The organism is Streptomyces sp. NPDC015346 (assembly GCF_043078785.1).
Taxonomy (GTDB): domain Bacteria; phylum Actinomycetota; class Actinomycetes; order Streptomycetales; family Streptomycetaceae; genus Streptomyces.
In genome coordinates this window covers 230,199-287,869 of sequence record NZ_JBIBTW010000005.1, presented here as the reverse complement: position 1 = coordinate 287,869, position 57,671 = coordinate 230,199, and the positions used below count along the sequence as shown (strand labels likewise).

Below are 57,671 nucleotides of genomic sequence, written 5' to 3'. Positions count from 1 at the left end.
GCGCATCCTGCTCAAGGTCGATGTGCCCTCGCCGATCGCGCCGCCGAGCGGCTGCCGGTTCCACACCCGCTGCTGGAAGGCGACGGAGATCTGCGGAACGCAGGAACCGCCTCTCCTCGAGCTGAAGCCGGGGCAGCAGGTGGCCTGCCACCACCCGGAGAACGCGGAGGACCAGGCGCCGGGTGAGAAGGTGCTGCCGTCGGCACGGGAGGCGGTGGAGATCGTCTCGGTGTCGAAGGGCGAGGCGGCCTCGGAGCCGGAGCCGGAGCCGGAGCCGGTCCCGGCGACGGAGCCGGTGTCGAAGGGCGAGGCGGCCTCGGAGCCGGACGCCACGTAGGCCTCGGGGGCCCGTGGGGCCCCTGTCGCGCCCGCCCCCGGCCAGGGAAAGGCCGGGGGCCGGGCGCAGTCGGGGCGGGCGGCACAATGGCCTGGTGCTCCACGAACTGTTCACCCCCTCCGTTCAACACGTGCTCGATCTCGTCGGCATCTTCGTCTTCGCCATCTCCGGCGCCCTCCTCGCCGTCCGCAAGAACTTCGACGTCTTCGGCATAGCGGTCCTCGCCGAGGTCACCGCCCTCGGCGGCGGCCTCTTCCGCGACCTGATCATCGGCGCCGTACCCCCCGCCGCCTTCACCGATCTCGGCTACTTCCTCATGCCGCTGGTCGCGACCGTCCTGGTCTTCTTCCTGCACCCCCAGGTGGAGCGCACCCAGACCGCCGTCAACGTCTTCGACGCGGCCGGCCTGGGGCTGTTCTGCGTCGCGGGCACCGTCAAGGCGTACGAGTACGGGCTCGGCCTGACGTCCTCCGCCGCGCTGGGGCTCGCCACCGCCGTCGGCGGCGGTGTCCTGCGCGACGTGCTCGCCAACGAGGTGCCGTCGCTGCTGCGCTGGGACCGGGATCTGTACGCCGTCCCGGCGATCGTCGGCTCCACCATGGTGGTGCTGTGCATCCGCTTCGAGGTGCTGAACGGGGTCACGAGCGGCCTCGCGGCCCTGACCGCGTTCGTCCTGCGGCTCCTTGCCATGCGCTTCCACTGGCGGGCTCCGCGCGCCTGGAACCGGCGCTCGTCGGCCACGGAGGAGACCGAAAAAGCTACCGCTTGGTAATCAAGTGTTGTACGGTTCCGCCATGGCACAGGCAGCACAGGTCAAGGCGACCATCGGGGACAGTGAGTTCGACCGTGACACCGCCGTCACACCGCGCGGACCGGGCGTGTACGACGCGGAGCTCTCCGCCGGCTGGACCATCATCCACGCGGTCAACGGCGGCTACCTCCTCGCGCTCCTCGGCCGCGCCCTCGGCGACGCCCTGCCCCACCCGGACCCCTTCACGGTCTCCGCGCACTACCTCACGCCCTCCGTGCCCGGCCCGGCCGTGATCCGCACCCAGGTGATCCGGACCGGCCGCACCCTCTCCACCGGCCAGGCGTCGCTCTTCCAGTACGCCGAGGACGGCACCGAGGTCGAGCGCCTGCGGGTCCTCGCCTCGTACGGAGACCTGGACGCGCTCCCCGACGACGTCCGCACCACCGCGACGCCGCCGGCCATCCCGCCGCGCGAGCACTGCCTCGGGCCCTCGGACGGCCCCGCGCCCAAGATCCCCGGCTCCTCGGCGATCACGGAGCGCCTGGACATCAAGCTCGACCCGGCGACGGTGGGATGGGCCGTCGGCGCGCCGTCCGGCAAGGGCGAGATGCGCGGCTGGTTCGGTCTCGCCGACGGCCGCGACGCCGACCCCTTCTCGCTGCTGCTCACCGTCGACGCGCTGCCGCCGACCTCCTTCGAGCTGGGCCTGAAGGGCTGGACGCCGACCGTGGAGCTCACCACGCACATCCGCTGCCGCCCGGCCCCCGGCCCGCTGCGCGTCGCCATCACCACCCGTAACCTCGCGGGCGGCTTCCTCGAGGAGGACGCCGAGGTGTGGGACACCGCCGACCGCCTGGTCGCCCAGTCCCGGCAGCTGGCCAGGGCACCCCGCGTCTGAGGGGACATATGCCCCAACCTCATGCCGATCCGGTATGCCCGACCACTTTTCCGCTTGATCCACTACGCGTTCGCATCACGTATGCGAACGCGTAAATTTTTGCGTAACCATCCCGTGACCTGGCTCGTACCAGTCGGTCGCGCGATCGCGGTGAAGTAATGGGAATGGCGACCCTGCCGCATTTGTATTCGTTTGGGCACGTCCCCTTCCCCTCTGCGTGAGGCGTGGCATCCATCTCACCTGTCCGCTAGTGTGTTCGCCGTATCCAATTCCGCCCGAAGTGGCGCCTTATTCGTTTCAAGAGAATGAATAGGGGTTTTGGGCGGAAGAGCTGATTCCTAGGAACGGTGCGGCGCGTAGTCGGTTCTCAGGAGAGGGATCCTCATGGCTGGAGCGGGGGCGCGATTGTCCAGTGCGGATAATCCGCGTGGGCGCGGCGGGACGGGTACAGAAGGATGGTCCGCCACGAGGAATGGATTATCGATCGAATTGAGCCTGGTGGAATCGGTTCCCATAGGGTCGGTCCTTCCCGGCGATTCCCCTCGATTGGCCGGCGAGGATCCCGCCCACGCCCAGCTCCTCGCGGATATCGAAGACAGGCTTCCCCCGATCATCGTGCATCGCCGCTCCATGCGCGTCATCGACGGGTCGCACAGGCTCCGGGCCGCCCTGATGAGGGGGCAGGAGACCATCGACGTCCGCTTCTTCGACGGACCCGAGGAGCTGATCTTCCTTCTCGCGGTCCAGGAGAACATCGCGCACGGCATGCCCCTCTCCCGCACGGACCGCGAGGCCGCGGCGCGCCGGGTCCTCAGCACGCAGCCCCAGTGGTCGGACCGGGCCGTCGCCAGGCTCACCGGCCTTGCGGCGAAGACCGTCGGCGCACTGCGCCGGACCATGGCGGAACGTTCGACTGACACCGGTCCGCAGTCGAACAGCCGCGTCGGCAGGGACGGCCGGGTGCGGCCCCTCGACTACACCCAGGGCCGGCTGCGCGCCGGCGAGGTGGTCACCGCCCATCCCGAGATGCCGCTCCGGGAAGTGGCACGTCAGGCAGGGGTCTCGGTCTCCACGGCGCGCGATGTCCGCCAGCGGATCCAGCGCGGCGCCGACCCGCTGCCCGCCAAGCTGCGGCTGGTCGGGAAGGACGCCGCGGCCGAGCGGCGGGCACAGGAAACCGAACAGGAGTGCAAGGCGGCCGACCAGCCGCCCGCCCAGCGCCGCAAGCCCGTCGCCTTCCCCGTGGCCGAGTGGTCCACGGTGCGGCCCAAGCTGCTGCGCGACCCCCTGCTGAAGTACTCCGAGTCGGGCCGCGCCCTGCTCCGCTGGTACGACACGCACGCCATCGACGGCCAGGACCTCATGGCGAGCGTCGAGAACGTGCCCCCGCACTGGGGCGCCGAGATCGCCGCCGTCGCGCGGTCGTGCGGGGAGCGGTGGCTCCGGATCGCACGGGAACTCGACAGCCAGCAGCAAGAGGCCTGACACTCCGGGGGTTTGCACAACGCTTTCCGGGCCCATCCTGAAAGGACGCGCAGATGCCGAGTCTGACCCATGAGGAAGCGCGGGGACGCGGTTCCCTGCTGAAGGTTCGCGGTTATCACGTCGATCTCGATCTGACGACCGGGCCGACCGTTTTCCGGTCGACGACGAAGATAGCCTTCGATACGCTCGAGCCGGGCGGAGAAACATTTCTTGACATCGCCCCGGAAGTGCTTCACTCGATCACGCTGAACGGCCGTGAGCTCCCCACCGGAAAACTCGCGGACGGAAGGTTTCCGCTGACCGGACTCGCGCCCGAGAACGAAGTCGTCGTGGTCGCCGACATGCGTTACTCGAATGAGTGCGAAGGGCTCCACCGCTACGTCGATCCGGCCGACGGGGAAACCTATGTTTATTCCTTCGTGTACGTGGACAACGCGCCACGCGTCTTCGCCTGCTTCGACCAGCCCGACCTGAAGGCGCCGTACGAGTTTGCGCTTCGGACTCCGGAAACCTGGCAGGTGCTCGGCAACAGCGAGGCCGTCCGCACCGGCCCGGGACGCTGGACGCTCACGGAGTCGCCCGCCCTCGCGAGCTACCTGACCGCCGTCGTCGCGGGGCCGTACGCCTCCTTCCGTACCGAACACGACGGCATCCCCCTGGGCCTGCACTGCCGGGCCTCCCTGGCCGACTCGCTCAAGGCCGACGCCGACGAGCTCTTCGAAGTCACCGCCCAGTGCCTGGACGCGTACCGCGAACTCTTCGGCGTCCGCCACCCGTTCGGCAAGCTCGACCAGGTCTTCGTCCCCGAGTTCAGCGTGCTCTCGCTCGACCACCCCGGCTGCGTCCTGCTCCGCGAGCAGTACCTCTTCAGCTCGGCGGCCACCGACAGCGAGCGGGAGACCAGGGCCGTCGTCCTCGCCCACGGCATCTCCCTGATGTGGCTGGCCGGCCTGGTGACCCACACCTGGTGGGACGACCTGTGGCTCGGCCAGTCGCTCGCCGACTACATGGCGCACCGGATCACCAGCGAGGCCACCCGGTTCCCCGGGCCGCCCACGACCTTCGCCGCCCGCAGGAAGGGCCAGGCCTACGTCCCCGACCAGCGGCCCTCCACCCACCCGGTCAGCCTCGAAGGCCCCGACGTCCGTACGGTGCTGCTGGACCTGGACCGGATCTCCTACTTCAAGGGGCACTCCGCACTGCGGCAGCTCGCCGCCCATGTGGGCGACGACGCCCTGCGCGCCGGACTGCGCACCTTCTTCGACCGGCACGCCTACTCCACCGCCGGCTTCGCCGACTTCCTCGCCGCGATGGGCGAGGCGGCCGGCACCGACCTGACCGACTGGGCGCACAAATGGCTCCAGTCGGCCGACGTCAACACGCTCAGCCCGGAACTCTCCGTCGCCGACGGGCGCATCACCGCCGCGGCCGTCCTCCAGAGCGCCCCGGACAGCCATCCCGTGCTCCGGCCGCACACCATGGACATCGGCCTCTACTACGCCGACGACAGCGCCACGGTCCGGGTCCGCGTCGACGGAGCCCGCACCGAACTGCCGGAACTGGTCGGCCGCCCCGCACCCCACCTGCTCCTCCTCAACGACGGCGACCTGACCTACGCCAAGATCCGTTTCTCCGCGAGCTCCCTGGCGGCGCTCCCCGGCGTGCTTCCCCGGCTCACCCCGCTGAACCGCGCGATGGTCTGGTGCCAACTGCTGCTCGGCGTCCAGGACGGGACGTACCCCGCCGCCGACCATCTGGCGCTCGTGACCGACATGGTCCGCGAGGAGACCGAACTGTCGATCCTGGCCGAGGTCCTCGAACAGGCCCGCCACGACGTCGCCGACCGGTTCCTCGCGCCCGCCGCCCGGCCGGCGGCGACGGCGCGCGTCGCCGACGCGCTGAGGGCCAGGCTGGCCCGCACGGACGTGGACGACGAACGGCTGATCACCCTCTTCCGGGCCCTGACCGACTTCACCGCGGACGCCGGCGAACTGCGCCGTTGGCTTAGGGGCGAGGGACTGCCCGCAGGGCTGGCCCTGGACACCGATCTGAGCTGGCGCGTCCGCTACCGCCTCGCCGTGCTCGGCGAACTGGACGCGGCCGGCATCGCCGCGGCCCGGGACGCGGCGCCGGGCGCCACCGCCGACCAGTACGCGGCCAAGTGCCGGGCGGCGCTGCCCGACCCGGCCGCCAAGGAGTCGGCGTGGGCGGCGATCACCACCGACCCGGACCTGTCCAACTACGAACTGTGGGCGCTGGCCGAAGGGTTCTGGCAGCCGGAGCAGACCGCGCTCACCGAGCCGTACGTCGACCGGTTCTTCACGGAGATGCCCCGGGCCGCCCGGCTCCGCGGCGACCTCGTCCTCGACCTGCTGCTGCGCTTCCTCTACCCGCGCTACGCGGCCACGCACCGGACCCTCGAAGCGGCGGAGCGGATGCTCGCCCGCGACGACCTGCCGGTGACGCTGCGCCGCCGGGCCGCCGACCACACCGACGACCTCCGCCGCGCGGTGGCGGCCCGTGCGGGCGCGGCCCGTGCGGCCGCCGCTCGGACGCTCGTCGGTTCCGGGCCGGCGGAGGAGTAGTGGGGGAGACGCGGGAGCCCGCGCCGCGGGTGGCGATCGTGGGCGGGGGAGTGGCGGGCGCCCTGCTCGCCCTGCGGGCGGCCACGGCGCCGGCGCCGGCCAGGGTCGATCTGTTCACCGCCCGGCCCCCGGGGGGAGAGGACGCGTCGGGGGCCTCCGGCGGACTCGTGCGGGGATTCGAATCCGACGCCGATGCCTGCCGCGCGGCCGCGGAGAGTCTCGCCGAGATCCGCGACAGCGCCGTCCTGCGCGAGTGGACCGGCTATCGGGAGACCGGATCGCTGTACGTCCTGCCCGAAGGGGCCGGGCCCGAGGGGCCGCTCGCCGTCCTCGCCGCGTACCTGCCCGGCTCGGCCGAGGTGGTCGAACGGGGCCGGATTCTGCGGGACTTCCCCTTCCGTACGCTCCCGGACCGGGCCGTGGCCGTGGTGGAGCGGCACGCCGGCCACATCTCCCCGGGGCGGCTGCGGACGGCCGCGCTGCGGGAGGCGGTCGCGGCCGGAGTCACCGTCCGCACCACGCCCGTCGACACCGTCACGCGGGGCCCGGCGGTGCGGACCGAGGACGGCGGCGAGCACCCGTACGACCACGTGGTGCTCGCCGCGGGGGCCTGGACCCCGCGGCTGCTCGCCCGCAGCGGACTGCCGCCCGGAGGACTGCGCGTCAAGCAGATCCAGTACAGCGTCGGCGAGACGCCCCTGACCGGGATCGGCTCCTTCGTCGACGAGAGCTCGGGGCTCTACGGCCGGCCCTACGGGGACGGCACCTTCCTGCTCGGGCTTCCGACGGACCGGTGGGACGTCGACCCGGACGCGGTGACCCCGGACGGGGCGCTGGCGGAGCGCGTCGCGCGGTGCGCCGGGCGGGTGTTCGGCGTTCCGTTCGCCTTCGCCGCCGGCCGTACCGTGACCGCCTGCGACTGCTACCACGACACGCCGGGCCTTGTCCTCAGACAGGTCGGACCGGGCCTCCACACCTTCACCGGAGGGAGCGGGGGAGCGGCCAAGACCGTCCTCTCCGCGAGCAGGACGGCCGCCGCGACTCTCCTCGCGTACACCTGACGTAAAGCGCGGAGCACCGAGGTGCCCACCGGGTCAATTCCCGGTGGGCACCTCTTTTTTGTGCTGTCCGACTTCGGATTCAGGTGTTCAACCCCGCCGAACTCGCACGCTGTTGATTTGTGAATCGGAAGCCGCCAGGATTCCTGACGCCCCCAGAAATCGCGGTGAGAGAGAGGCAGTAATGGCGCAACTTCCCGCTGAATTCGGGATTACTGGTTTCGGTTACGCGTTCGGCGTCGACCAGAACGTCGCGGAAGTCGCCGGAGAGTACGTTCCGGATCCGGAGCGCATCGTGAGGTGGGGTTACCACACCTTCCACCGGGCCCCCGACGACGTCACCGCGACCGACCTGGCGGCACGCGCCGCCGAGGACGCGCTGGCCCGCACGGGCGTGGCCGCCGACGACGTCGACCTCCTGGTGCTGGCCACCTCCGAACACCCGGAGTACCCGCACTGGGACGGCTCGGCCGCGCTGGGCCGCGCCCTGAAGATGGAGAACCGGCAGACGCTGCTGCTGAACGAGGGCTGCGCCTCGGGCGTCACCGGACTCGGCATCGTGGCCGGCCTCCTCGCCGTACAGCCGGAGATCCAGACCGTGCTTTTCGTCGCGGTGAACCGCGTCAGCGAATTCCACCGCAACCGCATGACGGTCAACAACGCGGTCCACAGCGACGGCGCCGTGGCCGCGGTCCTGCGGCGCGGCCACGAGCGCAACACCTGGCTGGCGACCGAGCAGTTCACCGTCACCGACCTGTGCGACTGGTTCCGTACCGACTACGGCGGCGCCGTCGCCCCGCTGCCCCCGGAGGGCTGGTCCGCCAAGACCGCCCCCGCCGGCCACATCCAGGTCCAGGAGCACTTCCAGCGGGACCCCAAGCGCCTGCGGGAGTTCGGGCAGCAGGCCGTCACCCGCGTCTTCGACGTCCTCGACGGGGCCTGCAAGCGCGCCGGCGTCAGCCGCGACGACGTCACCCACCTCATCTACATCAACGACCCCGACGGCATCACCGACCTCGCCGAGCCGCTGGGCATCCCGCTGGAGCGGACCAGCTTCGACATCGCCAGGGCCCACGGACACATGGGCTCCGCCGACCAGCTCACCGCCCTCGGCCTGCTGATCGAGCAGGGCACGGTCGCCCCGGGGGACCTCGTCGCGCTGACCGGGATCTCCATCGGCATGCGCTGGTACTGCTCCCTCGTCCGGGCCTGATCCGGTCCCAGACCCGGCCAGAGACCCGCCCCGAGACCCGAAGGAAGGCCATTCACCGTGAGTCAGAGCGAGAGTCCGCTCGCCGCCCTGCGCGCGGCGGTCCGGGACCGCCGCATGCCCGACCCGCCGCTGCGCCGGGCGCTCCTGGAGAGCGACGACACGGCCCTCGCCCGGCAGGCGGGCAAGGCCCTGAAGCAGCTGACCGTGGACGGGGACCAGCTCCGCCAGGTCGAGGTGGCCGTCCTGGCCACGTGCACCATCGGATCGTACGAGCCGCTGCTGCGCGCCCAGCTCGTCGGCGCGGGCTTCCTGCCCACCCTGAGGGCCGCCGACTACGGCAGCTTCGGGATGGCCCTGGCGACCGGCCGGCTGGACCCCGAGGGCGAACCCCACCTGGTCTCCCTGCTGATGGACGCCGGCCACTTCCTCCCGGGCGACTGGCAGGCCGGCGAACCGGACGCCCTGGAGAAGCACGTCGAGGCGCGCCTGGACGAGTTCCGCGCCCAGCTCGCCGCCTGCCTGGAGCACACGGCCGCGACCGTCGTCGTCCACACACTTCCCCTTCCCGCGCAGGTCAGGGACGGTGTCATCAGCCTCGGGGCCCGGGCCAGGGTGACGGCCCTCTGGTACCGGGTGAACGCGGCGCTGCTCGGCCTCGCCGAGGATCACCCCCAGGTGGTCGCCGTCGACCTGGTCGGAGAGCTGGCCGAGGCCGCCGTCACGGCCCGCGACGCCCGCCTGCACCGGTACGGCGACATGCCGCACACCGACGGGGCCCTGCTGCTCCTTGCCCGGCTCGTCCGGCGCGTCGCCCAGGCCCGGCTCGGCCTGTCCCGCAAGGTGCTCGCCCTCGACCTGGACAACACCCTCTGGGGCGGCGTCCTCGGCGAGGTCGGCGCCCAGGGCGTCCAACTCGGCGGCCTCTACCCGGGCAACTGCTACCTGGAACTCCAGCGCACCGTGCACCGGCTCCGCGAACAGGGCGTCATCCTGGTCCTCGCCAGCAAGAACGACGCGGACGCCGTGGAGCGGGCCCTCACCGACCACCCGGACGTGGTGCTGCGCCCCGACGCCTTCTCGGCGCGCCTGGTCAACTGGTCGGCCAAGGCGGGGAACCTGCGGCAGGCCGCCGAGGCGCTGTCCCTGTCGACCGAGTCCTTCGTCTTCATGGACGACTCCGACTTCGAACGCGGGCAGGTCGGCGACGAGCTGCCCGAGGTGGCCGTCGTCTCGGCCGCCGGTGACCCCGCCCATCTGGTGGACGCGCTGCTGCGGCCGGGCTGGTTCGACGTCATGGAGCTCACCGACACGGACCGCAAACGCCCCGAGCTGTACCGCAAGCGCGCCCTGCGGGGCGACTTCTCAGCCGGTTTCGGCTCGTCGGAGGAGTTCCTGCGGGCGCTGGACCTCAGCGTCGAGATCGCCCCCGCGACCGAGTTCACGGTCGGCAGGATCGCCCAGCTCGCCGCACGCACCAACCAGTTCAACCTGACCGGGATCCGTTACGACGAGGCCACCACCCGGCGGATGAGCGAGGACCCCGGCCATCTGGTGCTCTCGGTCTCCGTCACCGACCGGTTCGGGGACGAGGGCATCGTCGGCGCCCTGTGGGTGGAGCGCGGGCCGGACGTCTGGCGGGTCCTCAACATGGTCCTCAGCTGCCGCGTCCTGAGCCGCGGCGTGGAGAACGCCGCGATCGGCTGGCTGGCCGGCCGGGCCCGGGAGGCCGGGGCCGCGGCGATCGAGGGCCGGTACACCCGCTCGGCCAGGAACGGCGTCGCCGCGAGCTTCTGGACGGACGCCGGATTCGCCCCCGTCGCCTCCCCGGAGGGGAATCCCCCCTCCGCCGAATCGGCGCCCACGCCCACCGTCTTCACCGTCGCCCCGGCGACCGCCGTCGCGGTCACGCCGGAATGGATAGCACTGAACAGAAGGAGTGGATTCTCGGATGAGTGAGCCGGATTCGGTCGAGGAGACAGTGACCGGAATCATCGCCGACGTACTCGGCACCGACCCCGCCGACATCGAAAAGAACACGGCACTCGCGGTCCTCGGCTGGGACAGCATGAATTCCATCGAAGCCCTGGTGCGGTTGGAATCGGCTTTCGCCGTCGATCTGGATCTGCGGTCCTTCCACGCCGCTCACACGGTCGAGCAGATGGCGGCGCTCGTGGAGAAGCTCCGGGCCGGTGCCCCACGCCGTGCGTGAGCCGACGACCGTGCGGAGCCGACGCCCCGTGCGTGAGACCACGACCCATGCGTGAGACGACCCCACCGCATTCACCCACCAGGGAGGACATCGTGCAGCCCCAGGAAGTCGAACTGCTGGCCATCGGAGCCGGACCGGCCAACCTCGCGCTGGGCATCGCCATGGAGGAGCTGGCCCCCAAGGAGCTCGCCGCCGGCACCCTGATCATCGAGCAGCACGAGGACATCGTGTGGCAGCGCGGCATGCTGCTGCCGTGGACCCAGAGCCAGGTCTCCTTCCTCAAGGACCTGGTGACGCTCCGCAATCCGCGCAGCGAGTACTCCTTCGTGAACTACCTCCACTCGATCGGCCGGCTGGACGACTTCATCAACCTCGGCACGTTCACGCCGTACCGCTCCGAGATCTCCGGATACCTCCAGTGGGTGGCCTCGTCCCTGCGTGACGTACGGGTCGAGTACGGCCGCCGGTGCCTGTCCATCGAGCCGGGGCCGGTCGAGAACGGCGAGGTCTCCCGCTGGCTGGTGCGCACCGAGGACGGCGGACTCGTCTCCGCCCGGAACCTGGCCATCGGCGCGGGCCGCGACGCGCGCATCCCGGCGGAGTTCGCCGCGCTGCCGCAGGAGCGCGTCATCCACAGCACCCAGTACTCCGACCGGATCGAGCGGCTCGACCCGGCCGCCGTCCAGCGCGTCGTCGTCGTCGGCGGTGCGCAGAGCGCCGCCGAGCTGCTCTGGGCGACGTACCAGCGCTTCCCCGCGGCGCGGTGCACGATGCTGATGCGCTCGATCGGGCTCAACGCCTACCAGTCCAGCAAGTTCACCAACGAGCTGTTCTACCCGTCCTTCATCGAGGAGTTCCACGCGGCGTCGGCCGACGCCCGCCGCCAGATGCTCAGCGAGATGCACGTCACCAACTACGCGGGCCTGGCCCCCAGCATGCTGGAGACGCTCTACCGCGAGATGTACCAGGAGCGCCTGCAGGGCACCGAACGGCTCCGGATGATCACGATGACGGACATCGCCGGCGCCCGCGTGGACGGCGACGACGTCGTCATCGACACCGTCGACCGCAGGACCGGCCGCCCCGGCGAACTCCGCTGCGACATCGTCCTGCTCGGCACCGGATTCGTCCCGGAGATGCCCGCCCTGGTCAAGGCGCTGGCCGAGAAGACCGGCACGGGCGAGGCCACCGTCGACCGCAACTACCGCATGCGGCTGCCGGCGTCGTACACCGCCAACTGCTACCTCCAGGGCGTCAACGAGGCCACCCACGGCATCGCCGACTCCCTGCTCAGCGTGCTCGCCATGCGCGCCCAGGACATCGTGACCGACCTGCTGGCACGCCAGGGCGCCTCGTCGTCCGGCGGAGCGCTTCTCGCCAACGCCCTGTGACACGGGGCGGCCGACCGGCCCGCCCCACCCCACCCGTGGAGGAGAGAACGTTGGAGATCCATGAGCTCGACCGCGACAACCTCAAGCCGGACAACGGACTGCGCGCCCAGCGCCTGTTCCCCTGGCCGGCCCTGAACGCGCCCTTCGAAGGCTCCTGGTGCGTCGTCCCGCCCGGTGCCCGGTCCGGCCCGCACGGCCACCACGAGTACGAGATCTGGGTCGCCATGACCGGCGAGGCCGAGATCATCAGCGAGGGCGAGCGGGTGCCGTTCACCGCCGGCGACGTCGTCCACTTCCAGCCGGGCACCCGCCACCAGGTCGTCAACGACGGCGACGCCGACTTCCAGATGTACGCCGTGTGGTGGGACGCCGAGCTGGCCGAGCGGTTCACCGCCCGCCACAAGGAGCAGACGGCGTGAGCGGTCGGACCCGGCGCCCCGCCATCGTCGTCGCCGCGACCCCCACGCCCAACGGCGACCTGCACGTCGGGCACATGGCGGGCCCGTACCTCGCCGGAGACGTCTACAGCCGCTACCTCGCCGCCAACGGCCGGCCGGTGATCTACACGACCTGCACGGACGACAGCCAGACCTACGTGACCACCACCGCCCGTCGTCTCGGCGTCCCGGCCGAGGAGCTGTGCGCCCGGTCGACCGAGCAGATCGAGCGGACCATCAGCGCCATGGGCCTGTCGATGGAGGGCCTCCCGCCCATCGACGAGCGGTACCGCGCCACCGTGCTCGACTTCTTCACCGACCTCTACAAGGCCGGACGCCTCCGCGAGCGCACCGTACGGATGCCGTACGCCGAGACGACGGGCACGTACCTGTACGACGGTCTCATGACGGGCACCTGCCCGGTCTGCCTGACCGGCAGCAGCGGCGGCGTCTGCGAGGGCTGCGGACACCCCAACAACGCGGACGAGCTCCTCGACCCGCGCTCCGTACTGGACCCGGACTCCCCGGTGTCGGCCCGCGAGGTCACCCATCTCGTGCTGCCCATGGAGGAGTACCGGGAGCGGCTGACCGCGTACTTCGCCGAACGCTCCGCGCGCTGGCGGCCGCACGCCGCCCAGCTCATCCGGGAGCTCCTGGCCCGTCCGCTGCCGGACATCCCCGTGACGGTCCCCGGCGAGTGGGGCATCCCCGCGCCGTTCCCGGAGACACCCGGGCAGATCCTCTACCCCTGGGTCGAGGCCATGCCGGCCGTCATGTACAGCACCTGGTGGTCGGCCGCGCGGCGCGGAGAGCGCACGGACACGGTCGACGAGCACTGGCTGGCCGAGCGCGGTCCGGAGATCGTCTACTTCCACGGGTACGACAACGTCTACCACTGGGGCCTGATGGACCTGGTGCTGCTGATGGCCCACGGCGACCGGTACGCCCTGCCGGAGACCAACATCAGCAACGAGTTCTACGACCTGGACGGCGAGAAGTTCTCCACCAGCCGCAACCACCTGATCTGGTCGGCGGACCTGCTGGCGGACGTACCGCGCGACGTGGTCCGCTTCTATCTCGCGCTCACCGCGCCGGAGTACCAGCGGACCAACTTCAGCGCCTCCGCGCTCTCCGAGGTGGCCGGCCGGCGCCTCATCGACCCGTGGAACCGGCTCGCCGAGACCCTCGCCCTCGCCGTACCGGCCGGGACGGGCACCGCGCTGCCCACCTCGGCCCAGGGCAGGACCCGGGCCGCCGGGATCGTCGAGCGCTTCCGGCTCGGCTACGAACTGGAGGCCTTCAGCCTGGGCCGCGTCGCCGAGAGCGTCGCCGGGGCCCTCGACCGGCTGACCGCGCTGGCCCGCTCCGTCGCCGGCGGCGAGGCCGCGATCCTCCCCGGCGACCTGCTCCTCGAAGTACGGGCTCTGCTGGCCTCTGCCGCGCCGCTGCTCATCGACACCGCGGCCGAGGCGGAGCGGGCCGGAGTGGACCTGGCCCTGGACACCGCCCAGCCCGAGGAGATCACCCCGTTCGCCCTGCCGCACCTGCCGAGCATGCCGAGCCTTTCCACCGCGCCGAGCCAGAGGAGGACCGAGGCGGCATGAAGCTGCTCACGATCGAGACGGTGCAGTACCTGACCTACTACCACGGCCGCTATCAGCAGGTGGAGGAGCTGGGCGCGGAGCTCTTCGTGCTCAACGGAGAGGGCACGGAGGACTTCTGGCCGGCCGACCGCTACCGCCTGGCCGGCTCGAAGAAGATCGACGACATCATCGACGCGGCCCGGGACTGGCACGCCCAGGAGCACTTCGACGGCGTGATCACGTTCTCCGAGTCCTCGGTCATCACGGTCGCGGCGGTCGCCGAGGCGCTCGGCCTTCCCGGCATCGGCGTCCCGGCCGCGGTGTGCAGCCGCAACAAGTACCTGATGCGGCGGGCGTACGAGCGGGCAGGCGCCCCGATCCCCTCGTTCCGGCTGGCCAGGACCCTCGACGACGCCCTCACGGCCGCCGCCGACTTCGGTTACCCGGTCATCCTCAAGCCCACCCTCGGAGCGGGCAGCCACTTCGTCTTCCGCGTCGACAACCCGGCGGAGATGGCCGAGCACTACGCCGAGGCGGCCAAGGGCATCAGCGACCTCTTCTGGGTCAACTCCGAGGCGGACGGCGTCGATCTGGGCCCCAACGGGCTGCTGGTCGAGTCCTTCCTGTCCGGCAGCGAGTACCTGATGGAAGCGGTCGTCTGGGACGACGAGGTCTATCTCGGCTCGGTCGTGGACCGGATCACCGCCGAGGGCGGCACCTTCGACGACGACGTCCACCACGCGCCGACCTCCCTCGGCGACGAGGACCTCGCCAAGGTGCGCGCCGCCGTCAAGGCCGGGGCGCACGCCCAGGGCCTGCGGCGCAGCGTGATGCACGCCGAGGTCAGGTTCCACGAGGGCGAGCCGTACCTGCTGGAGATCGCCGCCCGCGTCGGCGGCGGCGGCCTCGACCTGATCGCGCGCAAGACCGCGGACCACGACCCGATCAAGGCGGTGGTCGACATCGGCCGCGGAGTCCGCCCCGACGTACGGCACTTCCGGCCGACCGGTGTCCACATCACCGCGATGTGCCTGATCAGCGAGGCCGGTGTGGTCGAGCATGTCGAGGTGCCGGCCGAGGTCAGCGAGTCGGACAAGGTCTTCCTGCTGAAGATCACCGCGCGGCCCGGCGACGTCATTCGCCGCCCTCCGCACGGCAACACCATCCTCGGCTTCCTCGGCACGACCGGCGCCTCGCAGGAGGAGGCCTTCCGGACCATGAACGACTTCGCCGCCAAGATCCGGGTGACGTTCGCCCCCGAGGCCGCCACCGAGGCCGTCCACGCCTGACGGACGCCCGCACTCCCGGACGACCCTCTTCACATCCTCCCAAGGAGAACCGACAGTGCAGCAGGACATCCCCGCACGCCAGGCCGCCGCGACGACGGGCGACCGCCCGGCCCGCACCGTGACGCCCCGGCGCTATCTGATGTGCGCACCGGTCCACTTCGACGTCGTCTACTCCATCAACCCCTGGATGGAGCCGGAGAAGCCCACCGACACGGCGCTCGCCGTCGCCCAGTGGGAACGACTGCGCAGCCTCTACCTCGGCCTCGGCCACCAGGTCGAGCTCATCGACCCGATCCCCGGCCTGCCCGACATGGTCTTCGCCGCCAACGGCGCCACCGTCGTCGACGGCAAGGTCCTCGCCTCCCGCTTCCGCCACGCCGAGCGCGCCGACGAAGGCCCGGCCTACGCCGCCTGGTTCCGCGACCGCGGTTACGAGGTGTTCGACGGCGCCCACGTCAACGAGGGCGAGGGCGACTACCTCGTCACCGGCGACCGGATCCTGGCCGGCACCGGCTTCCGTACCGACCGGCGCTCGCACGCCGAGGCCGAGCGCTTCCTCGGCCGTCCGGTGGTCACGCTCGACCTCGTCGACCCGCGCTTCTACCACCTGGACACCGCGCTCGCCGTCCTCGACCACGAGGAGGTCATGTACTACCCCGGCGCGTTCAGCGCCGAGAGCCGCCGGACCCTGCGCGAGCTGTACCCGGACGCGATCCTCGCCACCGAGGAGGACGCCGCGGTCTTCGGCCTCAACGCCGTCTCCGACGGCCGGCACGTCCTCCTGCCCGAGCAGGCCGGCCACCTCATCGACGCGCTGTGGAGCCGCGGCTTCGTGCCGATCGGCGTGGACCTGTCCGAGCTGCTCAAGTCCGGCGGCAGCTCCAAGTGCTGCACGCTCGAGATACGCGACCGGGTTCCGGGGGCAGCGGCGTGATCAACTACGACGGGCGGCGGTTCCGCCCCGCCGAACCGGAGGCCGAGGGCCGTACCGCCGTCTACCGGCAGGAGGGCGACCTGCTCTGGGGCACGTTCTCGGGCGGCCGGGCCCGGCACGGCACCCTGGCCGGCGTCTGCGCCCCCGACGGCACCCTCGACTTCGCCTACTCCATGGTCCTGGAGGACGGCGAGATCGTCTGCGGGCGCTGCCACAGCGAGCCCGAACTGCGCGAGGACGGCGGAGTCGACCTGCGCGAGGAGTGGGAGCGCTACGGCGGCCACGCCGCCGTGGGCGTCTCGTACCTCAGGGAGATCAAGTGAGGGCCCCGGTGTCCGGCCCGGCCCCCGTGTCCGGTCAGGAGCAGGAGGAAGCCATGTCGCAGGAGTCGAGGAAGCCGAAGAAGGGCGGCACGGTGACCTGGGCGTGCGCGCCCGGGTTCCCGCCCGCGGTGATCTTCCCCTTCACCCCGGCCGAGCGGATGGGCACCCGCAACATCTACGAGTTCCAGATGCTGATGTACCGGCCCCTCTACTACTTCGGCAGCCAGGGCACCCCGGACGTCGACTACGACCAGTCCATCGGCGAGCCGCCGCAGTGGAGCGAGGACGGCCGGACCGTCACCCTCAAGGTCAAGCCCTGGAAGTGGTCCAACGGCGAGACCCTCTGCGCCGACAACGTGCTCTTCTGGGTCAACCTGATGAAGGTGAAGGGCGACCGGTACGGCGAGTACGTCCCCGGATACTTCCCGGACAACCTCACCTCGTACGGCAAGCTCGCCGAGGACACCGTCTGGTTCACCTTCGACAAGGCGTACTCGAAGAAGTGGGTGCTGATGAACCAGCTCAGCACCATCACCCCGCTCCCCAGGGCCTGGGACCGCACCGCCGAAGGACCGGCCGACGCCTCCGGCGGGACGGCCGACGTGCCGGCCGTCTACGACTACCTGATGGCGGAGCAGGGCGACATCATCGACGAGACCAACGAGCACCGCACCCGCTGGGCCGACAGCCCGGTGTGGAGCGTGGTCAGCGGACCGTGGCGGCTCAAGAGCTACACCCTCGAAGGCCTCGTCACCTTCGTGCCCAACGAGCACTACTCCGGGCCCGACAAGCCCTATCTGGACGAGTTCCGCCAGGTGCCGACGTTCTCGGACGACGAAGAGTACGAGATGCTCAAGGCCGGACCGCGCGGCGAAGGCTCCGTCCAGGTCGGCTACCTGCCGCTGAGTTTCGCCTCCGAGCCGACCACCGACCCGACCGTCGGCGGTGCCAACCCGCTGGCCGACCACTACACCCTGGTCCCGCAGGCCGCCTTCTGCATCCGCTACTTCTGCCTCAACTACAACAACCCGACGGTGGCCGGGAAGATCTTCCAGCAGACGTACTTCCGGCAGGCGCTGCAGAGCACCCTCGACCAGGACGGCGCCGTCCGCGACATCTACCAGGGGTACGCCTACCGGCAGAACGGGCCCGTGCCCATGGTCCCGCGGACCGACCTGGTCTCCCCGCGCCAGCGCGAGGGCGCCTGGCCCCTCCCGTTCGACGTCGAGCGGGCCAAGCGGCTGCTCGAGGCCAACGGGTGGGACACCAGCACCACCCCGGCGGTCTGCGTGAACCCCGGCACCGGTCCCGGCCAGGCCGGTGAGGGCATCCCCGCCGGCACCCGGCTGAGCCTCTCGCTGCGGTACGTCGAGGGGCGGCCCGCGCTGACCACGCTGATGGAGAAGTACCGCAAGGACGCCGCCGCCGCCGGCATCGAGCTGCGCATGGAGGAGGTGTACGGCTCCGTGCTCGTCGCCGAGGACGCGCCCTGCGTCCCCGGCCCCGACTCCCCGTGCCTGTGGGAGCTGACGTGCTGGAACGGCGGCTGGGCGTACCACTACCCCAGCGGCGAGATCCTCTTCCGCACCGACGCGGGCGGCAACTTCGGCCACTACAGCGACCCCCGGGCCGACGAGCTGATCGAGGCGTCCGTCACCTCCGACGACCTGGAGGCGCTCTACGCGTACCAGGACTACATCGCCGAGCAGGTCCCGGTCATCTTCACGCCCAACTTCCCCATCCGGCTCTTCGAAGTCTCCAACGACCTCGGCGGGTTCGGGCCGGTGAACCCCTTCGGGATGATCAACCCGGAGAAGTGGTACTACCTCGAGGACGATTGAGCATGTTCCTGTCCGCCTCTCCCGTCGCCCCCGTGGGCGCCCACTCGCTCCTGGTGTTCCTGCTGCAGGTGGGCGTTCTGCTGGGTGCGGCGCTGCTCCTCGGCCGGCTGGCCCGGCGCCTGGGGATGCCCTCCGTCGTCGGCGAGCTGACGGCGGGGGTGATCCTGGGGCCGTCGCTGCTCACGCACGTGGCCCCCGCCTTCTCGGCCTGGCTGCTGCCGCAGCAGGCCGCCCAGATGCACCTCCTCGACGCGGTCGGACAGATCGGTGTGCTGCTGCTCGTCGGCATCACCGGCATGCACATCGATCTGAACCTGGCGCGGAGCAAGGGAAGGGCGGCCGCCCTCGTCAGCGCCGGCGGCCTCGTGGTGCCCTTCGCCGGGGGCGTCGCCGTCGCGTTCGCGCTCCCGGCCACCCTGCTCACCGAGGGCGGCGACCGTACCGTCTTCGCCCTCTTCACGGGCGTCGCGCTGTGTGTCAGCGCGATTCCCGTGATCGCCAAGACGCTGCTCGACATGGGCCTGCTCCACCGCGACATCGGACAGCTCACCGTCACCGCGTCCGTCGTCGACGACATCGCCGGCTGGATGCTGCTCTCGGTCGTCTCGGCGATGGCGACCACCGGCGTACGGGGCGGGGACATCGCCCTGACGGTGGTGGCGCTGATCGCCCTCGTCGCCGCCGCCTGGTTCGTCGGCAGGCCGCTCGTCCGCACCCTCCTGCGCCGGGTCTCCCGGTCCGCCGACCGGGACACGGGCGTCGCCCTGTGCACCGTGCTGATCGTCCTGGGAGCCGCGGCCAGCCACGCGCTCGGCATGGAGGCGATCCTCGGAGCGTTCCTGGTGGGCATCCTCATCGGTTCGTCCGGGGAGATGGACCGCGAGCGGCTCGCTCCGCTCCGGATCTTCTCCATCGGCGTCCTGGCCCCGCTGTTCTTCGCCACCGCCGGCCTACGGATGGACCTCACCGCCCTGGCCCGCCCCGCGGTCCTCGGCGCGGCCCTCGTCGTCCTGATCGTCGCCATCGTCGGCAAGTTCGCCGGGGCGTACATCGGGGCCCGGGCCGGCCGGCTCAGCCACTGGGAGGGCCTGGCGCTCGGAGCCGGGCTCAACGCCCGCGGCGTGATCGAGGTGATCATCGCCATGGTCGGGCTGCGCCTGGGCGTCCTGACCACCGAGATGTACACGATCGTCATCCTGGTGGCGATCGTCACCTCCCTCATGGCCGCCCCGACCCTGCGCTTCGCCGTGCGCCGGATGCCCGTCACCGAGGAGGAACGGGAGCGGGAGCGGGTGCTGCTGGGCAGCGCGCGCGGCGGCAGCCCCGTGGAGTCGAATTCCTGACGCTCCTCCGCCGAATTTCCGTCCTCGGACATCGACTCGCCGAAAGGAAAGGCAACATGACGAAGGTGCACTCGACGACGGAGCAGCATCCGCTCCTGCTCCTGATAGCGACGGGTATGCGGACCTACCGCGAGTATCTGCTGCGCTCCATCCGCACCGAGTTCCGCGTGCACCTCTTCCATGTGGAGGAGCCCTCGTGGGAGAAGGAGTTCATCTCCGGCTGGACGGTGCTGCCCAGCACCCTGGACGGGCCGGCGATGGCCCGGGCCGCGCTCGAACTGCACGCCAGGGAGCCCGTCGCCGGTGTCCTGTGCTGGGACGAGGGCCGCATCCACGCCGCCTCCCACACGGCCGAGGCGCTCGGGCTGCGGGGCGGCGACCCGGCGGTGATCTGGCGCCTGCGCGACAAGGGCCAGACCCGCGCCGCCCTCGACGCCGCGGGGGTCGCCCAGCCCCGCTCCGTACCGGTCAAGTCGCTCGACGAGGCCCTGGCCGCCGCCGACCTGGTCGGCTATCCGGCGATCCTCAAACCGCGCGGCCTGGGCGCCAGCCTCGGAGTCGTACGCGTCGACGACGCCGACCAGTTGCGGGCGAGGTTCCCCTTCACCGCGGGCATGAAGGGCCCCGACCCCGAGCCGCTCCTCTACAGCACCGACCAGCCCGTCCTCGTCGAGGAGCGGGTGACCGGCGAGGAGATCAGCGTCGACGCGGTCGTCCAGGACGGCAAGGTCGTACCCCTCTTCATCGGCCGCAAGGTCGTGGGCTACCCGCCGTACGCCGAGGAGATCGGCCACTACGTCGACGCGGGCGACCCTCTGCTCTCCGACCCGGAACTGCTCGACGCCCTGCAGGACACCCACACCGCGCTCGGGTTCCGCGACGGCTGGACGCACAGCGAGTTCATGCTGACCGCCGCGGGACCGCGCCTCATCGAGGTCAACGGGCGGCTGGGCGGCGACATGATCCCGTATCTGGGCATGCTGGCCACCGGCGTCGACCCCGGTCTGGCCGCCGCCCGGGTCGCGTGCGGCCTCACGCCGCAGATCACCCCGTCACGGCGACAGGTCGCCGGCATCCGCTTCTTCTACGTCGAGCGCGACGACACCCGCATCGAGTCCGTCTCCTTCCGGGAGACGGAACCGCCCGAAGGCGTCGAGCGCCTCGTGCCGGTGGCCCGGCCCGGCGCGGTGGTCTCCCCGCCGCCGAAGGGCACGGTCTGGGGACGGATCGCCTTCGCCATCGCCACGGGGAACACCACCGACGCGTGCCGCGCGGCCCTGGACGCCGCCGAGTCCACCCTCGTCGTACGGACCGGCGAGAACGACACCCCCGACGAGACCCCCGACGAGACCCCCAGTGAGAGAGAAGAGTGAGCAGGCATGGCAGCAACTGAGGAGACGCGGGAAGAGGGCGCGGACGACAGCGCACGGATCTGGGCCACGTTCCGGGACTCGTCGGTCGCGGTGAAGACCCTCCTCGTCGGCGTCCTACTGAGCCGGCTCGGCGGATTCCTCAACATCTTCATCGTGCTCTACCTGTCCTTCCGCGGGTACTCCGAGGAAGAGGCGTCGTACGCGCTCGGTGCCTACGGCGCGGGCGGCGTGGCGGGGGTGCTGCTCGGCGGCACCCTCGCCGACCGGCTCGGCGCCCGCAACGCCACGGTCCTCGGCATGGGCGCGACCGCCGTGCTCACCGCCTCGCTGCTCTACCTGCCCAACTACCCCGCCCTGCTGGTCGCGGTCGCGCTGGCCAGTCTCATGGCCCAGCTGTACCGCCCGGCCGCGGCCTCGCTGCTCTCCGAACTGACCTCGGAGAGCAGCCAGGTCATGATCTTCGGCATGTACCGCTTCGGCCTGAACGTGGGTGCGATGGCGGCGCCCCTGGTGGGTCTCGGCCTCTACCACCTGGGCGGTGAGAGCTACAGCCTGGTGTTCTGGGGCGAGGCGGTCATCGCTCTCGTCTACACGTTCGTCGCGGCCGCCGCCCTGCCGCGGCGGGCCGCCCCCGACGCGGAGGGGTCCGCCACGGACGCGGAGGGCCCCGCGGGCAGCTACCGGGCGATGCTGGCCGACCGCCGCTACCTGCTCTTCCTGGCCGCGACGCTCTTCAACGCGATCATCTACGTGCAGTACCTGTCCACGCTGCCGCTGGACGTCGAGGCCAACGACATCGACCTCTTCTGGTACACGGCCGCCGTCTCCCTGAACGGCTTCATGGTGATCGCCTTCGAACTCCCGCTGGCCAAGGTCACCCAGAAGTGGAAGACCAAGATCACCGTGGGGCTCTCCTTCGGCCTGGTCGGCCTCGGTGTGGCGCTCTACGGCCTCCCCATCGGCGCCGCGGTGATCATCGGCGCGACGCTCGTCTGGACGCTGGGCGAGATCATCGGCGGCCCCGCGGTCTTCGCCTACCCGGCGACGGCCGGCCCGGCGCACCTGCGCAGCCGCTACATCGGCGGCTTCCAGTTCATGCACGCGCTCGGCACGGCGGTCGGCCCGGTCATCGGCGGTCTGCTGTTCGTCCGGCTCGGCCACGGTGTCTGGCCGCTGCTCGGCCTGATCGGCCTGGTCGCGGCCGTCCTCGGCGCCGCCGCGATCCGCCGGCCGGCCACCGAGAAGGAAGCCCCGGCCAGGGACGTACCGGAGGCCGCGGACGCGTAGCGGGACGGCCCGCGACCGCCGGCACGACAGGACCCGACACGACAGGACCGCCGCCTCGACCCGAGGCGGCGGTCCTGTCGTATCCGCCCTCATGTCCCGGCCGACCGGCCAAAGGGAAGAGCCCCGGCCCCCTGAGGGGCCGAGGCTCTGGAGCGTTCCCGCGCCGCTACCGGATCACCCGGCGGCCGCCGCCGCCGTCATGCTCCGGGCGAACTCCTCCAGCGCCCCGCGGGGCACCGGCACGACCGAGGTCTGGTAGTCCGTCATCATCTTCGGCACCACGTCCTCGTAGTCGCGCAGCCACTCCTCGGTCTCGTACACGGCCAGCGAGAGCCGGACCCGCTCCTCCTCCGAACGGAAGGCGCGCAGCAGGTAGTAACCGTCCTCGTCGTTCCGCGAGGGCCCGTGCGTGATCACGGTGATCCCGCCCCGGCGCATCAGCGGGACCGTCCCGTCCCGGCTGATCCGGTGGAACTCCTCCCGGACGCCCGGCCGCAGCGTGAACAGCCGTATCTCAAGGAGCCGGATGTCGTCACCCGAGTCGGTCATGCCATCTCCTCTCGTCTCCTCCCGGGGGGTCACTTGACCCTGACGCCGGCCTTCCAGACCCCGGTGATGTGCTCCGGCTGGGCCAGCACCTCGATGTCCGTGAGCGGGTCCTCGTCGAGGATCAGGACGTCGGAGTCGTAGCCCTCGACGAGCTGCCCGGAGAGCGGCGCCTGCGGCCCGAGCGTGGCCGGGCCGATCGCGGTCCCCGACTCGATGGCCTCCAGCGGGGTGAGGCCGATCTTCACCAGCAGCGACAGCTCCCGGCCGTTGCGCCCCCACGAGTCGGGCATCTCCTTGCCGGAGAGCGCGACGTCGGTGCCGGCGGCGATCGTCACCCCCTGCTCGCGCGCGATGGCGATGGCCTCCGCGTGCCGTCCCGCCGTCGCCTGCAGCTTCTTCAGGGCGTACGGCGGAAGCATGTGCCCGTTGTCCAGGAGCTCCTGGAAGATCGTGCGGGTGGTGACGAGGATCGCGCCGCTCTCGCGCATGGCCACGGCGGCCTCTTCGTCGATGTACGTACCGTGCTCGATCGTCTTCACCCCGGCCCGGAGCGAGGCCATGATGCCGGGCTTGCCGTGGCAGTGCGCGGCGACGATCCGGTCGGCCATGCCGGCGACCTCCACGATCGCCCGCAGCTCCGCGTCGGTGAACTGCTGGTGCACCGGGTGGTCCACCTCGGAGAGCACACCGCCCGACGCGCAGACCTTGATGAGCTTGGCGTTCTTCCGCAGCTGCTCCCGGGCGGCCCGCGCACACTCGGCGGGGCCGTCGCACAGCCTCAGTTCACCGCCGGCGTGTCCGAAGTCCTCGACCCACGAGGTCGGGAAGCTGTGCAGGTCGGCGTGGCCGCCGGTGGTCGAGAGCGCGGTGCCGGCCGCGTAGATCGACGGGCCCGTGATCGTGCCCTCGGCGATCGCCCTGGCCATGTGGATGCCGAGGCCGCCGGTCTCTCGTACGGAGGTGACGCCCGCCTCCAGGGCGTTGCGCAGGTCCGTGGTGATCCGGGCGGCCCGCAGGGCGATCGGCTCCTGGGGGAGCAGGGTCAGGTCCGCGGACCGGAGCCCCATGAAGTGGCCGTGGGCGTCCCACAGCCCCGGCATGACGGTTCGCGCCCGTACGGTCTCGGCCCCGGGGGTGTCGGGTGCCCCGTCCGCGGGTCCGGCGTAGCTGATGGTTTCGCCGTCGAGGACGACCACGCCGTTCTGGACGGGGTTGCCCCTACCGGGAATGAGCTGATCGGCTTCTATTCGCTGCAACATGCGGCGAGCCAACCAAAGGCGCCCGACAAGGGCAACAGATGTTCAACTAGCCGAAGTTGAGGCGAGCCGGCTCTGCTGCGCGGCCCTGTGGCGGAACACATGGCGGTACGTCTGGGGGGACACGGTGGTGACCCGCCCGAAGTGGTACCGGAGGTTGGCGGCGGTGCCGAAGCCCGTGCGCCGCGCGATGGTCTCCACCGGCTCGTCCGTGGACTCCAGCAGCTCCTGCGCGAGCCGCACGCGCTGCTGCAGCAGCCACTGCAGCGGGGTGATGCCGAGCCGCTCCTTGAACCGCCGGGCGAAGGTGCGCTCGCCCAGGCTCGCGACGCGCGCGAGCTGCGGGACGGTCAGCTGCTCGTGCAGCCGCTCCTGCGCCCAGTGGAGGACCGGCGCCAGTTCGTCGCTGCGCTCCGCGCGGGCCATCGGCCGGGTGTACTGCGACTGGCCGCCCTCGCGGTGCGGGGGTACGACCATCCGCCGGGCCACCTCGTTCGCGACGGCGGCGCCGTGGTCCTGGCGTACCAGGTGCAGGCAGAGGTCGATGGCCGAGCCGGTGCCGGCCGAGGTGAGGATGTCGCCCTCGTCGGTGTAGAGGGCGGCGGGGGTGAAGTCGACGTCGGGGAAGCGGTGGGCGAAGTCCCCGGCGTTCATCCAGTGCGTCGTCGCCGTACGGCCGGTGAGCAGCCCCGCGGCGGCGAGCACGTAGGCGCCCGTGCAGATCGAGATGATGCGCTTGCCCCTCTTGTGCGCCTCGCGCAGCACCTCGACGAGGTGGGCGGGCGGGTCGAGTTGGGTGGCGCGTGCGAGGGCGGCGACGAGGACCGTGTCGGCGTCGAGCAGATCGTCGAATCCGTACGGCGTGTGCACCCGCAGACCGGCCGACGTCCGCAGCGGGCGGGTGGTGTCCCCGCACATCCGCAGCTCGTACCAGGGGTCCACGATGTCGGAACGGTCCGTCCCGAACACCTCGCAGGGGACCGCCAGTTCGAAGGTGGGGGTGGCATCCGTGACCGCTATGGCGACTACATGGGGACGCATGTCGGTAATTTAGCGCAGGATGGCGAAACTGCCGATGGCAGGCGGAAGGCGGAACGACCAAGCTTTCGCCCATGAGCGAAGTAAAGACAGAGTCCTCCGGCGGTCGCCTCACCGCCGTCCAGGGCACCGCGATGTACGTGGGCGCCGTGCTCGGCACCGGCGTCATCGCCCTCCCGGCGCTCGCCGCCGAGGCCGCGGGACCCGCGTCCCTGCTGGCGTGGCTCGCCCTCGTCCTGCTGTCGGCGCCCCTGGCCTTCACGTTCGCCGCGCTGGGGGCCCGCTACCCCGACGCGGGCGGTGTCGCCACCTATGCCATGAAGGCGTTCGGCGACCGGGCCTCGGCCGTCGTCGGCTGGTGCTTCTACCTCGCTGTGCCTCCCGGCGCCGCCGCGGCGGCGCTCTTCGGAGGCGCGTACGTCTCCGCCGCGCTGGGCGGCGGCACCACCACCACGACGGTCACCGCCATCGGGCTGATGGTCGTGGTCACCGCGGCCAACGCGCTGGGCCTGCGGGTGACGGGGAAGCTCCAGTTCATGCTGGCCGGGCTGCTCGTCACGCTGCTGCTCGTCGCGGTCGCCCTGTCGCTCCCGAAGGCCGACACGGCCAACCTCGAACCCTTCGCCCCGCACGGCTGGATGGCGATCGGCCCCGCAGCCGCCCTGCTGGTCTGGAGCTTCGCCGGCTGGGAGGCGATCACCCACCTCGCGGGCGAGTTCCGCCACCCCGCGCGGGACCTGCCCCGCGCCGCCGCGGCGGCCGTGGTGATCGTCGGAGGGCTCTATCTGCTGGTCGCCTTCGCGGTCGTCACCGTCCTCGGCGACGACGCGGCCGACTCCAGCGCCCCGCTGGGCGAGCTGATGGCCCGTGGCATCGGCGGCGACGCCCGGTTCCTCGCCGCGGGCGCGGCGCTGCTGCTGACCATGGGCGCGATGAACGCCTACTACGCCGGCGCCGCCAACCTCGGCGCCGCCCTCGGCCGTGACGGAGCGCTCCCCGGCTGGTTCGCCCGCGGCAGCGTGGCCGGCGAGGTGCCGCGGCGCAGCCTGGCCCTCGTGTCGGCGCTGTCCTTCCTGGCCCTGTTCGTCGTGGTCTCCACCGGTCTCGGCATCGAGTCGCTGGTCCTGCTCACCACCGGCTCGTTCGTCGCCGTCTACGCGATCGGCGTCGCCGCGGCCGTACGGCTCCTCCCCAAGGGAACCAAGGGCCGGGTCTCCGCGCTGCTCGCGCTCGTCGCGGTCGTCGCCCTGCTGATCATGGCCGGTCTCTATCTGCTCTGGCCGCTGGCGGTCGCCGGCGCCGCACTGCTCTACCTGCGGCTGAACCGGCGGCGGCGCCCCCGCGACGAGCAGCCCGACGCCGCCGCCCCGGAGCCCTCGCTCGAGACGGCCGGCGACGGGCCGGGAGCGCCGTGATCCTCGCACCGTGCCCGGCACCGGACCAGGAGAGCCTGCGCGCCGCGGTGGCCGCCTTCCTGGGCCTCGATGTCAACCCGCCGACGGGTCAGCAGTCGAACACGGTGGTGCGCGTGTACGAGCCGCTGCCCCATGACGATCCCGCCACCCATCTGAGATGGTTGAACTCATGGGGATGCAGGATCCGTTACCCGCGACCCGGGGAGACCGACCTGTTCGACCTCGGGGTGCGCGAGTGGACGGCACGCTGGTACGCGACCCTGCCGGACCCGCGGACGCCGCTCAGTGAACTCTCCGACGACGCCGTCGCGTCGCTCGGCGACTGCTACGCCGCTCTCGCCGCGGTCTCGATCGGCACGCCGGACCGCCGCCGGACGCTGGGCGCGACCGCCGCGTCGAAACTGCTCCACGGGCTTCGCCCGCGCACGCTCGTCCCCTGGGACGAGGCCATCGCCAGGCGCCTGCACGGGGCCCGGGACGCGGCGGCGTACGTCGCCCACCACCGGCTCAACCGGGAGTGGGCGCGCCGGCTGCTCGACGACAGCGGGCTCGACGAGGAGGCGCTCGCCGTCTCCTACGGATGTCCCGGCCGCCCCCTCGCGAAGATGCTGGACGACTACACCTACATCAACCTGACTCGATCGGACACAAGGTGATCCTTCGCATAGACCACATCGGGCTCGCGACCGACGATCCCGTCGGAGTCGCCGCGTTCATGACCGCCCTGGGCATGCGCAAGTACGACGACGGACATGTGGACGACTACGGCGTGGCCTGCGAGTTCTGGCAGTTCTCCGGCGGCTCGGGCAACCCGGCCGTGGAGATCGTCTCGCCGGACCAGGACAACTCCGCCATCTCCGGCCGCCTCGAACGCCAGGGCCCCGGCCTCTATCACGTCGCCTTCGAGGTCGACGACATCGAGAGCGAGATGGCCCGGCTGCGCGGCCACGGCTTCACCGCGGTCGACGGCGAGCCGTGCAAGGGCGCGCGGGAGGGGATGCGGGTCGTCTTCCTGTACGCGCGGCCCCCGGCGGGTCTGCTGGTGGAACTGGTCCACTACGAATCCGGACAGCACGCGGACAGAGAGAGAAGCGTCACGTGATCACCCTCCAGGACGTCCGCGAGGCGACCCGGCCCCTGCCCCGCACCGAGGAACACCTGATCCGCGAGTACATCAAGTTCAAGGTCGGCCGCATCGTGTACGCCACGGTCTCCCCGGACGAGACGACGCTGGGCTTCGCCTTCCCCAAGGAGGAACGCGCCCTCCTGATCGCCTCGGCCCCGGACACCTTCCAGCTGCCCCGGCCCTCGGACATGCGCTACAACTGGGTGGAGCTGCGCATGGCGGCGGTGTCCAAGCGCGAATTCCACGAACTCATCCTGGACGCCTGGCAAATGGCGGTCCCAAGATCGGTCGCCACGGCGTACCTGGACTCCCTGGGCCGCACCCCCTGACCCCGCGCGACGTGGGCGCCGGGTGCGCGACCCACGGCCGTACGCGCATCCGGCACGCGGCCGTACGGCGCGGGGAGCGCGGCCCCGCGACCGCACAGGATCCCGCCGTCGCGGCGGGCGCCGACGTGCCCGGACTCCCGTCCGGGTCCGGTCGGGACGACCGTACGGCGCCGGGGCGCCGGGCGCGCGGCCCACGGCCGTACGCGCGGCCGTACGGCGCGGGGGAGCGCGGCCCACGGCCGTACGCGCATCCGGCGCGACGACCGTGGTGCGGGGATCCCGTCCTCGTCACCGTTGCGGCCGGACTCCCGTCCGGGTCCGGTCGGCGACGACCGTACGGCGCCGGGACGCGGGGAGCGCGGCCTGCGGCCGCACGGGATCCCGCGGTTGCGGCGGGCACCGACGTGGCCGGACCCCCGTCCGGGTCCGGTCGGGACGGCGTACGGCGCCGGGGCGCCGGGCGCGCGGCCTGCGGCCGCACGGGATCCCGCCGTTGTGGCCGGCGCCGACGTGGCCGGACTCCCGTCCGGGTCCGGCGGGCCGGGTGGGCAGTGCCGGGCGGCCGGCGTGGACGGCGGTGGCGAGGGCGATCCGCCCGGGCTCCCGGCGGCCGCCCCCGCCGCAGCGGGCGGGCGTGGCGGACGCGGGGTCGCTCGGGGCTCGTAGAATCAAGTCACCATGGTTTACCTCGACCACGCCGCGACCACGCCCATGCTCCCCGAGGCGATCGAGGCGATGACCGCCCAGCTCGCCGTCACGGGCAACGCCTCCTCCCTGCACGCCGCCGGGCGCCGCGCGCGAAGGGCCGTCGAGGAGGCGCGGGAGACCCTCGCCGCCGCCCTGGGGGGTCGGCCCAGCGAGGTCGTCTTCACCTCCGGCGGCACCGAGGCCGACAACCTCGCCGTCAAGGGCCTCTACTGGGCCCGCCGCGACGCCGACCCCGCCCGCACCCGGGTCCTGGCCAGCCCTGTCGAGCACCACGCGGTCCTCGACGCCGTCGACTGGCTCGCCACCCACGAGGGCGCCACCGTCGAGTACCTCCCCGTCGACCGGTACGGCCGCGTCCACCCCGACGCCCTGCGCGAGGCCATCGCCCGCGAGCCCGAAACCGTCGCGCTCGCCACCGTCATGTGGGCCAACAACGAGATCGGCACCGTCATGCCGGTCCGCGAACTGGCCGAGGTGGCCCAGGAGTTCGACATCCCCCTGCACGCCGACGCCGTCCAGGCCTTCGGTCAGGTCCCCGTCGACTTCGCCGCCTCCGGGCTCGCCGCCATGACCGTCTCCGGCCACAAGATCGGCGGCCCGTACGGCATCGGCGCGCTGCTCCTCGGCCGCGAGTACAGCCCCGTACCCGTCCTGCACGGCGGGGGCCAGGAGCGCCATGTCCGCTCCGGCACCCTCGACGTACCGGCCGTCGCCGCCTTCGCCGTCGCCGGACAGCTCGCCGCCGAGCGGCGCGCGGAGTTCGCCCGCGACATCGGCGCGCTCCGCGACGACCTGGTCACGGCCGTCCGCGCCGCTGTCCCCGACGCGATCCTCGGCGGGGACCCGGTCGACCGGCTCCCCGCCAACGCCCACTTCTCCTTCCCCGGCTGCGAGGGCGACTCCCTCCTCCTGCTGCTCGACGCCCAGGGCATCGAGTGCTCCACCGGCTCCGCCTGCACGGCCGGTGTCGCCCAGCCCAGCCACGTCGTGCTCGCCACCGGCACCGCGCCGGAGCTCGCCCGCGGCACCCTGCGCTTCACCCTCGGCCACACCTCCACGAAGGAGGACGTGGCCGCGCTCGCCGGCGCGATCGGTCCGGCCGTCGAACGCGCCAGGACCGCCGGCCTCACCTGAGCCCTGCGGCCACCTCCGCGGCCTTCGCCACCTCGGCCGCCTCCGCCTCCGCCGCCTTCGCGGACGCCTCCCGCACCAGCTTCATGTAGCGCGGCCAGTCCCAGTGCGGACCCGGGTCGGTGTGGTCCGTGCCCTCGACCTCCACGTGCCCGATGATGTGCTCCCGGTCGAGGGGAATGCCGTACCGCGCGCATATCCCGGCGGTCAGCCGCGCGGACCCTTCGTACATCGCCGCCGTGAAGTCCTGCGGCCGGTCGACGAAGCCCTCGTGCTCGATGCCGACGCTCCGCTCGTTCATGTCCCGGTTCCCGGCGTGGAACGCCACGTCGAGCTCACGGATCATCTGCGCCACATGACCGTCCTTGCGGACGACGTAGTGCGTGGCCGCCCCGTGCCCCGGGTTCCGGAAGACCTTCAGCGCGGTCGCGTAGCTGCCCTGGACGACATGGATCACGACCCGGTCGATCGTGAAGTCGTCCGGCCGGTCGGCCCGCCGCCAGTTCGCGCGGGCCGCGGCGCTCCAGTCGGCGCCCTTGTGGTCGAGCTCACCCTCGACCCTCTCCTTCTCCGTGCCCGGCAGCCGCCACCAGGCGCGTCTCAGCTCGTCCTGGGCCAGCACCGCCGTACCCAGGACGGCCGCGCCACCGCCGAGCAGGACGGCCCGCCGCCCCACCCCCCGCTTCTTCTCGCTCCCCATGTCTGCCAGAACGCATCCACGCGCGGTCTTGGTTCCCACGGCGTTCCCCACGGCGTTCGCACGGCGTTCCCGCGGCCCCGTACCCTGGTGGGGCTATGACTAAGACTCTCCGTGTCCTTGCCGCCATGTCGGGCGGCGTGGACTCCGCCGTCGCCGCCGCCCGCGCCGCCGAAGCCGGGCACGACGTCACCGGGGTGCACCTCGCGCTCTCCGCGAACCCGCAGTCCTTCCGTACCGGCGCGCGCGGCTGCTGCACGATCGAGGACTCTCGCGACGCCCGCCGCGCGGCGGATGTCATCGGCATCCCCTTCTACGTGTGGGACCTCGCCGAGCGGTTCCGCGAGGACGTCGTCGACGACTTCGTCGCGGAGTACGAAGCGGGCCGCACCCCCAACCCCTGTCTGCGCTGCAACGAGAAGATCAAGTTCGCGGCGCTGCTCGACAAGGCGCTGGCGCTCGGCTTCGACGCGGTCTGCACCGGTCACTACGCCACGGTCGTCCTGAACGAAGACGGCACGCGCGAGCTGCACCGCGCCTCCGACATGGCCAAGGACCAGTCGTACGTCCTCGGTGTCCTGGACGAGAGGCAGCTCGCCCACGCGATGTTCCCGCTGGGCGACACCCTCACCACCAAGGACGAGATCCGGGCGGAGGCGGAGCGGCGGGGCCTCGCGGTGGCGAAGAAGCCCGACAGCCACGACATCTGCTTCATCGCGGACGGCGACACCCAGGGCTTCCTGGCCTCGCGCCTCGGCCGCGCCGAGGGCGACATCGTCGACGAGTCCGGTACGACGGTGGGCACCCACGAGGGCGCGTACGGCTTCACCATCGGCCAGCGCAAGGGCCTGCGGATCGGCCACCCGGCGCCGGACGGCAAGCCGCGCTACGTCCTGGACATCTCGCCGGTGAACAACACGGTGACGGTCGGCCCGGTGGAGGCGCTGGACGTCACCGCCCTGACCGCGATCAAGCCCCGCTGGTGCGGGACGGCCCCCGAGGGCTCGGGCCGCTACACCGCCCAGCTCCGCGCCCACGGCGGCGAGACCGCGGTGACGGCCTCCCTGGAGGCCGGCGAACTGAAGGTGTCCTTCGACGAGCCGGTCCGTGGCGTCGCCCCGGGCCAGGCGATCGTCCTGTACGACGGCACACGCGTGGTGGGCTCGGCGACCATCGCGACGACGGTCCGCCGCACGGCCACATCGGTCTGAGCCGTACGAGCCGCCTGACGGGCCGGCGGCCGCACACTCAGGGGCTCAGGGCTCCGGTGTGTGGAAATCGTCCAGGACCGGTGCCAGGACCTGCGGCGCCACCGCGTGTGTCTGGCCCGTCAGTGTGCGGTGCCGGCCACGCGGCAGGGACGTCGCGACGAGCCGTGCCGCGCGGCGCGTCGGCGCCGGGCTCGCGCCGCCGTCGACCACCAGCACGCGCGCGTGCACCCGCGCGAGCCGCTCCACCGGCACCGTGCCGTCGCCCAGGACCGCGTGGTCGTGGGCGAGGGTGTGCGCCACCGCCTCCAGCGCCGGCCACGCCGTCGAACCCAGCGACCCGGCCGGCGCCCCGGGCGGCACCGCGTCCGCCGGGAACAGCTCCGGGAACAGCTCCCGGAACAGCTCCAGGGCCGCCCCCCGCTCCCCCCTCTCGAGCAGTCCGGCCAGCCGGCGCCCGTGCGCCGCGTGCGTCTCCCGCGCCCCGCCCCCGCCCCCGCCCCCGGCCTCGGCCGAGAACGGCGGCTCGTAGACGGACAGCTGCCCGACCGGCAGCCCCGCCTCCGCCGCGGCCAGCGCGAGTGCCCCGCCCGACGACGTGCCGTGCACCCCCGCTCGGCCCCCCGCCACGTCGAGCAGCGCCGCCAGGTCGTCGATCTCCCGCTCCACCGCGTACGGCCGCCCCGGCCTGGTGTCGCCGCTCCCGCCCCGCCCCCGCCGGTCGTAGGTCACCACCGAGAAGTGCGGGGCGAGGAGTTCGGCCAGCGGCCGGTCGGACTCGGCGGTGCACAGGGCCCCGCTCACCAGGATCAGCGGCGGCCCCTCACCCCGCCGCTCGTACGCGATCCGCGTGCCGTCCCCCGACACGACCCGCCCGCGGACCCTGCTCAACGTGCTGCTCACCTCGTCCATGCACGGAAGACCGGGACCGCGCCCGGAACTCATCGGCGCACGGCGGTGTTTTCCAGAAGATCTTGGACGGCGCCGCCGTCGCCCGTGACGCGGACCCCTTTACGGTGGGGCCCATGAACATCTGCGTCTTCCTCTCCGCCGCCGACCTCGACGAGCGCTACACCCGTCCGGCCCGCGAGTTCGCCGAGCTCCTCGGCAAGGCCGGCCACACGCTGGTCTGGGGCGGCTCGGACGTCGGCCTGATGAAGGTCGTCGCCGACGGCGTCCAGGAGGCGGGCGGCCGGCTCGTCGGCGTCTCCGTCGACTTCCTCGCCGCCAAGGCCCGCCCGGACGCGGACGAGATGATCTTCGCGGGGGACCTCGCCGAGCGGAAGGCGCTGCTCCTCGCCAAGTCCGACGCGATCGTGATCATGGTCGGCGGCACGGGCACCCTCGACGAGGCCACCGAGGTCCTGGAGCTGAGGAAGCACGGCAAGCACACCAAGCCCGTCGTCCTGCTGAACTCGGCCGGCTTCTACGACGGTCTGAAGACCCAGTTCCGGCGGATGGAGGCGGAGGGCTTCCTGCCGCTGCCCCTCACCGACCTGGTCTTCTTCGCGGAGGACGGCGTGTCCGCCCTCGCCTACCTGGAGGCTGTGACATCAGCGGCTGCCGCCGCGGGGGCAGGCATCGTGTGATGGGAGCATGGCTCCCATGGCTACTCATGTGATCACCGGGGCGGGTTCCGGCATCGGTGCCGCCGTCGCCCGCCGCCTTCACGCGCGCGGGGACGAACTCGTCCTCCACGCGCGCGACGCCGGACGTGCCAAGGAGCTGGCGGCCGAGTTCCCCGGCTCCCGGACGCTCGTCGGGGACCTCGCCGACCCCGACCGGCTGTCCTGGGCGTTCTCGCACCAGAACATGCCCGAGCAGGTCGACTCCCTCCTGCACATCGCGGGCGTCGTCGACCTCGGGCCGGTCGGCGAGCTCACCCCGAAGACCTGGCGCCACCAGCTGAACGTCAACCTCATCGCGCCCGCCGAGCTGACCCGGCACTTCCTGCCGCAGCTGCGCGTCTCCCAGGGGCACGTCGTCTTCGTCAACTCGGGCGCCGGCCTCAACGCCCACGCCGAGTGGAGCGCGTACGCCGCCTCCAAGCACGGACTGAAGGCGCTCGCCGACTCCCTGCGCCACGAGGAGCACGGCAACGGGGTCCGGGTCACCTCGGTCTACCCCGGCCGCACCGCAAGTCCGATGCAGGTGAAGGTCCACCAGCAGGAGGGCAAGGAGTACGACGCCTCGCGGTGGATCGACCCCGAGTCGGTCGCCACGACGATCCTCATGGCCCTCGACCTCCCGCGCGACGCGGAGGTCAACGACCTGACGGTGCGGCCGGGGCGGTAAGGCGTATCGCCCCGCAGGACGTCGCCCCGTAGGACCGTCGACCCGGCCGACCGGGCGGCGGGCGGATGTGTCAATCCATGCCAGAACCTTGGACAGTTGTTCTACCTTGGGGTCTCCGCAGCTATCCGGGGGGATCACCGCATGGGTCACGACGAACTGACGGGGGAGGACCCCGCACGCATCGGCCCGTACCGCCTGATCGCCCGCCTCGGCGCGGGCGGGATGGGCCTGGTCTACCTGGGCCGCTCCGACCTGGGACGTACGGTCGCCGTGAAGGTCGTCCAGGCGGAGCACGCCCAGCACCCCGAGTTCCGCAGGCGGTTCGCCCGCGAGGTGGCCGCGGCCCGGCGGGTGGGTGGGGCCTGGACGGCCGATGTCCTGGACGCGGACACCGAGGCCGCCGTGCCGTGGGTGGCGACCCAGTACATCCCGGGGCCCGACCTGACCACCGTCGTGGCCGAGGACTTCGGGCCGCTGCCCGAGCGGTCGGTCCGTACCCTCGCCAACCGCCTGGCCCTCGCCCTGGGGGCCGTGCACGAGGCGGGCCTCATCCACCGTGACCTCAAGCCGTCGAACGTCCTGGTCACCGTGGACGGTCCCCGTGTCATCGACTTCGGCATCGCGCGGGCGATGGACAGCCTGGCCGGGGACAGCCTGCACACCCGCACCGGCATGCTGATCGGCTCGCCCGGTTTCATGTCGCCGGAGCAGGTGCGCGGCCTCGAACTCACCCCGGCGTCCGACGTGTTCTGCCTGGGGGCGCTCCTCGTCTACGCCGCCACCGGACGCCTCCTGTTCGGTGCCACGGAGACCGGCCTGAACGCCCACCTCTTCCGCATCGCCGAGGAGGAGGCGGACCTGACGGGCGTACCGGATTCTCTCGTCGATCTCGTACGCGCGTGTCTGCACAAGGACCCGGCCAAGCGGCCCACCCCCCAGGAGGTGGCCGCGCGCACGGCGACCGACGACGCCGGTGAATGGCTGCCGGGGACGGTCCTGGCCCAACTCGGCCGCCGCGCCGCCCAGCTGCTGGACTACGCCCCCGCGGCTCCTGCTCCCGCTCCCGCCGCCCCCGCCGACGCACCTGCCGCGCGGCCGGACCCTCGCGTCCGGCCCGCCGCGCCGTTGCCCCCGCCGCCCGCGTACACCCCGACGGCCCCCGCCCACTCCGGCGCCGCGCCCGCCTTCGGTGGGCCCCCGAACCCCAGGCGCTGGTGGGGCCTGGCGGCGCTCGCTCTGGCCCAGTTCGTCGTGTTGTTCGACGCGGTGTTCTCCAACATCGCTCTGGAGCAGCGCGGTGCCTCCCAGGACTTGGGGATGCCGGTCGACGGCTTGAAGCTGACGTCCACCGTCTACCTGGATGTGCTGCCCGCCGTCCATGCGCTGGCCTTCGCGGGGCTGCTGTTGTTCGGCTCCCGCATCACCGACCTCCTCGGGCGCAAGAGAACACTGCTGATCGGACTGGCCGGCTTCGCGGTGGCCGCCGCGGTCGGTGGCCTGGCGCCCTCCTCCGGCACGTTGACCGTGGCCCGCGCCCTGCAGGGTGCCTTCGCCGCGCTGGTCTCGTCGTCCGCGGCGGCCCTCGTGCCCGTCTCCTTCCCCGACCCGCACGAACGCCGCAAGGCTTTCGGGATCCACGTCGCCGTCGCGGGCAGCGGTCCGGCACTCGGCATGTTGGCGATCTTCCTGACTCCCTGGGACCTGGCGGCCTGGCGCGACTGCCTGCTCGCCGTGGTCCTCCTCGCCGTCGTCGCCGCGATCGGAGCGGCGACCCAGGTGCACGACCGGCCGGGCCGTATCGGCGCCCCCTTCGACGGGCTCGGCGTGCTGTTCGGCGCCGCCGGGGTCGTCGGCATCAGTGGGGCCGTTCCGCACTTCACGGGCCAGGCGCTCATCCTGCCTCCCGCCGCCGGCGTCCTGCTGGTGGCCTTCGTGTGGTGGCGGACCGGGACGGCCGGCGCACTCGCTCCGCCGTCCGGCATCCCCTCCCGGGCCCCCGTCCCGTACTTCCTCGTGACGGCCCTGGCCACCGTCGGCGTCGTCGCCCTCCTCGCGGCCATGGGGTATCTCCACCTCTAGGTCTCGGGGCGGTGCCCCCCATGCCCGCGTACCTTTCCCGCGTACGCTTCCCGCGTGAGCGAGACGAACCACGAGAAGAACCGCGAGACCCGCACGGACCACACCGACCACGCCGACGGGACGAGCACCGGGAACACGCCCTTCACCTGGGGAGGCGCCACCGGCGTCGGCTCCCTGCCCGGTGGTGACGCCCGGGAGGCCGCCAGGGCCGCCACCGGCTCCTTCGAGGACTTCCCCTTCCTCCCCGAGCTCCCGGCCCGCGGACCCGGCGCCGACATGATCGGGCGCACCCTCGGGATGCTCGTCGAGATGTACGCGCACGTGGAGCCGAGCGGCTGGCGGATCAGTGACCGGCCGGGCCGGGACACCCGGCGCGCCCGGTCCTGGCTCGGCGAGGACCTCGACGCCCTGGAGGAGTTCACCCAGGGCTACGAGGGAGCGCTGAAGGTCCAGGTCGTGGGCCCCTGGACGCTCGCCGCCGGCCTGGAACTGCGCGGCGGCGAGGCGGCCCTTGGCGACCCGGGCGCCCGCCGGGACCTGGCCGGCTCGCTCGCCGAGGGGCTGCGCGACCACCTCGCCGACCTTCGGAAGCGGATTCCGGGCGCCCGGATCGTCCTCCAGCTCGACGAACCCTCCCTGACCGCCGTCCTGCGCGGACACGTCCGTACCGCCAGCGGCTACCGCACTCACCGCGCCGTCGACCGGCAGGTCGTCGAGAGCGCCCTGCGCGAGGTGATCGCGGTCCACGACGGCCCGGCGATCGTGCACTCCTGCGCCCCCGACGTCCCCTTCGCCCTGCTGCGCAGGGCCGGGGTCGCCGGTGTCTCGTTCGACTTCTCGCTGCTCACCGAACGTGACGAGGAGACGATCGGCGAGGCCGTGGAGGCGGGCACCAAGCTCCTCGCGGGCGTGGTGCCCTCCACCGACGCACCATTGTCCGACCCGGGCGGTAGCGTCATGGGTGTCAGGACGCTGTGGCGCAGGCTGGGGCTGAATCCGGGGACTCTCGCCGAGTCCGTCGTGGTCACCCCGACGTGCGGGCTCGCGGGCGCTTCGCCGGCGTACGCCCGCGCGGCGCTCGCCCACTGCGCCCGGGCGGCTCGGTCACTCGCGGACAACCCTGAGTGACGGGTCGACGTGTTGGTCTGTAGTAACGGGAGGACGAGAACGGTGGCAGTCGAACAGGGGGCCCCGCCCGCCGAGGCACGGGAGAAGCACGCCGACCTGGCCGAGCGGATCGAGGAGCACCGCTTCCGGTACTACGTGAAGGACCAGCCGGTCATCAGCGACGCCGAGTTCGACCGGCTCCTGCGCGACCTGGAGGCGCTGGAGGAGGAGTATCCGGAGCTGCGCACGCCCGACTCGCCGACCCAGAAGGTCGCGGGCCAGTACGAGACGGAGTTCACCTCCGTCGAGCACCGCGAGCGCATGCTCTCGCTCGACAACGCCTTCGACGACGCCGAACTGGCCGCCTGGGCCGAGCGGGTCGCCCGGGACGTCGGCACGCCCGACCACCACTTCCTGTGCGAGCTGAAGGTCGACGGCCTCGCCGTGAACCTGACGTACGAGCACGGCCGGCTGACCCGGGCCGCGACCCGCGGCGACGGCCGCACGGGCGAGGACATCACGCCCAACGTCCGCACGATCGCGGACGTCCCGGACCGGCTGCGCGGCGACCGGATCCCGGATCTCGTCGAGATCCGCGGCGAGGTGTACTTCCCCATGGAGGCCTTCGAGGGTCTCAACGCCCGCCTGGTGGAGGCCGGCGACAAGCCGTTCGCCAACCCGCGCAACGCGGCGGCCGGTTCGCTGCGCCAGAAGGACCCCAAGGTCACGGCCGGCCGGCCGCTGCACATGGTGGTCCACGGCATCGGCGCCCGCGAGGGCTTCGACATCTCCCGTCTCTCGGAGGCGTACGGACTGCTGCGCGAGTGGGGGCTGCCGACCGCCCGGCACAACAAGGTGGTCGACTCCCTCGACGAGGTACGGCAGTTCATCGCGTACTTCGGTGAGCTCCGCCACTCCGTGGAGCACGAGATCGACGGCGTCGTCGTCAAGCTGGACGAGATCCCGCTCCAGGGCAGGCTCGGCTCCACCGCCCGCGCCCCGCGCTGGGCGATCGCCTGGAAGTACGCGCCGGAGGAGGTCAACACCAAGCTGATCGACATCAAGGTCGGTGTCGGCCGGACCGGTCGTGTCACGCCGTACGCCCAGGTGGAGCCGGTCACGGTCGCGGGCTCCGAGGTCGAGTTCGCCACCCTCCACAACCAGGAGGTGGTGAAGGCCAAGGGCGTCCTGATCGGGGACACGGTCGTGCTGCGCAAGGCCGGTGACGTCATCCCGGAGATCCTCGGTCCGGTCGTCGACCTGCGGGACGGCACCGAGCGGGAGTTCGTGATGCCGTCCGAGTGCCCCGAGTGCGGGACGCCGCTGCGCGCCATGAAGGAGGGCGACATCGATCTGCGCTGTCCCAACGCGCGGACGTGCCCGGCGCAGTTGCGTGAACGTCTCTTCTATCTGGCCGGCCGCGAGAGCCTGGACATCGAGAACTTCGGTGCGGTGGCCGCGGCGGCGCTGACCCGCCCGCTGGAGCCGGCCGAGCCGCCGCTGGTCGACGAGGGCGATCTGTTCGACCTCACCATCGAGCAGCTGCTGCCCATCAAGGCGTACGTCCTGGACCCGGACAGCGGACTGCCCAAGCGGGACCCGAAGACCGGCGAGGAGAAGATCGTCCGGGTCTTCGCCAACCAGAAGGGCGAGCCGAAGAAGAACGCCCTGGCGATGCTGAAGAACATCGAGGAGGCCAAGACCCGCCCGCTGGCCCGGTTCATCAACGGCCTGTCGATCCGTCATGTGGGACCGGTGGCGGCCCAGGCGCTGGCCCGTGAGTTCCGCTCCCTGGAGCGGATCGAACAGGCGAGCGAGGAGGAGCTGGCGGCCGTCGACGGTGTCGGCGGGATCATCGCGACAGCGGTGAAGCAGTGGTTCGCGGAGGAGTGGCACCGCGAGATCGTGCGCAAGTGGCGGGCGGCGGGCGTCCGTCTGGAGGAGGAGGGCGCCGGCGAGGAGCAGGGTCCGCGTCCGCTGGAGGGGCTGACGGTCGTGGTGACCGGCACCCTGCAGCACTTCACCAGGGATGGCGCAAAAGAGTCGCTCCAGAGCCTCGGAGCGAAGGTGACCGGTTCCGTTTCGAAGAAGACCGACTTCGTGGTCGTCGGTGACAATCCGGGATCCAAGTACGACAAGGCGATGCAACTGAAGGTTCCGGTTCTCGACGAGGAAGGCTTCACCGTGCTGCTCGAACGGGGTCCGGACGCCGCGCGGGAGGCGGCGGTCCCGGCCGCCGGATAGAAACTCGCAGGCCCCACCGGCCCCGACCGCCCCAGGAACGCCACCCGTTCGGCGCATACCAGATCGTTACGGGTGGCCAGGTCGCATTCGGGCAAGACAAGGAGAGCGCTGCCCGTCGGAGCTCTCCTCGGCCTACTGTTGTGACGTGCGTCTGTCGCGCACGACCGCGTTGGGCTCCGCCGGTCGTGGCGGCTTGACAACGGCCCATCGCGTTGCGACGGCACCGCCGGCTGTGAGAGGGACGGAATGAAACCGACCGAGAGCGCCGCCCCGGTCCCACGGCCGCCCGGCCGCGCGGCCTTCGTGGAGATGACCACCGGGCTGCCCGGAGCCGTCGTCGGCGTCGCCGGCGTCGTCCTCGCCACCGGGCTGTACCGCGCCCTGAGCACCGGCCACGGCCTCTTCCCCGGCGGCGTCGCCGGGTGGTCCCTCGCCGTGCTGACCGGGCTCATCGTCGGACACCTGGTCGCGCTCGGCCGCGACCGCTGGTGGGGCGGCACCGGCTCCGGCGCCGCCCTCACCCTCGCCGTCCTGCTGCTCTACGGCTGGGTCCCCGCCGGCCTCGTCTCCATGGCCGTCGTCGTGCTCGTCGGCGCGGCCCGCCGCCACCGCTGGCGCCAGGGCCTGCTGCACGGCGCCGTGGACGTCCTCGGCATCGGCGCGGCCGCCCTGGTCCTCGCCGTGTTCGGCGACGTACCGACCGTGGAGCAGCCCTGGCGGCCCCCCGACTGGGGGATCGCCGACGTACCGGAAGTGGCGCTCGCCGCGGCCGCCTATCTCATGGTGACCCGGCTCCTGCTGTGGTACGCCCTGGCGCCCCGCGCCGACGGACTGCCGAGCGTCGCCCGCACCGCCCTCCTCCGGCAGGGCCTCGTCGCCGTCGCCCTGCTCGGCATCGCGCCGCTCATCTGCGTCGTCGCCGTCTCCCAGCCGGTCCTGCTGCCGCTCTTCGCCGTCCCCCTCATCGCCCTCGACTCCACCCTCTGGATCGCCCGCGCCCGCGCCGAGGAGCAGCTCAAGGACCTGCTCACCGGCCTGCCGAACCGGCAGTGGCTCCTGCAGCGCGCCTGGTCGGCCCTTGAGGAGGCCGAGGGGGAGGGCGCGCGCTCCGCCCTCGTCCTGATCGACCTCGACCGGTTCCGCTCGGTCAACGACACGCTCGGCCACCTCGCCGGAGACCGGCTGCTGCTCCAGATCGCCGAGCGGCTCAAGCTCGCCGTGCCGCGCGGGGCGGAGGCCGTACGGCTCGGCGGCGACGAGTTCGCCGTCCTGCTGCCGACCACCGACTCCACGACCAGCGCCCAGCGGGTCGCCCGCCACCTCGTCGCGGAGCTCTCCTCGCCGCTCGACCTCGACGGGCTCACCCTCGTCCTGGAGGCGAGCGCCGGCGTCGCCGTCTTCCCCGACCACGCCCTCGACGCCGAAGGGCTGCTGCGCCGGGCCGACGTGGCGATGTACCAGGCCAAGCGGGACCGTACGGGCGTCGAGGTGTACGAATCCAAGCGCGACTCCAACACCCCCGACCGGCTCGGCCTCCTCGGCGACCTGCGCCGGGCGCTGGACGCGGGCGAGGTCGAGCTGCACTACCAGCCCAAGGTCCGCTTCGACGGCCAGGTCGCGGGGCTGGAGGCCCTGGTGCGCTGGGTCCATCCGGAGCGCGGCCGGGTCCCTCCGGACGAGTTCATCGCGATCGCCGAGTCCTCCGGCCTGATGCCGCACCTCACCGAGTACGTCCTGGAGACGGCGCTCGCGCAGGTGGCCACGTGGCGCTCGCAGGGGTTGAACGTTCCTGTCGCGGTCAACGTCTCCCCGCGCGACGTCCACACCCCCGGCTTCGCCGGCGCGGTGGCCGCCCGCCTCGCCCGGCACGGGGTCCCCGCCGGCGCCCTGCAGCTGGAGATAACGGAGCACGTGCTCCTGGAGGACCCGCAGCGGGCCGCCGACACCATGGCCGGCCTGACCGGGCACGGCGTGAAGATGTCCCTGGACGACTTCGGCACCGGCTACTCCTCCCTGGTCCACCTGCGGCGGCTCCCGGTGAGCGAGCTCAAGATCGACCGCTCCTTCGTCGCCCGGCTCGCCGTCGACGCCGAGGACGCCGAGATCGTGCGGTGCACGCTCGACCTCGCGCACTCGCTCGGCCTGCTCGTCGTCGCGGAGGGCGTCGAGGACGACGAGACCTGGGAGCGCCTGCGCGACCTCGGCTGCGACGCGGTCCAGGGCTGGCTCGTCGCCGCCGCGATGCCGCCGGCCGAGGCCACGGCCTGGCTGCTCGCCCGCGGCGAGCACGGCTGGCGCCGCCCCTCGGAGGAGGCGGCCCTCGTCAACCTCGACCAGCCCTCCAGCCAGGTGGTCCAGTAGCCCCCGGCGGCCGCCTCGCCGGGCCTCCGCCACCCCCGCCGCACCCCCCGCGCGCCCCCGGGGCGGCCGTCGCCCGGCCGTCCCGGGGCAAAGCGTTTCACGAGGATCGGGGCGGGCCCCATAGGATTGGGTCCAACACCGTCAAACTCATCCCGTGAGGAACGCATGCCTGGCATCACGCGCGAGGAGGTCGCCCACCTCGCACGGCTGGCGCGTCTGGAGCTGAAAAGCGAAGAGCTCGATCACTTCGCCGGTCAGCTCGACGACATCATCGGCGCGGTCGCCCGCGTCTCCGAGGTCGCCGACCAAGACGTACCGCCGACCTCCCACCCGCTGCCGCTGACCAACGTCATGCGCGCGGACGAGGTCCGTCCGTCGCTCACCCCCGAGCAGGCGCTCTCCGGCGCCCCGGCCCAGGAGCAGCAGCGTTTCAAGGTGCCGCAGATCCTGGGGGAGGACTAATCACCATGACGGACAGCACCATCGAGACCAACATCATCAAGCTCACGGCCGCCGAGATCGCCGGGAAGATCGCCTCCGGCGAGCTCACCGCCGTCGAGGTCACCGAGGCCCACCTCGCCCGCATCGACGCCGTCGACGAGAAGGTCCACGCCTTCCTGCACGTCGACCGCGAGGGCGCCCTCGCCCAGGCCCGCGCCGTGGACGAGAAGCGCGCCAGGGGCGAGAAGCTCGGCCCGCTGGCCGGCGTCCCGCTCGCGCTCAAGGACATCTTCACCACCCTCGGCGTCCCGACGACCGTCGGCTCCAAGATCCTCGAGGGCTGGCTCCCGCCGTACGACGCGACCGTGGTCAAGAAGCTGAAGGCCGCCGACGTCGTCATCCTCGGCAAGACCAACATGGACGAGTTCGCCATGGGGTCCTCCACCGAGAACAGCGCCTACGGCCCCACGGGCAACCCCTGGGACCTGACCCGCATCCCCGGCGGCTCCGGCGGCGGCTCCTCCGCCGCCCTCGCCTCCTACGAGGCCCCGCTCGCCATCGGCACGGACACCGGCGGCTCGATCCGCCAGCCCGCCGCCGTCACCGGCACCGTCGGCGTCAAGCCGACCTACGGCGGGGTCTCCCGCTACGGCATGGTCGCCTTCTCCTCCTCCCTCGACCAGGGCGGCCCCTGCGCCCGTACGGTCCTGGACGCGGCCCTCCTGCACGAGGCCATCGCCGGGCACGACCCGCTGGACTCGACCTCCATCGACGCCCCGGTCCCGCCGGTCGTCGAGGCGGCCCGCAACGGCTCCGTCGCCGGCATGCGCGTCGGTGTCGTCAAGCAGTTCCGCGGCGAGGGCTACCAGGCCGGCGTCGTGCAGCGCTTCGACGAGTCCGTCGAGCTGCTGAAGTCGCTGGGCGCCGAGATCGTCGAGCTGGACTGCCCGACCTTCGACCTCGCCCTCTCGGCGTACTACCTGATCGCGCCGTCCGAGTGCTCCTCCAACCTGGCCCGCTTCGACGCCATGCGCTACGGCCTGCGGGTCGGCGACGACGGCACGAAGTCCGCCGAGGAGGTCACCGCGCTCACCCGCGAAGCCGGCTTCGGCGACGAGGTCAAGCGCCGCATCATCCTCGGCACGTACGCGCTGAGCTCCGGCTACTACGACGCGTACTACGGCTCGGCCCAGAAGGTCCGCACGCTCATCACCCGCGAGTTCGAGCGGGCCTTCGAGCAGGTGGACGTGATCGTCTCCCCGACGACCCCCACCACCGCCTTCCCGATCGGCGAGCGCGCCGACGACCCGATGGCGATGTACCTCGCGGACCTGTGCACCATCCCGACCAACCTGGCCGGCAACGCCGCCATGTCGCTGCCCTGCGGCCTCGCGCCGGAGGACGGTCTGCCGGTCGGACTGCAGATCATCGCCCCCGCCATGAAGGACGACCGGCTCTACAAGGTCGGGGCCGCCGTCGAGGCCGCCTTCGTGGAAAAGTGGGGCCACCCGCTGCTCGAGGAGGCTCCGTCGCTGTGAGTGCCATGGCAAAGAAGGCCAAGAACTTCAAGAAGTCGAAGACCGGCGTGTACGTGTCGCTGGCCACCACCGCGTTCGGTGCCGTCAGCGTCGCCAAGCAGGCCAAGCTGGCCCGCAGCGACGGCGACACCCTGCGGCTGATCGACGCCGCCGTGTCCGCCGCCGCCATCGTTACCGGCCTGGCGATCCTCTACCGGGAGCTGAAGCGCCTGGGCGACGACGACGTCCTGCTGGGCTGAGAGGGAAAGTCTCACCGTGACTGTCACCGAACTGCTGTCGTACGACGCGGCCCTCGCTGCGTACGACCCCGTCATGGGCCTGGAGGTCCATGTCGAACTGGGCACGAAGACGAAGATGTTCTGCGGCTGCTCCACCGAGCTGGGCGCGGACGCCAACTCGCAGACCTGCCCCACCTGTCTCGGCCTGCCCGGCTCGCTCCCGGTCGTCAACGCGATCGGCGTCGAGTCCGCGATCAAGATCGGTCTCGCGCTGAACTGCGAGATCGCCGAGTGGTGCCGCTTCGCCCGGAAGAACTACTTCTATCCGGACATGCCGAAGAACTTCCAGACCTCGCAGTACGACGAGCCGATCGCCTTCAACGGCTACCTGGACGTCCAGCTCGAGGACGGCGAGGTCTTCCGCGTGGAGATCGAGCGCGCCCACATGGAGGAGGACACCGGCAAGTCGACGCACATCGGCGGCGCGACCGGCCGTATCCACGGCGCCTCGCACTCGCTGCTCGACTACAACCGGGCCGGCATCCCGCTCATCGAGATCGTCACCAAGCCCATCGAGGGCGCGGGCGAGCGTGCCCCCGAGGTCGCCAAGGCGTACGTCGCCGAGCTGCGCGAGCTGATCCGCGCCCTGGGCGTCTCCGAGGCGCGGATGGACAAGGGCCAGATGCGCTGCGACGTGAACCTGTCGCTGCGCCCGCACGGCACCACCGTCTTCGGCACGCGCAGCGAGACGAAGAACGTCAACTCGCTGCGGAGCGTCGAGCGCGCCGCCCGCTTCGAGATCCAGCGCCACGCGGCCGTCCTCCAGTCGGGCGGCACGATCGTGCAGGAGACCCGTCACTTCCACGAGGACGACGGCACCACCACGCCCGGCCGGATCAAGGACAACGCCGAGGACTACCGGTACTTCCCGGAGCCCGACCTCGTCCCCGTCGCACCGACCCGCGAGTGGGTCGAGGAGCTGCGTGCCGGCCTGCCCGAGCTGCCGCGCGTGCGCCGCAACCGGCTCCGTGAGGAGTGGGGCGTCTCCGAGCACGACATGCAGTCGATCCTCAACGCGGGCGCGGTCGACCTGATCGTCGCGACCACGGACGCGGGCGCTCCGGCGGACCAGGCCCGCAAGTGGTGGATGGGCGAACTGGCCCGTTCCGCCAACGAGGCCGGCGTCTCCCTCGACGAGCTCGCCATCACCCCGGCCCAGGTGGCCCGGGTCTCGCAGCTCGTCGCCTCCGGCGACCTAAACGACAAGCTGGCCCGCCAGGTCATCGAGGGCGTCCTCGCGGGCGAGGGCGGTCCGGACGAGGTCGTCGAGAAGCGCGGCCTGAAGGTCGTCTCCGACGAGGGCGCGCTCGGCACGGCCGTCGACGAGGCCATCGCGGGCAACGCGGCCATCGCCGACAAGATCCGCGGCGGCAAGGTCGCGGCGGTCGGCGCCCTGGTCGGCGCGGTCATGAAGGCCACCCGCGGCCAGGCGGACGCGGCGCGCGTGAAGGACCTGATCCTGGAGAAGCTGGGCGTCAGCGAAGGCTGATCCTCCGGATCGTGTACGGGTACGAGGGCGGCGCCCCGGGTCTTACGGCTCGGGGCGCCGCCCTTCGCGTACCCGAGCGAGGCAGACGTCCCTGGTCTCGCGCAGCTGCCCGAGGAGCGTCCGGTACGCGGGCGGATCGGCGGAGGCCGACCGTTCCGCGAGGGCGAGGAAACGGCCGAGGTTGCCGTCGAATCACCGCGCGGAACAGTTACGGCGAGCCGGGGCCCCTGGTCACGCCAGGCGGGCAGCTCGTCGAGCTCCGCCTCCCGCCCGGTGCACGGCACGACCTCGAAACGGGAGTTGAGCATCCGGCTCGGTAACTCCCGCAGCCACCGCGTCGGCTACGGGCGCCGGTTCTGGAGCAGATGGACGGGCGAACCGTCGCCGAACACAGAGTGCGTCCGGGGCGCGGCCGCGATCAGCCGGCGCAGTTCGTCCGCGTACTCGGGGTGCTCGGCCGGCAGCGCACCGAGCCGTACCCTCCAGGCGGGCAGGAGTGCCTGGCGCACCCCGTCCTGGTCCTCGGCGCCCTCGACGAGGGCGGCGTCCTCCTCAAGCCGCCCTTCGACGTCCGCGTGTCCCCGGAACAGCCGCACCACCCCGTCCCGTCGCCATGGCGGCGACCACGGCCCCGCCGCCTGCGGCGGCGAGGTACTCCTCTAACACGTCGCCTCCGCGACGAACTCCGCCCAGGCGGCGGGGGAGACGGTGAAGACGGGGCTGTCGGCGAGCTTGGAGTCGCGGACGTGGACGGCGGCGGGGTGGGCGGCGACTTCGACGCAGTTGCCGCCTTCGTCGCCGCTGTAGCTGGACTTGTGCCAGTCGTAAGCGACTTCGAGACAATCGCCGCCCTCGTCGCCGCTGTAGCTGGACTTGAACCACGAAAGATCTGCTGAGCTCATGTCTCTCCTGCCATACGATCCAGCAGGCCCTTGGTTTCCTCCGGCGTCAGGGCCTGTGATCGCAGCATTCCATACTTCCGCTGGAGGATCCCGACCTCGTCAGGGTCTTCGATGAGGAAGCTGACCCGCTGCCCTTCGATGTAGGCGAGGTGGGTGTGCTCAGGTGTCTCGACCAGCACCATGGGCCCGTTGAGCCCCGCGTGCCTCGTGAGGTCCTTCGGGAGAATCTGGAGGGCGAGGAAGGGAAGTTCGGCCACCTGCCGCAGATGCCGGATCTGCCCCAGCAGTACCTCCGAGCCACCGATCGGCTGCTCCAGGACGGACTCGTTCAGGAGGAAGGACATCATGGGCGGCCAGGGCTTCTGCTCGAAGACCTGCTGCCGATCGATCCGGGCGAGGAGCCGCTCCTCGGCCTCCTGTTCGGTGATGGGCGGGTAGAGGCAGTCAAAGACGGCGCGAGCGTACTCGGGCGTCTGGAGCAGCCCGGGAACGACCTGGTTCTGGTACGAGCACAAGCTGAGAGCCTTCGCCTCCTCCTCGACGAAGTCCTGCACGAACTCCGGATACCGCTCCCGCTGCGGCACCTTCGCCACCGCCGCCGTCAACGCCCCCTTCGTGTCCAGGATTTCGTCCAGCTCCGCGGCGAGCTTGATCCGCAAGGGTCTGCGCCCCTGCTCGATCGACCCCAGCGTCTCGAGCCCGATGCACACGAGCGACGCGAGGTGCGGCTGCGTCATGCCGGCGTTCTTCCGGTAGAGGCCGACGAGGGCGCCGACGACTTCCCACGAGGGGACTTTCTTGCGAGGTTTCTTCCCTGGCTGCATGGGCACTGCCTTCCCCGCCGCTCGCGTACCCGACGCATTTCCCTCCCGTACAAAGAATTTGTACGGCTTCCCCCTCTGGGGCGCGTGGGGCGCGGGACGCCACGGTGGCCCCATGACCGACCAACTCCCGCTGTTCCACCAGGCCTTTTACCGGCGCGAGCGCCGATCCGTGCCGCTGGCCCGGGACTTCACGCGTAAGGTCCTCGCCGAATGGGGCATGGACACCCGTGCGGACGACGTACTCCTGTGCGTGAGCGAGCTCGCCACCAACGCCCTTCTCCACGGCGTCCCACCCGGCCGCGGCTACCGCCTCCACCTCTACCTGGAGCGCCCGGGCCCGGCCCACGTCCTCCGCGTCGAACTCCACGACAGCGGTGACGGCACCCCCGCCCTCCGCGAACCCACCGGCGAGTCGGGCCGCGGCCTCCTCCTGGTCGACGCCCTCGCCGACCGCTGGGGTGTGGGCGAGCGGGACCCCGGCAAGATCGTCTGGTGCGAGTTCACGCGCCCTGCGGCGTACGGGTGAACCCGGGGAGTCGCCCTTCCCGCGCCTCCGGCACCGGGCCGAGCATGAGACATGAATGTCGTCAGCCAGGTCTTCGCGCTGATCGCCGCGGCGATCCATCTCCTCGTCTGGCCGCTGGAGAGCTTCCTCTACGCGCGGCCCCAGGTCCGGGTCCTCCTCACCGGCAGCACCGCCGACGCGCCCGAGGTCCGCCTGTGGCGGTTCAACGTCGGCTTCTACAACCTCTTCCTGGCGCTCGGCATGATCGCGGGTTTTGTCGCCCTGCGCCTGGGCCACGAGACCGTCGGCCGGACGCTGGTCCTCTACCTCGCCGCCTTCATGGTCGCCGGCGGGATCACGCTCTTCGTCTCCGACCGGAAGCTCTGGGGTGGCGCGCTGGGCCAGGCGGTCCCCGGCGCCGTCATCCTCCTCGTCGAGCTGACCTGAATCTCGCCGGCCCGGCTCCCTTGGCCTGAAATCGCTTGGACTTACCGACCGGCCTCTTGGACGTTCATCACGGGGACGTCACCGGGTCTTCTCGCCGTCATCCGCCCTCACTACCGTCCCGGTCGAACCACCCAATGGCTCGAAGGCGAACCATTGGCCGTCGACTGGAGGTCGGTCTTGTCACCCGAGATGTCCCGCAGAAGGCTCTTCGCACTGGGCGGAGGCGCCCTCGGCGCCGCCGCGGCCGGCTCGCTGCTTCCGCCGTCGTTGCAGGCCGCGATGGCCGCGGGGCCTCCGCCCGGCGGGATGTCGGCGGTCAGGCACGTCGTGATCCTGATGCAGGAGAACCGATCCTTCGACCACTACTTCGGCACCCTGCGCGGCGTCCGCGGATTCGGCGACCGCAATGCCATTGAACTCCCCTCCGGCAAGCCGGTGTTCGAACAGCCCGCCGCGCTCGGCCGGACCGTGCTGCCGTTCCCGATCCGGGGCGCCGCCGAGACCCAGAAGAAGGACCTCCAGTACATCGGCGATCTCGACCACTCCTGGAGCGGCGGCGGCAAGGCCTGGCGCGACGGCTGGATGGACGGCTGGGTCTCGGCCAAGACCGCGGCGACGATGGCGTACTACGACCGGCAGGACATCCCCCTCCAGTACGAACTCGCCGACACCTTCACCGTCTGCGACGCCTACCACTCGTCCATCCACACCTCCACCAGCCCGAACCGCAACCACCTCTGGTCCGGCTGGACCGGTTTCGAGGCCGACGGCAGCCGGGCCGTCACCAACGCCGCGTACGCCGAGGGCACCCACCCCGGCTACCCCTGGCCCACCTACGCCGAGCGTCTCGAAGCGGCCGGGCGGAGCTGGAAGACGTACACCGAGTGGGAGAACTTCACCGACAACAACATCGAGTTCTTCACCACCTTCAAGAAGATCGCCCGCAAGGCCCTCGCCGGCACCGGCGGGCACACCTTCATGGAGTCCTTCTACGCCGCCGTCCGCGACACGCAGGACGCCGCCGAGCGGGCCAGGCTGCTCGCCGCCCTCGAGGACGGGGTGGCCGCCCTCACCGACGCCGAGCGCTCGCTCTTCGAGCGCGGCCTGCGCCGCGTCGAGACCGGGAAGCTCGCGGACGCCTTCCGCGCCGACGTCGCCGCCGGCACGCTGCCCGAGGTCTCCTACCTCGTGCCGTCCGCGATCGACTCCGAGCACCCCGGCTCCTCCTCGCCGATCGCCTCCGCCACCCTCCTCTACAAGGTGCTCGACGCCCTCGGCTCCCACCCCGACGTCTGGCGCCACACCGTCCTCCTGATCAACTACGACGAGAACGACGGCTTCTTCGACCACGTGCCGCCGCCCGTGCCGCCCTCGGACAACGCGGACGAGCGCTGGAAGGGCCTGCCCACCGGCCTCGGCATCCGCGTACCCCTGCTCGTCGTCTCCCCCTGGTCGGTCGGCGGCTACGTCTGTTCCGAGACCTTCGACCACACCTCGGTGATCCGCTTCCTGGAGCGGCTCACCGGCATCGAGGAGCCCAACATCACCCCGTGGCGGCGGGCCGTCACCGGCGACCTGACCTCCGCCTTCGACTTCCGGCGCGCCCACCGGCAGCCCGAGGTGGAGCAGCCGGGACCGATCCCGCCCTTCAGCGGGCGCTGGCGGCCGCAGCCGCCGCTCGTGCAGCGGATGCCGGTCCAGGAGCCCGGCAGCCGCCCCGCCCGGCCCCTGCCGTACCAGCCGGACGCCTCCGCGCGGATCGCCGAGGGGGCGAGCGAGATCACCGTCGCGCTCAGCAACAGCGGCCGGGCGAGCGCGCACTTCACCCTCTATCCGTACGCGGGCGAGTACGCCCTTCCCCAGCACCGGGACGTCAGGGGCACGGCGCAATGGGCGGTCCCCCTTACGCGTGATCATTACCGCTTCACGATCACCGGCCCCAACGGCTTCCGCCGCGAGTTCGAGGGCCCCGCCACGGGCGGCGCCGAGGTCACCTCGCGCATCGACCACCACGACCGTGACCTGCACCTCACGCTCCGCAACACCTCTTCGGCGCCGCTCGCCTTCACCGTCCGGCCGCTCGGATACGTGGACCCCGAGGACCTCGGCGACTGGACCCGTACCGTCACCGTGAAGCCGGGCAGGAGCCGTACCGTGGTCCACTCGGCCTCCGACGCGCAGGGCTGGTACGACATCGAGGTGACGGCGCCCGGCGGCTTCCGCCGACGTCTCATGGGTCACATCGAGAACGGCCGCCCGAGCGTCTCCGGCTGAGACGGCCCCACGACGCACCACTGCGACGCACCACTGCGACGCACCACCGTGACGCACCACTGTGAGTAACGCCACGAAACGGGCAAATGATCTCTTAAGGCTGCGACAGTGGCCGCATATAGGTCATGCGTTCTTTGCGGGCTGTTCCCGATCAAAGATCCACGAACCATCCAGGGAGCACGTCCTTTGGCAGCCATCGCACGGTGGTGCGTCGCGCACCGCCTCGTCGTCGTTCTGCTCTGGCTCGTCGCACTCGGCGGCGCCACCACGGCGGCGGCGGTCGCCGGAAGCGCGTACTCCAACGACTACGAAGTCCCCGGCACCGAGTCGGGCCGTGCCACCGCCCTCCTCGACCGGGGCTTCCCCGGCGCCGGCGGCGACAGCGACACCATCGTCTGGCACACCGACCGGGGCAGCGTCCGCGCCACCGCCGTCGAGCAGCGCATGACCGAGATGCTCGACGAGGTCGCCGATCTGCCCGGCATCGCCGCGGTCGCCTCACCGTACGGAGAGCACCCGGCCGCCCAGGCGCGGATCAGCGAGGACGGCCGTACCGCCTACGCCGCCGTCAGCTTCCACGAGCAGGCCGACGACATCCCCGAGAGCCAGGCGCGGGCCCTCGTCGACACCGCCAAGGCGGCCGCGGGCGACGGCGTCCGGGTCGAGCTCGGCGGCAGCGCCATCGCCCTCACCGAGGCCCCCGGCGGTCACCTCGCCGAAGCCGTCGGCGTCGTCGTCGCGGGCCTCGTCCTCTTCCTCGCCTTCGGCTCCCTCGCCGCCTCCGCGCTCCCCCTCGCCACCGCCCTGGTCAGCGTCGGCATCGCGTACTCCGGGATCGGGCTCCTCGGCCACGTCATGACGGTCGCCGACTTCGCCCCCATGCTGGGCGTGCTCATCGGCCTCGGCGTCGGCATCGACTACGCCCTGTTCATCGTCACCAGACACCGCAAGGGCCTCAAACGGGGGCTGCCCGTCCCCGAAGCCGCGCGGATCGCCGTCGCCACCACCGGCCGCGCCGTCGTCTTCGCCGGCGCGACCGTCTGCATCGCCCTCCTCGGCATGCTGATCCTGCGGCTCAGCTTCCTCAACGGCGTCGCCATCGCCGCCTGCGTCACCGTCGTCCTCACGGTCGCCGCCTCCGTCACCCTGCTCCCGGCGCTCCTCTCCTTCATCGGGATGCGGGCGCTGAGCCGGCGCGAGCGACGGCAGCTCGCCGAGCACGGCCCGCAGCCCGAGCTGCCCACCGGCTTCGCCGCCCGCTGGTCCGCCTTCGTCGAGCGCCACCCCAAGCTGCTCGGCGCGTTCGCGGCCGTCGTCATGCTCGTCCTGGCGCTGCCCACGTTCTCGCTCCACCTCGGCACCTCCGACCAGGGCAACAACCCGGCCACGGCGACGACCCGGCAGGCGTACGACCTGCTGGCCGAGGGCTTCGGGCCCGGCGTCAACGGGCCCCTGACCCTCGTCGCCCAGATCGACGGCGCCGACGACCGGGTCGCGCTCGGCGACCTGCCGGCCGCCCTGGCGAACACCCGCGGCGTCGAGGCCGTCTCCCCGATCACGTACAACGGCGCCGGGGACACCGCCCTCCTCGTCGTCGTACCGGAGTCCTCGCCGCAGTCGAAGGCCACCAGCGAACTCGTCGACCGGCTGCGTCAGGACGTCCTGCCCACGGCCGAGCACGGCACCTCGCTCGACGTGCACGTCGGCGGGATCACCGCCTCCTACGACGACTTCGCCGAGATCATCGTCGGCAAGCTGCCGCTCTTCGTCGGCGTCGTCGTCACGCTCGGCTGCCTGCTGCTCCTGCTCGCGTTCCGGTCGATCGGCATCCCGCTGAAGGCGGCGGTCATGAACGTGGCCGCCGTCGCCTCCTCCTTCGGGATCGTGGTCGCGGTCTTCCAGTGGGGGTGGGGGAGCGAGCTGCTCGGTCTGGGCAGCGCCGGGCCGATCGAACCCTTCCTGCCGGTGATCATGGTGTCGGTGCTCTTCGGCCTCTCCATGGACTACCAGGTCTTCCTGGTCAGCCGGATGTACGAGGAGTGGCTGGAGACCGGCGACAACCGGCGCGCGGTCCGGGTCGGGCTCGCCGAGACCAGCCGGGTGATCAACTCGGCGGCGGTCATCATGATCTCCGTCTTCCTGGCCTTCGTCCTCTCCGGCGACCGGGTCGTCGCCATGTTCGGCATCGCGCTGGCCGCCGCCGTCGCCCTCGACGCCTTCGTCCTGCGGACGCTGCTCGTCCCCGCCCTGATGCACATGCTCGGCGGGGCGAACTGGTGGCTGCCGGGCTGGCTCGACCGCCGGCTGCCGCGGATCAGCATCGAGACGCCGAAGAGCCGCGCGGCCGCCGACGCCGACGCCGACGCCGACGCCGACCGGGGCGAGGACGAGACCGATCATGCGAAGATCCCTCCGCAACGTGTGACGGTTCCAAGGGCGGAGGACGGCAGGGATGTTCGCGATATCGCTGGGTGACGACGGTGCCGAGCTGAGGCCCCTGGAGCCCTCGCGGGCCGAGGAGTTCCTCGCCCACATGGACCGGGGCCGCGAGCACATCGGGCAGCACATCCTCCTGGCCGACGTCGTCAAGGACCTCGACGGCGCCCGCGCCTTCCTCCAGGCGTACGCGCAGAAGGCGGCGACCGACACCGGCCGCATCTACGGCATCTGGACCGACGGAAAGCTCGTCGGCGGCGTGCTGTTCCGCACGATGGACGTGGCGCAGGGCACGGCCGAGGCGGGCTGCTGGCTGGAGCCGTCGGCGGTCGGCCGGGGCCTGGTGACCCGGGCCGCGCGGGTGATCATCGACTGGGCGATCGAGGAGCGCGGCATCCACCGCGTCGAATGGCAGGTGTCCTCGGAGAACGAGCCCAGCATCGCCGTGGCGCGACGGCTCGGGATGACGAAGGACGGCGTCCTGCGGGAGAGCTACCTCTACCGGGGCCGGCGCCACGACGCGGAGGTCTGGTCGGTCCTCGCCCCGGAGTGGACGGCGGCGAAGTCGCGGCGGGCGTCTTAAGGCGCCTCTCATGCGGGCCGCCTAGCGTGCGCTCCATGAATCCCAAGACTGACGAGATCGACGACACGACCGCGAAGACCGACCTGCTCGACGACGACTTCCAGGACGAGGCCGGCGCCGGATCCGACGCTGGATCCGACGACGGATCCGACGCCGAGGAGGTCGGGGAGGAGGTCGGGGAGGCCGCTCCGGTCGCGCCCTCGGGCGTCGGAGCGGGCGCCGCGGCCGTCGTCTCCGCCGGCCTCGGGTTCGCGGCCCTGACCGGGACCTGGGTGGGGAAGGTCGCGAGCGAGCGCGAGACGCTCATCGGCCAGATCAAGGCGCAGGGCGGCACGGCGGCCCAGCAGATCTCCGAGATCTACGGCGACGCCTGGCACACCACCGCACTGGTCAACGGCGTCTTCGCCCTCCTCGCCCTCATCACCGCCGCGGTCGTCCTCACCCGCCCGCGCCGCCCGGTCTGGGTCCGGGCCGTGGCCGTCGCCGGAGCCGTCCTCGGCGGAATCGGCCTCCTCCTGTCGGCGGGCATGTTCTTCGACCTCCTCCTGAGTCTTCCGACGGCGGCCTAGGCACCGCCCCGGCACCGGCCTAGGTACCCCCTGCCACCGGCCTAAGGCCCCCCGTACACCGAACATGCGGCACTCGCCCGATGTGGCCGCACCCCCTGGGCGACGAAAGTGGAGGCATCGCAAGGAGCGATACCGACACCAGGGAGAACGACATGTTCGCGTACGAACTGCAGCGCATGCGCCACGCCGATCTGGTCCGCGAGGCCGACGCCCAGCGGCTGTCCCGCCAGGCCGCCAGGGCCACCCGGGCCGCCCAGGGGGCGCGCCGCTTCGGCCGCCGGTCCGGAGGCCAGGACCCCGAAGGGCGGGTGGGACCCGAACGCGGCCGCTTCGTCCGGGCCGCGTGACACCCGTATGGGCGGCACCACGGACTCCTGTGCGATGCTCCACGACGTGGAGACCAGGTCAGTCAGCCCCGTGTTCGTCGGCAGGGCCGGCGAACTCACCGCCCTCACCGACGCGCTCGCCCGCGCCCACGCGGGAGAACCGCAGGCGTTGCTCGTCGGTGGGGAGGCCGGTGTCGGAAAGACGCGCCTCATCGAGGAGTTCGTCGACGCCGCCTGCGAGCGCGGCGCGTTCGTCGCCCTCGGGGGCTGCGTCGAGATCGGCGCGGACGGACTGCCCTTCGCCCCCTTCTCCACGGCCCTGCGGTCCCTGAGCCGCCGGCTCCCCGGCGAACTGGCCGCCGCCGCCGAGGGCCAGGAGGGCGAACTGGCCCGGCTGCTGCCCGAACTGGGCGACGTCGGCAGCCACGACTCCTCCAACGAGGAATCCACCGCCCGCCTCTTCGAGCTGACCGCACGGCTCCTGGAGCGGCTCGCCGCCGACCGTACGATCGTGCTCGTCCTGGAGGACCTCCACTGGGCCGACGCCTCCACCCGGCACCTTCTCGCCTACCTCTTCCGCACCCTGCGCCGCGGCCGGATCGTCGTCGTCGCCACCTACCGGGCCGACGACATCCACCGCCGCCACCCGCTGCGCCCGCTCCTCGCCGAACTGGACCGGCTGCGGACCATCCGGCGCATCGAACTCCCCCGCTTCACCCGCGCCGAGGTACGCCGCCAGCTCACCGGCATCCTCGCCGCCGAACCCGACGCCGCCCTCGTCGACGAGATCTTCGACCGCTCCGACGGCAACGCCTTCTTCGTCGAGGAGCTCGTCGTCTCCCGCGAGAGCGGCTGCGCCCCCGGCTCCCTCACCGACTCCCTGCGCGACCTGCTGCTCGTCCGCGTCGAGGCGCTCCCCGAGGACGCCCAACGGATCGCCAGGATCGTCGCCGAGGGCGGCTCCACCGTCGAGTACGCCCTGCTCGCCGCCGTCGCCCGGCTCTCCGAGGACGACCTCATCGAGGCGCTGCGGGCCGCCGTCGGCGCCAACATCCTGCTCGCCGTCCCGGACGGCGACAGCTACCGCTTTCGCCACTCCCTGGTCCGCGAGGCGGTCAGCGACGACCTGCTGCCCGGCGAACGCTCCCGCCTCAACCGGCGCTACGCCGAAGCCCTGGAGGCCGACCCCTCCCTCGTACGGGCCGACGAACGGGCCACCCGGCTCGCCACCTACTGGTACCACGCGCACGCCCCCGCCCAGGCGCTCCCCGCCGTCCTGCGCGCCTCCGTCGAGACCCGCAAGCGCTACGCGTACGCGGAGCAACTCCGGCTCCTGGAGCGGGCGATGGAGCTCTGGGACGAGGCCCCCGCCGAGGTGCGCGACTCGCTGCGGCCGATGGACTACGCCGACGCCTACCCGTCGTGCGGCCACGACCCCGAGACCACACCCCTGAGCTACCTCGACCTGCTGGCCGAGGCCGCGTACGCCGCCCGGCTCTGCGGCGAACGCGAACGCGCCCTGAAGATCGGCAAGATGGCGCTCCGGCTCCTCGAGGGCGAGGGCGAGGACGACACGGACCGCGACCCGCTCCGGGCCGCCTGGTTCTGGACCGAACGCTCCCGCCTCGTCTCCGGCCTCGGCCGCTCCGACGGCTGGGCCGAGATCGCCACCGCGCAGGAGCTCGTCAAGGGGCTTCCGCCGTCCGGCGTGCACGCCCGCATCCTCGTCGTGGCCGCGGGCTGGGGCATGCTCCACCAGCCCGGTCCGGAGAGCCTCGCCGCTGCCGAACGGGCCGTCGAATACACCCGGCTCGTCGAGAACGAGGGCATGGAGCTCAGCGCCCGCCTCACCCTCGGCACCCTCCAGGTCTCCGCAGGCGACCGCGAGGCCGGACTCGCCACCATGTACGAGGTCCGCGACCGCACCCGCGCCCTCGGCCTCCACCACGAGTCCGCCCGCGCGCACATCAACCTCTCCCACGTCCTGGAGAACCTGGGCCGCTCCCAGGAGGCCGTCGACGTCGCCGAGGACGGCATCCGCCTCGCCAACGACCACGGACTCCTCGACAGCCAGGGCTGGGTCCGCGCCAACCAGGCCGAGTCGCAGCTCTCCCTCGGCCTCTGGGACGAGGCCCAGCGCAACTGCGAGTGGCTGGAACAGGCCGGAACCAGGTCCAAGCCGCGCGGCTCCGCCACCCTCCGCCTCGCCCAACTCGCCGTCGCCCGCGGCGAGCTGGACGTGGCCGAGCGATGGCTGGCCGCGGCGCGCGAGCACTTCGGCGATGCCGACCCGATGCCGCAGTACACCGTCCCGACCATGCAGGTCGAGCTGAGCCTCGCCGCCGCCGCGGGACGGATCCAGGACGTACGGACCGTGCTCGCCGCCGCCGCGGAGACCGGCTTCCCTCCCGGCACCCACCGCGAGGGCTGGCCGCTGCTCCTCGCGGCCGCCACCGCCGAGGCGGACGCCCTCGGCCTGCCCGCCGCGGCGGAGGGCCGCGAGGAGTCGATCGCCCTGCTCCGCCGCTGCGTACGAGGCCTCGCGACCCCGGCGCCCGTCTGGGTGGCCTACTCCCTGCACAGCTCGGCGGAGCTGGACCGCGCCGAGGGCCGCCGACCGGTCGAGCTCTGGGCCGAGACCGTCGCCGCCTACGAGCAGGTCCAACGCCCCTACCCGCTCGCCCTCGCCCGGCACCGCCTCGCCGACGCCCTCCTGGCCGAGGGCGGCCACCGCGAGGAGGCCGCGGCGCTCCTGCGCGACGCCCACGGCACCGCCGTCCGCCTCCGCGCCCACCCGCTGCGCGAGGACATCGAGCTCCTGGCCGCCCGCGCCCGCCTCTCGCTGACCACCCCCGACAGCGCCCCCGAACCGGGCCCCGGCGGCGAGGCCTTCGGCCTGACCCCGCGCGAACAGGACGTCCTGCGCCTGGTCGCCGCGGGCCGCACCAACCGCCAGATCGCCGAGGAGCTCTTCATCTCCCCGAAGACGGCGAGCGTCCACGTCTCCAACATCCTCGCCAAGCTGGGCGTCTCCGGCCGCGGCGAGGCCGCCGCCCTCGCCCACCGCCTCCGCCTCCTGGAACCGGCCCCCCAGGGGGCTTAGGGGGTGTCCGGCCCCTAGGGGTTGTCCGGGGTGACCGCCGCCCCTACCTCACCTCCAGCCGGAGGATCTTGTCGTC

The 57,671-nt window shown here is 72.0% G+C and carries 52 protein-coding genes (2 of these 52 cut by a window edge); 43 read left to right on the top strand and 9 right to left on the bottom strand.

The features are described 5' to 3' along the window. The 19 genes from ACF06X_RS20345 to ACF06X_RS20255 all read left to right on the top strand — a co-directional run. Positions 1-337, top strand: the end of a protein-coding gene (locus ACF06X_RS20345; protein WP_392288656.1) for an ABC transporter ATP-binding protein. Its footprint begins 845 nt before the window's first position; the window shows 337 of its 1,182 coding nt (coding positions 846-1,182); its start codon lies beyond the left edge, outside the window; its stop codon occupies positions 335-337. Positions 338-431: 94 nt separating this feature from the next. Beyond that, positions 432-1,109 carry a trimeric intracellular cation channel family protein gene (locus tag ACF06X_RS20340; protein WP_392288655.1) on the top strand — a complete coding sequence of 226 codons (678 nt, stop codon included), beginning with the start codon at positions 432-434 and terminating at the stop codon, positions 1,107-1,109. A gap of 22 nt (positions 1,110-1,131) precedes the next feature. After that, positions 1,132-1,986 carry a thioesterase family protein gene (locus ACF06X_RS20335; protein ID WP_392288654.1) on the top strand — a complete coding sequence of 285 codons (855 nt, stop codon included), beginning with the start codon at positions 1,132-1,134 and terminating at the stop codon, positions 1,984-1,986. 384 nt (positions 1,987-2,370) lie between these two features. Then, positions 2,371-3,471, top strand: a complete 1,101-nt coding sequence (locus ACF06X_RS20330; protein WP_392288653.1) for a ParB/RepB/Spo0J family partition protein — start codon at positions 2,371-2,373, stop codon at positions 3,469-3,471. Positions 3,472-3,524: 53 nt separating this feature from the next. Beyond that, entirely contained in the window at positions 3,525-6,056 is a 2,532-nt protein-coding gene (pepN, locus tag ACF06X_RS20325) for an aminopeptidase N (RefSeq protein WP_392288652.1), read from the top strand. Beyond that, the gene (locus tag ACF06X_RS20320; RefSeq protein ID WP_392288651.1) at positions 6,056-7,117 is read left to right on the top strand and encodes an FAD-dependent oxidoreductase; all 1,062 of its coding nucleotides are present in this window, start codon (positions 6,056-6,058) and stop codon (positions 7,115-7,117) included. Before pepN ends, ACF06X_RS20320 begins: the two co-directional genes overlap by 1 nt. 181 nt (positions 7,118-7,298) lie before the next feature. After that, positions 7,299-8,327, top strand: a complete 1,029-nt coding sequence (locus ACF06X_RS20315) for a 3-oxoacyl-[acyl-carrier-protein] synthase III C-terminal domain-containing protein (RefSeq protein ID WP_392288650.1) — start codon at positions 7,299-7,301, stop codon at positions 8,325-8,327. A 57-nt stretch (positions 8,328-8,384) separates the two neighbouring features. Next, positions 8,385-10,283 carry an HAD-IIIC family phosphatase gene (locus tag ACF06X_RS20310; protein ID WP_392288649.1) on the top strand — a complete coding sequence of 633 codons (1,899 nt, stop codon included), beginning with the start codon at positions 8,385-8,387 and terminating at the stop codon, positions 10,281-10,283. Next, positions 10,276-10,536 carry an acyl carrier protein gene (locus ACF06X_RS20305; protein ID WP_392288648.1) on the top strand — a complete coding sequence of 87 codons (261 nt, stop codon included), beginning with the start codon at positions 10,276-10,278 and terminating at the stop codon, positions 10,534-10,536. The genes ACF06X_RS20310 and ACF06X_RS20305 overlap by 8 nt, the downstream gene beginning before the upstream one ends. Positions 10,537-10,628: 92 nt before the next feature. Next, positions 10,629-11,927 carry a lysine N(6)-hydroxylase/L-ornithine N(5)-oxygenase family protein gene (locus ACF06X_RS20300; protein WP_392288647.1) on the top strand — a complete coding sequence of 433 codons (1,299 nt, stop codon included), beginning with the start codon at positions 10,629-10,631 and terminating at the stop codon, positions 11,925-11,927. 50 nt (positions 11,928-11,977) lie between these two features. Next, positions 11,978-12,346, top strand: coding sequence for a cupin domain-containing protein (locus ACF06X_RS20295; protein WP_392288646.1), 369 nt, complete (start codon positions 11,978-11,980; stop codon positions 12,344-12,346). Next, complete coding sequence (locus ACF06X_RS20290) at positions 12,343-13,968, top strand: class I tRNA ligase family protein (protein WP_392288645.1); 1,626 nt, start codon at positions 12,343-12,345, stop codon at positions 13,966-13,968. The genes ACF06X_RS20295 and ACF06X_RS20290 overlap by 4 nt, the downstream gene beginning before the upstream one ends. Beyond that, positions 13,965-15,236: an ATP-grasp domain-containing protein gene (locus ACF06X_RS20285; protein ID WP_392288644.1), complete on the top strand. Its 1,272-nt coding sequence runs from the start codon at positions 13,965-13,967 to the stop codon at positions 15,234-15,236. The genes ACF06X_RS20290 and ACF06X_RS20285 overlap by 4 nt, the downstream gene beginning before the upstream one ends. 55 nt (positions 15,237-15,291) lie before the next feature. Next, positions 15,292-16,170, top strand: coding sequence for a dimethylargininase (ddaH, locus tag ACF06X_RS20280; protein WP_392288643.1), 879 nt, complete (start codon positions 15,292-15,294; stop codon positions 16,168-16,170). Beyond that, positions 16,167-16,493 (top strand): hypothetical protein, encoded by a 327-nt coding sequence (locus ACF06X_RS20275; RefSeq protein WP_392288642.1) that lies wholly within the window; start codon positions 16,167-16,169, stop codon positions 16,491-16,493. The genes ddaH and ACF06X_RS20275 overlap by 4 nt, the downstream gene beginning before the upstream one ends. A 53-nt stretch (positions 16,494-16,546) precedes the next feature. Continuing rightward, complete coding sequence (locus ACF06X_RS20270; RefSeq protein WP_392288641.1) at positions 16,547-18,334, top strand: ABC transporter substrate-binding protein; 1,788 nt, start codon at positions 16,547-16,549, stop codon at positions 18,332-18,334. A gap of 2 nt (positions 18,335-18,336) precedes the next feature. Beyond that, complete coding sequence (locus ACF06X_RS20265) at positions 18,337-19,677, top strand: cation:proton antiporter (RefSeq protein ID WP_392288640.1); 1,341 nt, start codon at positions 18,337-18,339, stop codon at positions 19,675-19,677. Positions 19,678-19,733: 56 nt separating this feature from the next. After that, on the top strand, positions 19,734-21,050 hold the full coding sequence (locus ACF06X_RS20260) for an ATP-grasp domain-containing protein (protein ID WP_392288639.1): 1,317 nt from the start codon (positions 19,734-19,736) through the stop codon (positions 21,048-21,050). 6 nt (positions 21,051-21,056) lie between these two features. Then, positions 21,057-22,337, top strand: coding sequence for an MFS transporter (locus ACF06X_RS20255; protein ID WP_392288638.1), 1,281 nt, complete (start codon positions 21,057-21,059; stop codon positions 22,335-22,337). Positions 22,338-22,511: 174 nt separating this feature from the next. On the opposite strand, the gene ACF06X_RS20250 is transcribed toward ACF06X_RS20255, so the two are convergent. Genes ACF06X_RS20250 through ACF06X_RS20240 form a run of 3 tightly spaced genes read right to left on the bottom strand, consistent with a single transcriptional unit; the run spans position 22,512 to position 25,183 of the window. Next, complete coding sequence (locus ACF06X_RS20250) at positions 22,512-22,886, bottom strand: hypothetical protein (protein ID WP_392288637.1); 375 nt, start codon at positions 22,884-22,886, stop codon at positions 22,512-22,514. A 29-nt stretch (positions 22,887-22,915) separates the two neighbouring features. Beyond that, positions 22,916-24,145 carry an amidohydrolase family protein gene (locus ACF06X_RS20245; RefSeq protein ID WP_392288636.1) on the bottom strand — a complete coding sequence of 410 codons (1,230 nt, stop codon included), beginning with the start codon at positions 24,143-24,145 and terminating at the stop codon, positions 22,916-22,918. 42 nt (positions 24,146-24,187) lie between these two features. Beyond that, the gene (locus ACF06X_RS20240) at positions 24,188-25,183 is read right to left on the bottom strand and encodes a GlxA family transcriptional regulator (protein WP_392288635.1); all 996 of its coding nucleotides are present in this window, start codon (positions 25,181-25,183) and stop codon (positions 24,188-24,190) included. Between the two features lie 71 nt (positions 25,184-25,254). Here ACF06X_RS20240 and ACF06X_RS20235 point away from each other — a divergent pair, with 71 nt between their 5' ends. From ACF06X_RS20235 to ACF06X_RS20215, 5 genes are all read left to right on the top strand, one after another. Further along, on the top strand, positions 25,255-26,595 hold the full coding sequence (locus tag ACF06X_RS20235; RefSeq protein WP_392288634.1) for an APC family permease: 1,341 nt from the start codon (positions 25,255-25,257) through the stop codon (positions 26,593-26,595). After that, the gene (locus ACF06X_RS20230; RefSeq protein ID WP_392288633.1) at positions 26,592-27,251 is read left to right on the top strand and encodes a hypothetical protein; all 660 of its coding nucleotides are present in this window, start codon (positions 26,592-26,594) and stop codon (positions 27,249-27,251) included. The genes ACF06X_RS20235 and ACF06X_RS20230 overlap by 4 nt, the downstream gene beginning before the upstream one ends. Then, a complete protein-coding gene (locus ACF06X_RS20225) occupies positions 27,248-27,697 on the top strand; it encodes a VOC family protein (protein WP_391934698.1) in 450 nt (149 codons plus the stop codon). The genes ACF06X_RS20230 and ACF06X_RS20225 overlap by 4 nt, the downstream gene beginning before the upstream one ends. Continuing rightward, complete coding sequence (locus ACF06X_RS20220) at positions 27,694-28,050, top strand: MmcQ/YjbR family DNA-binding protein (RefSeq protein WP_392288632.1); 357 nt, start codon at positions 27,694-27,696, stop codon at positions 28,048-28,050. Before ACF06X_RS20225 ends, ACF06X_RS20220 begins: the two co-directional genes overlap by 4 nt. A gap of 678 nt (positions 28,051-28,728) precedes the next feature. Next, positions 28,729-29,892, top strand: coding sequence for a cysteine desulfurase family protein (locus ACF06X_RS20215; protein WP_392288631.1), 1,164 nt, complete (start codon positions 28,729-28,731; stop codon positions 29,890-29,892). Here ACF06X_RS20215 and ACF06X_RS20210 read toward each other — a convergent pair. Continuing rightward, positions 29,885-30,589 (bottom strand): N-acetylmuramoyl-L-alanine amidase, encoded by a 705-nt coding sequence (locus ACF06X_RS20210; protein WP_392288630.1) that lies wholly within the window; start codon positions 30,587-30,589, stop codon positions 29,885-29,887. The genes ACF06X_RS20215 and ACF06X_RS20210 overlap by 8 nt on opposite strands. Before the next feature lie 95 nt (positions 30,590-30,684). On the opposite strand from ACF06X_RS20210, the gene mnmA reads away from it, so the two are divergent. After that, positions 30,685-31,797: a tRNA 2-thiouridine(34) synthase MnmA gene (gene mnmA, locus ACF06X_RS20205; RefSeq protein WP_392288629.1), complete on the top strand. Its 1,113-nt coding sequence runs from the start codon at positions 30,685-30,687 to the stop codon at positions 31,795-31,797. Between the two features lie 45 nt (positions 31,798-31,842). On the opposite strand, the gene ACF06X_RS20200 is transcribed toward mnmA, so the two are convergent. Then, positions 31,843-32,706: an alpha/beta fold hydrolase gene (locus ACF06X_RS20200; RefSeq protein WP_392288628.1), complete on the bottom strand. Its 864-nt coding sequence runs from the start codon at positions 32,704-32,706 to the stop codon at positions 31,843-31,845. A 113-nt stretch (positions 32,707-32,819) separates the two neighbouring features. On the opposite strand from ACF06X_RS20200, the gene ACF06X_RS20195 reads away from it, so the two are divergent. From ACF06X_RS20195 to gatB, 10 genes are all read left to right on the top strand, one after another. Continuing rightward, positions 32,820-33,383, top strand: a complete 564-nt coding sequence (locus ACF06X_RS20195) for a TIGR00730 family Rossman fold protein (RefSeq protein ID WP_392288627.1) — start codon at positions 32,820-32,822, stop codon at positions 33,381-33,383. A gap of 16 nt (positions 33,384-33,399) precedes the next feature. Next, the gene (locus ACF06X_RS20190; protein ID WP_392288626.1) at positions 33,400-34,089 is read left to right on the top strand and encodes an SDR family oxidoreductase; all 690 of its coding nucleotides are present in this window, start codon (positions 33,400-33,402) and stop codon (positions 34,087-34,089) included. 141 nt (positions 34,090-34,230) lie between these two features. Next, complete coding sequence (locus tag ACF06X_RS20185; RefSeq protein WP_392288625.1) at positions 34,231-36,168, top strand: MFS transporter; 1,938 nt, start codon at positions 34,231-34,233, stop codon at positions 36,166-36,168. 54 nt (positions 36,169-36,222) lie between these two features. Continuing rightward, entirely contained in the window at positions 36,223-37,296 is a 1,074-nt protein-coding gene (locus ACF06X_RS20180) for a methionine synthase (RefSeq protein WP_392288624.1), read from the top strand. Between the two features lie 42 nt (positions 37,297-37,338). Then, on the top strand, positions 37,339-39,519 hold the full coding sequence (gene ligA / locus ACF06X_RS20175; RefSeq protein WP_392288623.1) for an NAD-dependent DNA ligase LigA: 2,181 nt from the start codon (positions 37,339-37,341) through the stop codon (positions 39,517-39,519). A gap of 246 nt (positions 39,520-39,765) precedes the next feature. Next, on the top strand, positions 39,766-41,880 hold the full coding sequence (locus ACF06X_RS20170; RefSeq protein WP_392288622.1) for a putative bifunctional diguanylate cyclase/phosphodiesterase: 2,115 nt from the start codon (positions 39,766-39,768) through the stop codon (positions 41,878-41,880). Between the two features lie 165 nt (positions 41,881-42,045). After that, a complete protein-coding gene (gene gatC, locus ACF06X_RS20165) occupies positions 42,046-42,342 on the top strand; it encodes an Asp-tRNA(Asn)/Glu-tRNA(Gln) amidotransferase subunit GatC (RefSeq protein WP_007266718.1) in 297 nt (98 codons plus the stop codon). A 5-nt stretch (positions 42,343-42,347) separates the two neighbouring features. Continuing rightward, complete coding sequence (gene gatA / locus ACF06X_RS20160) at positions 42,348-43,859, top strand: Asp-tRNA(Asn)/Glu-tRNA(Gln) amidotransferase subunit GatA (protein ID WP_392288621.1); 1,512 nt, start codon at positions 42,348-42,350, stop codon at positions 43,857-43,859. 5 nt (positions 43,860-43,864) lie between these two features. Next, positions 43,865-44,098 carry a hypothetical protein gene (locus ACF06X_RS20155; RefSeq protein WP_392289028.1) on the top strand — a complete coding sequence of 78 codons (234 nt, stop codon included), beginning with the start codon at positions 43,865-43,867 and terminating at the stop codon, positions 44,096-44,098. A 16-nt stretch (positions 44,099-44,114) separates the two neighbouring features. After that, a complete protein-coding gene (gatB, locus tag ACF06X_RS20150; protein WP_392288620.1) occupies positions 44,115-45,626 on the top strand; it encodes an Asp-tRNA(Asn)/Glu-tRNA(Gln) amidotransferase subunit GatB in 1,512 nt (503 codons plus the stop codon). A gap of 341 nt (positions 45,627-45,967) precedes the next feature. Here gatB and ACF06X_RS20145 read toward each other — a convergent pair whose 3' ends face one another. The 3 genes from ACF06X_RS20145 to ACF06X_RS20135 all read right to left on the bottom strand — a co-directional run bounded on the left by ACF06X_RS20145 (position 45,968) and on the right by ACF06X_RS20135 (position 47,352). After that, complete coding sequence (locus tag ACF06X_RS20145) at positions 45,968-46,222, bottom strand: hypothetical protein (protein ID WP_392288619.1); 255 nt, start codon at positions 46,220-46,222, stop codon at positions 45,968-45,970. Positions 46,223-46,285: 63 nt separating this feature from the next. Next, the gene (locus ACF06X_RS20140; protein WP_392288618.1) at positions 46,286-46,528 is read right to left on the bottom strand and encodes a DUF397 domain-containing protein; all 243 of its coding nucleotides are present in this window, start codon (positions 46,526-46,528) and stop codon (positions 46,286-46,288) included. Beyond that, on the bottom strand, positions 46,525-47,352 hold the full coding sequence (locus tag ACF06X_RS20135) for a Scr1 family TA system antitoxin-like transcriptional regulator (RefSeq protein ID WP_392288617.1): 828 nt from the start codon (positions 47,350-47,352) through the stop codon (positions 46,525-46,527). Before ACF06X_RS20135 ends, ACF06X_RS20140 begins: the two co-directional genes overlap by 4 nt. Positions 47,353-47,464: 112 nt before the next feature. On the opposite strand from ACF06X_RS20135, the gene ACF06X_RS20130 reads away from it, so the two are divergent. From ACF06X_RS20130 to ACF06X_RS20095, 8 genes are all read left to right on the top strand, one after another. Then, complete coding sequence (locus tag ACF06X_RS20130) at positions 47,465-47,878, top strand: ATP-binding protein (RefSeq protein WP_392288616.1); 414 nt, start codon at positions 47,465-47,467, stop codon at positions 47,876-47,878. 51 nt (positions 47,879-47,929) lie between these two features. After that, positions 47,930-48,304 (top strand): DUF1304 domain-containing protein, encoded by a 375-nt coding sequence (locus ACF06X_RS20125; protein WP_392288615.1) that lies wholly within the window; start codon positions 47,930-47,932, stop codon positions 48,302-48,304. A 177-nt stretch (positions 48,305-48,481) separates the two neighbouring features. Then, on the top strand, positions 48,482-50,578 hold the full coding sequence (locus ACF06X_RS20120) for a phosphocholine-specific phospholipase C (RefSeq protein ID WP_392288614.1): 2,097 nt from the start codon (positions 48,482-48,484) through the stop codon (positions 50,576-50,578). Between the two features lie 186 nt (positions 50,579-50,764). Next, positions 50,765-53,053, top strand: a complete 2,289-nt coding sequence (locus tag ACF06X_RS20115) for an MMPL family transporter (RefSeq protein WP_392288613.1) — start codon at positions 50,765-50,767, stop codon at positions 53,051-53,053. Further along, a complete protein-coding gene (locus tag ACF06X_RS20110; RefSeq protein ID WP_392288612.1) occupies positions 53,031-53,597 on the top strand; it encodes a GNAT family N-acetyltransferase in 567 nt (188 codons plus the stop codon). The genes ACF06X_RS20115 and ACF06X_RS20110 overlap by 23 nt, the downstream gene beginning before the upstream one ends. A gap of 35 nt (positions 53,598-53,632) precedes the next feature. Then, the gene (locus ACF06X_RS20105; RefSeq protein WP_392288611.1) at positions 53,633-54,166 is read left to right on the top strand and encodes a hypothetical protein; all 534 of its coding nucleotides are present in this window, start codon (positions 53,633-53,635) and stop codon (positions 54,164-54,166) included. A 152-nt stretch (positions 54,167-54,318) separates the two neighbouring features. After that, positions 54,319-54,513, top strand: coding sequence for a hypothetical protein (locus ACF06X_RS20100; RefSeq protein WP_392288610.1), 195 nt, complete (start codon positions 54,319-54,321; stop codon positions 54,511-54,513). Positions 54,514-54,547: 34 nt separating this feature from the next. After that, complete coding sequence (locus tag ACF06X_RS20095; protein WP_392289027.1) at positions 54,548-57,595, top strand: AAA family ATPase; 3,048 nt, start codon at positions 54,548-54,550, stop codon at positions 57,593-57,595. 43 nt (positions 57,596-57,638) lie between these two features. Here ACF06X_RS20095 and ACF06X_RS20090 read toward each other — a convergent pair whose 3' ends face one another. Beyond that, positions 57,639-57,671 carry the 3' end of a PQQ-dependent sugar dehydrogenase gene (locus ACF06X_RS20090; protein ID WP_392289026.1) on the bottom strand. 1,044 nt of this gene lie beyond the right edge of the window, so the window shows 33 of its 1,077 coding nt (coding positions 1,045-1,077); the start codon falls outside the window, past its right edge; the stop codon is at positions 57,639-57,641.

Bases quoted from the DNA above. Each gene is read 5' to 3' on its own strand.
- ACF06X_RS20315 (WP_392288650.1), top strand. From the start codon at position 7,299: ATGGCGCAACTTCCCGCTGAATTCGGGATTACTGGTTTCGGTTACGCG.
- ACF06X_RS20095 (WP_392289027.1), top strand. From the start codon at position 54,548: ATGCTCCACGACGTGGAGACCAGGTCAGTCAGCCCCGTGTTCGTCGGC.
- ACF06X_RS20215 (WP_392288631.1), top strand. From the start codon at position 28,729: ATGGTTTACCTCGACCACGCCGCGACCACGCCCATGCTCCCCGAGGCG.
- ACF06X_RS20125 (WP_392288615.1), top strand. From the start codon at position 47,930: ATGAATGTCGTCAGCCAGGTCTTCGCGCTGATCGCCGCGGCGATCCAT.
- ACF06X_RS20305 (WP_392288648.1), top strand. From the start codon at position 10,276: ATGAGTGAGCCGGATTCGGTCGAGGAGACAGTGACCGGAATCATCGCC.
- pepN (WP_392288652.1), top strand. From the start codon at position 3,525: ATGCCGAGTCTGACCCATGAGGAAGCGCGGGGACGCGGTTCCCTGCTG.
- gatA (WP_392288621.1), top strand. From the start codon at position 42,348: ATGACGGACAGCACCATCGAGACCAACATCATCAAGCTCACGGCCGCC.
- ACF06X_RS20170 (WP_392288622.1), top strand. From the start codon at position 39,766: ATGAAACCGACCGAGAGCGCCGCCCCGGTCCCACGGCCGCCCGGCCGC.
- ACF06X_RS20105 (WP_392288611.1), top strand. From the start codon at position 53,633: ATGAATCCCAAGACTGACGAGATCGACGACACGACCGCGAAGACCGAC.
- gatC (WP_007266718.1), top strand. From the start codon at position 42,046: ATGCCTGGCATCACGCGCGAGGAGGTCGCCCACCTCGCACGGCTGGCG.
- ACF06X_RS20270 (WP_392288641.1), top strand. From the start codon at position 16,547: ATGTCGCAGGAGTCGAGGAAGCCGAAGAAGGGCGGCACGGTGACCTGG.
- ACF06X_RS20255 (WP_392288638.1), top strand. From the start codon at position 21,057: ATGGCAGCAACTGAGGAGACGCGGGAAGAGGGCGCGGACGACAGCGCA.
- ACF06X_RS20140 (WP_392288618.1), bottom strand. From the start codon at position 46,528: ATGAGCTCAGCAGATCTTTCGTGGTTCAAGTCCAGCTACAGCGGCGAC.
- ACF06X_RS20185 (WP_392288625.1), top strand. From the start codon at position 34,231: ATGGGTCACGACGAACTGACGGGGGAGGACCCCGCACGCATCGGCCCG.
- ACF06X_RS20335 (WP_392288654.1), top strand. From the start codon at position 1,132: ATGGCACAGGCAGCACAGGTCAAGGCGACCATCGGGGACAGTGAGTTC.
- ACF06X_RS20330 (WP_392288653.1), top strand. From the start codon at position 2,371: ATGGCTGGAGCGGGGGCGCGATTGTCCAGTGCGGATAATCCGCGTGGG.
- ACF06X_RS20260 (WP_392288639.1), top strand. From the start codon at position 19,734: ATGACGAAGGTGCACTCGACGACGGAGCAGCATCCGCTCCTGCTCCTG.
- ACF06X_RS20190 (WP_392288626.1), top strand. From the start codon at position 33,400: ATGGCTACTCATGTGATCACCGGGGCGGGTTCCGGCATCGGTGCCGCC.
- ACF06X_RS20195 (WP_392288627.1), top strand. From the start codon at position 32,820: ATGAACATCTGCGTCTTCCTCTCCGCCGCCGACCTCGACGAGCGCTAC.
- ACF06X_RS20210 (WP_392288630.1), bottom strand. From the start codon at position 30,589: ATGGGGAGCGAGAAGAAGCGGGGGGTGGGGCGGCGGGCCGTCCTGCTC.
- ACF06X_RS20100 (WP_392288610.1), top strand. From the start codon at position 54,319: ATGTTCGCGTACGAACTGCAGCGCATGCGCCACGCCGATCTGGTCCGC.
- ACF06X_RS20155 (WP_392289028.1), top strand. From the start codon at position 43,865: ATGGCAAAGAAGGCCAAGAACTTCAAGAAGTCGAAGACCGGCGTGTAC.
- ACF06X_RS20110 (WP_392288612.1), top strand. From the start codon at position 53,031: ATGTTCGCGATATCGCTGGGTGACGACGGTGCCGAGCTGAGGCCCCTG.
- ACF06X_RS20235 (WP_392288634.1), top strand. From the start codon at position 25,255: ATGAGCGAAGTAAAGACAGAGTCCTCCGGCGGTCGCCTCACCGCCGTC.
- ACF06X_RS20245 (WP_392288636.1), bottom strand. From the start codon at position 24,145: ATGTTGCAGCGAATAGAAGCCGATCAGCTCATTCCCGGTAGGGGCAAC.
- mnmA (WP_392288629.1), top strand. From the start codon at position 30,685: ATGACTAAGACTCTCCGTGTCCTTGCCGCCATGTCGGGCGGCGTGGAC.
- ACF06X_RS20265 (WP_392288640.1), top strand. From the start codon at position 18,337: ATGTTCCTGTCCGCCTCTCCCGTCGCCCCCGTGGGCGCCCACTCGCTC.
- ACF06X_RS20285 (WP_392288644.1), top strand. From the start codon at position 13,965: ATGAAGCTGCTCACGATCGAGACGGTGCAGTACCTGACCTACTACCAC.
- ACF06X_RS20250 (WP_392288637.1), bottom strand. From the start codon at position 22,886: ATGACCGACTCGGGTGACGACATCCGGCTCCTTGAGATACGGCTGTTC.
- ACF06X_RS20130 (WP_392288616.1), top strand. From the start codon at position 47,465: ATGACCGACCAACTCCCGCTGTTCCACCAGGCCTTTTACCGGCGCGAG.
- ACF06X_RS20200 (WP_392288628.1), bottom strand. From the start codon at position 32,706: ATGGACGAGGTGAGCAGCACGTTGAGCAGGGTCCGCGGGCGGGTCGTG.
- ACF06X_RS20135 (WP_392288617.1), bottom strand. From the start codon at position 47,352: ATGCAGCCAGGGAAGAAACCTCGCAAGAAAGTCCCCTCGTGGGAAGTC.
- ACF06X_RS20240 (WP_392288635.1), bottom strand. From the start codon at position 25,183: ATGCGTCCCCATGTAGTCGCCATAGCGGTCACGGATGCCACCCCCACC.